The 48,488-nt window shown below is 67.1% G+C and carries 47 protein-coding genes and 1 pseudogene; 27 read left to right on the top strand and 21 right to left on the bottom strand.

Going from position 1 to position 48,488, the window contains the following annotated elements:
• The first annotated feature begins 652 nt into the window (after positions 1–652).
• Positions 653–1,564: a cation diffusion facilitator family transporter gene (locus V5A38_RS02935; RefSeq protein ID WP_332324253.1), complete on the top strand. Its 912-nt coding sequence runs from the start codon at positions 653–655 to the stop codon at positions 1,562–1,564.
• 69 nt (positions 1,565–1,633) lie between these two features.
• A complete protein-coding gene (locus tag V5A38_RS02930; RefSeq protein ID WP_332324252.1) occupies positions 1,634–3,040 on the top strand; it encodes a carotenoid oxygenase family protein in 1,407 nt (468 codons plus the stop codon).
• A gap of 9 nt (positions 3,041–3,049) precedes the next feature.
• Here V5A38_RS02930 and V5A38_RS02925 read toward each other — a convergent pair whose 3' ends face one another.
• From V5A38_RS02925 to V5A38_RS02915, 3 genes are all read right to left on the bottom strand, one after another.
• Complete coding sequence (locus tag V5A38_RS02925) at positions 3,050–3,958, bottom strand: hypothetical protein (protein WP_332324251.1); 909 nt, start codon at positions 3,956–3,958, stop codon at positions 3,050–3,052.
• A gap of 63 nt (positions 3,959–4,021) precedes the next feature.
• Positions 4,022–5,272 carry a tRNA (N(6)-L-threonylcarbamoyladenosine(37)-C(2))-methylthiotransferase gene (locus V5A38_RS02920; protein WP_332324250.1) on the bottom strand — a complete coding sequence of 417 codons (1,251 nt, stop codon included), beginning with the start codon at positions 5,270–5,272 and terminating at the stop codon, positions 4,022–4,024.
• Positions 5,273–5,359: 87 nt separating this feature from the next.
• Positions 5,360–6,475 carry an ABC transporter permease gene (locus tag V5A38_RS02915; protein ID WP_332324249.1) on the bottom strand — a complete coding sequence of 372 codons (1,116 nt, stop codon included), beginning with the start codon at positions 6,473–6,475 and terminating at the stop codon, positions 5,360–5,362.
• A 136-nt stretch (positions 6,476–6,611) separates the two neighbouring features.
• Between V5A38_RS02915 and V5A38_RS02910 the strand changes: the two genes are divergently transcribed.
• The gene (locus tag V5A38_RS02910) at positions 6,612–7,553 is read left to right on the top strand and encodes an ABC transporter permease (RefSeq protein ID WP_332324248.1); all 942 of its coding nucleotides are present in this window, start codon (positions 6,612–6,614) and stop codon (positions 7,551–7,553) included.
• Between the two features lies 1 nt (position 7,554).
• Here the strand turns inward: V5A38_RS02910 and V5A38_RS02905 are convergent, their stop codons facing one another.
• Positions 7,555–8,106, bottom strand: a complete 552-nt coding sequence (locus V5A38_RS02905; protein WP_332324247.1) for a hypothetical protein — start codon at positions 8,104–8,106, stop codon at positions 7,555–7,557.
• A gap of 92 nt (positions 8,107–8,198) precedes the next feature.
• Here V5A38_RS02905 and V5A38_RS02900 point away from each other — a divergent pair, with 92 nt between their 5' ends.
• Positions 8,199–8,492 (top strand): hypothetical protein, encoded by a 294-nt coding sequence (locus tag V5A38_RS02900; protein ID WP_332324246.1) that lies wholly within the window; start codon positions 8,199–8,201, stop codon positions 8,490–8,492.
• Here V5A38_RS02900 and mutL read toward each other — a convergent pair whose 3' ends face one another.
• Positions 8,493–10,184, bottom strand: coding sequence for a DNA mismatch repair endonuclease MutL (gene mutL, locus V5A38_RS02895; RefSeq protein WP_332324245.1), 1,692 nt, complete (start codon positions 10,182–10,184; stop codon positions 8,493–8,495).
• Positions 10,181–12,946 carry a DNA mismatch repair protein MutS gene (gene mutS / locus V5A38_RS02890; RefSeq protein WP_332324244.1) on the bottom strand — a complete coding sequence of 922 codons (2,766 nt, stop codon included), beginning with the start codon at positions 12,944–12,946 and terminating at the stop codon, positions 10,181–10,183. The genes mutL and mutS overlap by 4 nt, the downstream gene beginning before the upstream one ends.
• A 208-nt stretch (positions 12,947–13,154) precedes the next feature.
• Between mutS and V5A38_RS02885 the strand changes: the two genes are divergently transcribed.
• On the top strand, positions 13,155–13,484 hold the full coding sequence (locus V5A38_RS02885) for a hypothetical protein (protein WP_332324243.1): 330 nt from the start codon (positions 13,155–13,157) through the stop codon (positions 13,482–13,484).
• Between the two features lie 36 nt (positions 13,485–13,520).
• Here V5A38_RS02885 and engB read toward each other — a convergent pair whose 3' ends face one another.
• Positions 13,521–14,144 (bottom strand): GTP-binding protein EngB, encoded by a 624-nt coding sequence (engB, locus tag V5A38_RS02880; RefSeq protein ID WP_332324242.1) that lies wholly within the window; start codon positions 14,142–14,144, stop codon positions 13,521–13,523.
• A gap of 362 nt (positions 14,145–14,506) precedes the next feature.
• Between engB and V5A38_RS02875 the strand changes: the two genes are divergently transcribed.
• Positions 14,507–14,851, top strand: a complete 345-nt coding sequence (locus V5A38_RS02875; RefSeq protein ID WP_332324241.1) for a TrkA C-terminal domain-containing protein — start codon at positions 14,507–14,509, stop codon at positions 14,849–14,851.
• A 105-nt stretch (positions 14,852–14,956) separates the two neighbouring features.
• The gene (locus V5A38_RS02870; protein WP_332324240.1) at positions 14,957–16,282 is read left to right on the top strand and encodes a TIGR00341 family protein; all 1,326 of its coding nucleotides are present in this window, start codon (positions 14,957–14,959) and stop codon (positions 16,280–16,282) included.
• Positions 16,283–16,383: 101 nt separating this feature from the next.
• On the opposite strand, the gene V5A38_RS02865 is transcribed toward V5A38_RS02870, so the two are convergent.
• The 4 genes from V5A38_RS02865 to V5A38_RS02850 form a co-directional block, all read right to left on the bottom strand.
• Positions 16,384–17,349: an NOG1 family protein gene (locus V5A38_RS02865; protein ID WP_332324239.1), complete on the bottom strand. Its 966-nt coding sequence runs from the start codon at positions 17,347–17,349 to the stop codon at positions 16,384–16,386.
• Positions 17,350–17,449: 100 nt separating this feature from the next.
• Complete coding sequence (locus tag V5A38_RS02860) at positions 17,450–17,866, bottom strand: glutaredoxin family protein (protein WP_345786269.1); 417 nt, start codon at positions 17,864–17,866, stop codon at positions 17,450–17,452.
• Between the two features lie 120 nt (positions 17,867–17,986).
• Positions 17,987–20,167, bottom strand: a complete 2,181-nt coding sequence (locus V5A38_RS02855; protein ID WP_332324238.1) for a universal stress protein — start codon at positions 20,165–20,167, stop codon at positions 17,987–17,989.
• Positions 20,164–20,601, bottom strand: coding sequence for an NAD(P)-binding protein (locus V5A38_RS02850; protein ID WP_332324237.1), 438 nt, complete (start codon positions 20,599–20,601; stop codon positions 20,164–20,166). Before V5A38_RS02850 ends, V5A38_RS02855 begins: the two co-directional genes overlap by 4 nt.
• Before the next feature lie 269 nt (positions 20,602–20,870).
• Here V5A38_RS02850 and V5A38_RS02845 point away from each other — a divergent pair, with 269 nt between their 5' ends.
• Entirely contained in the window at positions 20,871–21,353 is a 483-nt protein-coding gene (locus V5A38_RS02845; protein ID WP_332324236.1) for an Lrp/AsnC family transcriptional regulator, read from the top strand.
• Between the two features lie 325 nt (positions 21,354–21,678).
• On the opposite strand, the gene V5A38_RS02840 is transcribed toward V5A38_RS02845, so the two are convergent.
• The gene (locus V5A38_RS02840; protein WP_332324235.1) at positions 21,679–22,176 is read right to left on the bottom strand and encodes a DUF367 family protein; all 498 of its coding nucleotides are present in this window, start codon (positions 22,174–22,176) and stop codon (positions 21,679–21,681) included.
• 80 nt (positions 22,177–22,256) lie between these two features.
• Between V5A38_RS02840 and V5A38_RS02835 the strand changes: the two genes are divergently transcribed.
• Positions 22,257–22,604 (top strand): nuclear transport factor 2 family protein, encoded by a 348-nt coding sequence (locus tag V5A38_RS02835; RefSeq protein WP_332324234.1) that lies wholly within the window; start codon positions 22,257–22,259, stop codon positions 22,602–22,604.
• Positions 22,605–22,881: 277 nt separating this feature from the next.
• Here V5A38_RS02835 and serS read toward each other — a convergent pair whose 3' ends face one another.
• The 6 genes from serS to V5A38_RS02805 form a co-directional block, all read right to left on the bottom strand.
• Positions 22,882–24,264, bottom strand: coding sequence for a serine--tRNA ligase (serS, locus tag V5A38_RS02830; RefSeq protein ID WP_332324233.1), 1,383 nt, complete (start codon positions 24,262–24,264; stop codon positions 22,882–22,884).
• Between the two features lie 72 nt (positions 24,265–24,336).
• On the bottom strand, positions 24,337–24,735 hold the full coding sequence (locus tag V5A38_RS02825) for a hypothetical protein (RefSeq protein WP_332324232.1): 399 nt from the start codon (positions 24,733–24,735) through the stop codon (positions 24,337–24,339).
• Positions 24,736–24,870: 135 nt separating this feature from the next.
• Positions 24,871–26,742, bottom strand: coding sequence for a cation:proton antiporter (locus tag V5A38_RS02820; protein WP_332324231.1), 1,872 nt, complete (start codon positions 26,740–26,742; stop codon positions 24,871–24,873).
• A gap of 88 nt (positions 26,743–26,830) precedes the next feature.
• Positions 26,831–28,831 carry a long-chain fatty acid--CoA ligase gene (locus V5A38_RS02815; RefSeq protein WP_332324230.1) on the bottom strand — a complete coding sequence of 667 codons (2,001 nt, stop codon included), beginning with the start codon at positions 28,829–28,831 and terminating at the stop codon, positions 26,831–26,833.
• A gap of 116 nt (positions 28,832–28,947) precedes the next feature.
• Complete coding sequence (locus V5A38_RS02810) at positions 28,948–29,853, bottom strand: MBL fold metallo-hydrolase (protein ID WP_332324229.1); 906 nt, start codon at positions 29,851–29,853, stop codon at positions 28,948–28,950.
• Between the two features lie 644 nt (positions 29,854–30,497).
• Entirely contained in the window at positions 30,498–31,634 is a 1,137-nt protein-coding gene (locus V5A38_RS02805; RefSeq protein ID WP_332324228.1) for a thiolase family protein, read from the bottom strand.
• A gap of 114 nt (positions 31,635–31,748) precedes the next feature.
• On the opposite strand from V5A38_RS02805, the gene V5A38_RS02800 reads away from it, so the two are divergent.
• From V5A38_RS02800 to V5A38_RS02780, 5 genes are all read left to right on the top strand, one after another.
• Positions 31,749–33,617, top strand: a complete 1,869-nt coding sequence (locus V5A38_RS02800) for a flippase activity-associated protein Agl23 (RefSeq protein WP_332324227.1) — start codon at positions 31,749–31,751, stop codon at positions 33,615–33,617.
• On the top strand, positions 33,581–34,693 hold the full coding sequence (locus V5A38_RS02795) for a C45 family peptidase (RefSeq protein ID WP_332324226.1): 1,113 nt from the start codon (positions 33,581–33,583) through the stop codon (positions 34,691–34,693). The genes V5A38_RS02800 and V5A38_RS02795 overlap by 37 nt, the downstream gene beginning before the upstream one ends.
• 78 nt (positions 34,694–34,771) lie before the next feature.
• Positions 34,772–36,097, top strand: a complete 1,326-nt coding sequence (locus tag V5A38_RS02790) for an ATP-binding protein (RefSeq protein ID WP_332324224.1) — start codon at positions 34,772–34,774, stop codon at positions 36,095–36,097.
• 117 nt (positions 36,098–36,214) lie between these two features.
• Complete coding sequence (locus V5A38_RS02785; RefSeq protein ID WP_332324223.1) at positions 36,215–36,373, top strand: hypothetical protein; 159 nt, start codon at positions 36,215–36,217, stop codon at positions 36,371–36,373.
• Positions 36,374–36,417: 44 nt separating this feature from the next.
• The gene (locus V5A38_RS02780) at positions 36,418–37,242 is read left to right on the top strand and encodes an MBL fold metallo-hydrolase (RefSeq protein WP_332324222.1); all 825 of its coding nucleotides are present in this window, start codon (positions 36,418–36,420) and stop codon (positions 37,240–37,242) included.
• A 174-nt stretch (positions 37,243–37,416) separates the two neighbouring features.
• On the opposite strand, the gene V5A38_RS02775 is transcribed toward V5A38_RS02780, so the two are convergent.
• Positions 37,417–38,373, bottom strand: coding sequence for a DUF5787 family protein (locus V5A38_RS02775; protein WP_332324221.1), 957 nt, complete (start codon positions 38,371–38,373; stop codon positions 37,417–37,419).
• Positions 38,374–38,546: 173 nt separating this feature from the next.
• Between V5A38_RS02775 and V5A38_RS02770 the strand changes: the two genes are divergently transcribed.
• The 9 genes from V5A38_RS02770 to V5A38_RS02730 all read left to right on the top strand — a co-directional run bounded on the left by V5A38_RS02770 (position 38,547) and on the right by V5A38_RS02730 (position 44,657).
• On the top strand, positions 38,547–39,779 hold the full coding sequence (locus tag V5A38_RS02770) for a translation initiation factor IF-2 subunit gamma (RefSeq protein ID WP_345786268.1): 1,233 nt from the start codon (positions 38,547–38,549) through the stop codon (positions 39,777–39,779).
• Positions 39,776–40,162, top strand: a complete 387-nt coding sequence (locus V5A38_RS02765) for a twitching motility protein PilT (protein ID WP_332324219.1) — start codon at positions 39,776–39,778, stop codon at positions 40,160–40,162. Before V5A38_RS02770 ends, V5A38_RS02765 begins: the two co-directional genes overlap by 4 nt.
• A 1-nt stretch (position 40,163) precedes the next feature.
• Positions 40,164–40,745 carry a DNA-directed RNA polymerase gene (locus V5A38_RS02760; protein WP_332324218.1) on the top strand — a complete coding sequence of 194 codons (582 nt, stop codon included), beginning with the start codon at positions 40,164–40,166 and terminating at the stop codon, positions 40,743–40,745.
• Positions 40,745–40,942 (top strand): transcription elongation factor subunit Spt4, encoded by a 198-nt coding sequence (gene spt4 / locus V5A38_RS02755; protein WP_332324217.1) that lies wholly within the window; start codon positions 40,745–40,747, stop codon positions 40,940–40,942. The genes V5A38_RS02760 and spt4 overlap by 1 nt, the downstream gene beginning before the upstream one ends.
• 1 nt (position 40,943) lies before the next feature.
• Complete coding sequence (locus V5A38_RS02750) at positions 40,944–41,474, top strand: DUF359 domain-containing protein (protein WP_332324216.1); 531 nt, start codon at positions 40,944–40,946, stop codon at positions 41,472–41,474.
• Positions 41,475–41,611: 137 nt separating this feature from the next.
• Positions 41,612–41,944 carry a 30S ribosomal protein S24e gene (locus V5A38_RS02745; protein WP_332324215.1) on the top strand — a complete coding sequence of 111 codons (333 nt, stop codon included), beginning with the start codon at positions 41,612–41,614 and terminating at the stop codon, positions 41,942–41,944.
• 6 nt (positions 41,945–41,950) lie between these two features.
• Positions 41,951–43,546 carry a bifunctional N(6)-L-threonylcarbamoyladenine synthase/serine/threonine protein kinase gene (locus tag V5A38_RS02740; RefSeq protein ID WP_332324214.1) on the top strand — a complete coding sequence of 532 codons (1,596 nt, stop codon included), beginning with the start codon at positions 41,951–41,953 and terminating at the stop codon, positions 43,544–43,546.
• Positions 43,547–43,626: 80 nt separating this feature from the next.
• On the top strand, positions 43,627–43,917 hold the full coding sequence (locus tag V5A38_RS02735; RefSeq protein ID WP_332324213.1) for a DUF5808 domain-containing protein: 291 nt from the start codon (positions 43,627–43,629) through the stop codon (positions 43,915–43,917).
• A gap of 113 nt (positions 43,918–44,030) precedes the next feature.
• Positions 44,031–44,657 carry a non-canonical purine NTP pyrophosphatase gene (locus V5A38_RS02730; RefSeq protein WP_332324212.1) on the top strand — a complete coding sequence of 209 codons (627 nt, stop codon included), beginning with the start codon at positions 44,031–44,033 and terminating at the stop codon, positions 44,655–44,657.
• A gap of 37 nt (positions 44,658–44,694) precedes the next feature.
• Here V5A38_RS02730 and V5A38_RS02725 read toward each other — a convergent pair whose 3' ends face one another.
• Complete coding sequence (locus tag V5A38_RS02725) at positions 44,695–44,826, bottom strand: hypothetical protein (protein ID WP_332324211.1); 132 nt, start codon at positions 44,824–44,826, stop codon at positions 44,695–44,697.
• A 643-nt stretch (positions 44,827–45,469) separates the two neighbouring features.
• Here V5A38_RS02725 and V5A38_RS02720 point away from each other — a divergent pair.
• Complete coding sequence (locus V5A38_RS02720; protein ID WP_332324210.1) at positions 45,470–45,940, top strand: GNAT family N-acetyltransferase; 471 nt, start codon at positions 45,470–45,472, stop codon at positions 45,938–45,940.
• Between the two features lie 9 nt (positions 45,941–45,949).
• Here the strand turns inward: V5A38_RS02720 and V5A38_RS02715 are convergent.
• Positions 45,950–46,526, bottom strand: a pseudogene (locus V5A38_RS02715) (hypothetical protein).
• A gap of 369 nt (positions 46,527–46,895) precedes the next feature.
• On the opposite strand from V5A38_RS02715, the gene V5A38_RS02710 reads away from it, so the two are divergent.
• The 3 genes from V5A38_RS02710 to V5A38_RS02700 form a co-directional block, all read left to right on the top strand.
• Positions 46,896–47,504, top strand: a complete 609-nt coding sequence (locus tag V5A38_RS02710) for a metal-dependent hydrolase (protein WP_345786267.1) — start codon at positions 46,896–46,898, stop codon at positions 47,502–47,504.
• Positions 47,505–47,545: 41 nt separating this feature from the next.
• Entirely contained in the window at positions 47,546–47,935 is a 390-nt protein-coding gene (locus V5A38_RS02705; RefSeq protein WP_332324209.1) for a cupin domain-containing protein, read from the top strand.
• Positions 47,936–48,109: 174 nt separating this feature from the next.
• Positions 48,110–48,488 (top strand): DUF3830 family protein (locus V5A38_RS02700; protein ID WP_332324208.1); only part of this gene is annotated, 379 nt, incomplete at its 3' end.

Here is a 48,488-nt window from a genome sequence, read left to right as displayed (position 1 = left end):
TGTACTGATAGTGATTACGGCGAGTCTGTCCCGCCGTGACCATCCGTGTCGGTGATGGGAGCCCCTGAACCGGCGTCGTTCGACACCGTCGATGACCCTATTCGCAGTAATCACTATGAGTGGATTCGTAGGAGAGATTCCCTGTGAACAAACAGGCAGCACCGCGAACACGACCGCGGAGTGTGCTTGGACACTTGGACTGCAGGGTACCGGGCACGAGGCCCGGCACAGCACCGTTCCCCACGCCCCCCGCGCGTTCCCGGGATCGAACGCGAGCGGGAAGCACCGAGAGCCGTCGGCTCCCGCCCGCCTCGCGGCGACGGCGAGCGCGCGCTGCAAACCGCACCGCGACCGCGGCGCCCTCGTGGCGCGAGCCAGCGCGAGGGTCTCGCGAGTGAAACGAGCGAGAGCACGAGAGAGCGTGCTCTCTCGGAGGCCGAGCGAGGGGTAACCCTGAGCGAGTCGGATGGGGAGGCGTGGGGCCGCGGGGCGGGAGCGGTGCGGTTCAAGTGTGCGAGCATCAGCGCGGTGACGTTCGCGGTACCGTTGCTGTACCGAACCGTCGTCGAGACCGCAGAAGCCGAACCGAATCCACGTACCAAGAACACCAAGTACCGGGGTTCAAGTACGAAGCCGCCAGCAGTACCTCCGGATGGAACGCAAGCAGGTGGTTCGCCGGGTTGGCCTCGTCGTCCTCGTCGCCAACGCAGCCCTCGCCCTCGCCAAAGCCGGGTTCTGGCTGGAGACCGGCAGCCTGGCGCTCGGCTCCGAGGCCGTCAACAGCGCCGCCGACGCCCTCTACAGCGCTGTCGTCGTCGCCGGACTCTATCTCACCACCCGCCCCCCGGATTTCGAACACCCCCACGGCCACGAGCGTATCGAGCCGTTCGTCGCCCTGTTTGTCGCCGTCGGGGTGTTCGGCGCCGGCATCGGCGTCATCTGGACCGGCACAGCCTCGCTGGTTGAAGGGAGCTACGCCGCCACATCCCCGCTGGCGGCGGTCGTGCTCGGCGCCGGCGCAATCGCGAAGTACGGGCTCTACCGCTACTGCCTGGGCGTCGGCGAGGAGCACCGCTCGCCCGCGCTGATCGCGACGGCCAAAGATAACCGCACGGACGTCCTGACCGCGCTGGCCGCGCTCGTCGGCGCCGGCGGCGCGGCGGTCGGGTTCCCCGTGCTCGACCCCGTCGCAGCCGTCGTCGTCGGCGGAGGCATCCTGCTGACGGGGGTGGATATCGTCCGAGACAACCTCGACTATCTCGTCGGCGCCGCCCCGCCGGAGTCGTTGCGCGACGATATCGTCGCCGCCGCACTCGAACAGCCCGAAGTCGAGGGCGCACACGACGTGATCGCCCACTACGTCGGCCCGGAGGTGGACGTGAGCCTCCACATCGAGGTGCAGGGGGACCTGACGATCCGGGAAGCCCACGACATCGAGACCGACGTGATCAACGCCATCCGCGAGATTCCGGAGGTCGACGACGCGTTCGTCCACGTGGATCCGAAGGAACTCGGGGAGTGGAAGGAGGGAAAATGGCGCGACGAACGGGAGGGAGCCACCTGAACCGCTCGGCAACTCCAATCCGCCCGATTCGGGCGAGCGCTTAATCCCCCGCGCGCCACAGAGGGAGCTATGACTGGTTACGAGCTCGGCTTTCGCGACCTGACCGAAGAGGTCCGGGACCGCCGACTCGAGGTAGAGGGCAGGCTCCCCGGCTGGCTCGACGGCAGCTTCGTCCGGAACGGCCCGGCACGCTGGCGCACCGACGACGCCGAGGCGGACCACTGGTTCGACGGACTCGCACACCTCGTCCGCTTCCAGTTCGACGACGGCGAGCTACGCTACACCAACCAGTTCCCCCGCACCGACGCCTACCGCAAGGCCGTCGGCGACGGGAGCTTCGCCGGCCAGTTCTCCTCCTCGGGCAGCTATCTCGGGAAGCTGAAAGCGATGCTCACGGGGGATGCAACCGACAATGCGAACGTCCACGCTACTCGCCTCGATGGCGACCTCGTTGCACTCACCGAGACGCCAAACTGGATCCGACTCGACCCGGAGCGACTGACGTACCGCGGCCCGCTCAGCTACGATGACGAGCTAACCGCCCACCACGTCACCGCGCACCTCCAGCGCGACGCTGACACTGGCGAGCACTGGGGCTACTTCACGAAGTTCGGGCGGACCAGCGAGTACGTTCTGTTCCGCATCCCCGAGGGAACCACCCGACGCGAAGCGGTCGCCAGAGTCGACGTGAACCGTCCCGCGTACATGCACAGCTTCGCGCTCACCCGAAACTACGCTGTGCTCGTCGAACCGCCGCTGATCACCCATCCATCAAAGTTCCTCCTGCCGGGGCAGGGTGGGTTCATCGACAACTACGACTGGAAACCGAGTCGTGGGGCCCGCTTCCGTATCTTCCGCCGCGACAGCGGCGAACTCGTCGAGGAACGTCGCGTGTCGCCCTTTTTCAGCTTCCACACCGCGAACGCGTTCGAAACCGGCGACGGGGAGGGGGCCAGCGCCGACGAACTGGTCCTCGACCTCGTTGCGTACGACGACGCGAGCGCGATCACCGACCTCTCGATGGGTGCGCTTCGTGCGGCCGACGGCGGCTTCCCCTCCGGCGAACTCCGGCGCTACCGGCTCCCGCTCGGCGCGGGTAAAGCCAGCTACGACCGCCTCGCCGGCGACGTGGAGATGCCGCGGTTCTCCCCCGAGAGCCACATGCAGCCCTACGAGCACGTGTTCGCCCAGTCGACGGAGATGACCGATGGGAACGCGCTCGTCAGAGTCGACGTGTCGACGGGCGAGAGCCGGCGCTGGGAGGAACTGGGCGTCTTCTCCGGCGAACCGGTGTTCGTCTCCCGACCCGGTGGGGACGGGGAGATCGACGGCGTTGTCCTCTCGCTCTGTCTCGACACCGTCGGCGAGCGCTCGTTCCTCCTCGTCCTCGACGGCGATCTCACCGAACTCGCACGGGCACCGCTCCCCCACATCGTCCCGTTCGGGTTCCACGGCAGCTACTTCCCATCTCACTGATACTTCGTCTCAGTCGGGTGTGCTGGCGTCCTCCACCACCACCTCGGTTTCAGCGGAGACGTGGCCCCCGACCCGAAGCGTGATCGGGCCGTCCTCGTTGGTGGTGTACTCGGTGTCGATAGAGAGCGACTGGGTCGTCGTCGCACCGGTGTCGATGGCGGTCTCGACGATGTGGGACTCGTCGTCGTCAGCGATGAGTTCGGTCGGCCAGTAGACGGCCGCGAGGAACCGCCCGTCGGTGTCGCTGCTGTTCGAGACTGTCAGGCTCACGTCCATCTGGTCGCCCTGACGCACGCTGTCGGGCGCAGAAAGCGAGTCGAGTTCGAAGCTCGGTTCCGGCGCCGCGAGCGTTGTGACAGCGTCGTCGCCGAGCGCCCACTCGGCGCTCTCGCCGTTGTGGTCGAGGTGGATGACGGACTCGGCGACATCGAGCGGCGAAGGGATCTCGAAGACGACGTAGTTCGGGCCGTCGCCACCGATCGGTTTCCCGAGCGGGCCGCCCTCGTGGCCTTCGACGGCGTAGTTCGTCGCGCCTGTGTCCTCGAGCGTGCCGGCGACCCACTCGTCGCCGGCCGCGCGCAGGGAGAACGCATCCATCGAGAGCTCGGCGTCGCTCTGGACGCTGGCGACGACAAACTGTTTCCCCTCGACCGCGACCACGCCACCCGAGCCCATCGTCGACTGATAGGTGACGGCCTTTTTCACGACGATATCCGTGACGGCGACGGTGTCGCCGCCGACGCTTCGCTTGGCCGCTTCGGGTGGTTCAGTCGGTGTCCCCGACGGCGACTTCTTCGGCTCGGTGTCTGTTGGCTCGGTCTCGGTCGTCGTGACGGTTCCACCGGGTCCCGATGTGCAGCCGGCGAGGCCGATGAGAACTGCGGAAACAGCTGTGAGGTACCTGCGTCTGGAGGGCATCGATTGCGACTCTCGGTTGACACGTAACAAACTTTGTGTCTGCAGGTGAGCGGCCGAACAGCCTCAGACCGGGGCTGCGAACGCGTACACCGTCTGGTGGCCCGTCACCTCGACCTCGGCGAAGTCGCCGGGTTCGAGGCCGTGCTCGCTGGCGTTCTGCACGATGAGCTGTCGGTAGGCTGAATCCCGGCACTTCACCGAATCGCCGGTCCCCTCCTCGACAACCAGCACCTCACGGGTTGTCCCGATGAGTTCCTCGTAGGCCTCGGCGACGATGTCGCGCTTCAGCTCGCTCATCGCCTTCGAGCGGTCTTTCTTCGTTTGGCCGCCCAGACCCTTCATTTCGGCTGCGTCCGTCCCGGGGCGCTTGGAGAACCGGGTGATGTTCACCTTCTCCGGGCGTACCTCGCGGAACAGCGCCATCGACTGCTCGTGGTCGGCATCGGTCTCCGTGGGGAAGCCGACGATGAAGTCGGTCGAGAGCGTCCAGTGGGCCAGGGAGTCGTCGAACGTCTCGACCACTTCGAGGAACTTGTCGACGCGGTGCTGGCGACGCATCTCCTCGAGCACCTCGTCACTGCCGGACTGCACCGGCGCGTGGAGGAAGTCGTAGAGCTTCTCGTTCTCGGCGAACACCGCGGCAAGCTCCTCGCGGATGCCGTGGATGCCGCCGGGGTTGGCCATCCCGAGCCGAACCCGGAACTCGCCGTCGATATCGCAGATGCGGTCGAGGAGTTCGGGCAGGTCGCGCTCGCCGTCGTCCCAGCCGTAGACGCCGGTGTCCTGGCCGGTGACGCGGAGCTCCTTCGCGCCGGCGTGGACGAGTGCGCGGGCCTTCTCGACGTTCTCGTCGATGGAGGGGGAGTCGATGCGCCCGGTCGCCTGCTTCGTGATGCAGTACGAGCAGTTGCTCATACAGCCCCGGGCGATGGGGAGGATGCCGACGACGCCGTCGAGCACCGGCTCGACACCGGGACCGGGCGTCGGACACTCGCCGTTGGTGACGGCGGTCGGGACGTCGTCCCAGTGAAGCACCTGCGCGTCGAGGTTGGCCTCGGCGAACTCGTCGCCCTGGGCCAGCGCCATACAGCCGGTGACGATGAGGTCGGCCGTCTCGTCGGCCAGTTCCTCGGCCCGGCGGAGCATGTTTCGCTCGGTCTTCTCGACGACGGTGCAGGAGTTGAGGATGGCCACGTCGGCGGCTTTCGGGCCGTCCACCCGGTAATGTCCGGCGTCGCGTAGCGCGCTCTCGATCTGCCGGCTCTCACCCCGGTTGGACGTGCAGCCGTACGTCTCGATGTGGTAACGGGCCATCGGTCGTCGGATATCCGGCAGCCGCGCGCAAAAGCCCGACGGTCTGTGCGCGGCGAGACTGCCATCTCGCCGCCGGATACCGCCCATTCACTCCAGTCTGGGGTCCAGCGCCTCGACCAACGCGTCGCCGATGAACTTGAACGACAGCACCGTCGCCGAAAGCGCCGCGACGGCGAACCCCGACACCCACCATTTCGCCAGCATCGGCACCTCGCCGCGGACGGTCCCGCGGGCGATGATGTTGCCAAGCGACTGCAGGTCGAACGCCTCCAGGCCGAGGAAGGCGAGGCCGGCCTCCGTCAGCAGTAGAATCGGCACCTGCTGGGTCGCCGTGGGTACCGCGACGCCGGAGACTGCGGGGAACACGTGGGTTTTGAGCACGTGCCGGTCGTCGCCGCCGAGGACGCGTGAGGCCTCGACGTAGCCCGCGTCCCGCAGCCGCCGGCTCTCACTGCGGACGATACGGGCGGCGCCGCCCCAGCCGAGAAAGCCAAAGAGCAACAGGATGACCAGCAGCGACTCGCCGGTGATGAAGATGACCAGCAGATACACCACCAGCGGCGGCACCGCGTCCTGGACCTCCACCGAGCGCATCGAGAGGCTGTCGACCCAGCCGCCGCGGTAGCCCGCGATGGTGCCGATAACCAGCGCCAGCGGCACGATGAGCGCGAGCGAGATGACGGCGACGTAGAGCGTGACGTGGAGCCCCTGGAGCAACAACAGCCCCATGTCGTAGCCGTTCAGGTCGGTCCCGAGCGGGTACGCCCAGCTGCCGTAACAGCGGCCCTCGAGGACCTGCCCGCCGCACTGGTAGATCTGCTCCATCGACACCGAGCCGAACACCGGCGGCTGGTTCGCGTTGAGGAAGTCGAGCGTCGGCTCCGGCGCCAGCACGACGCCGACGGTGCCGAGGACGTAGATCACCGCGAGCCACATCACCCCGAGGACGGCCTCCGGCCGGGCTTTGAACCGGCCCCAGAGCGTCGCCGCCCGCTCCCGGTCGACGAGAAATGGGGCGACGGCGTAGAACAGCAACACGACGTTGGCGGCGATGAACAGCCAGTCCATCGGCGATGCGAGCCACGTGCCGAGCGTGAACCCCTCGTTGCGGAAGATGTCGTAGTACGCGAGGGCAACCACGAGGGTCATCGAGAGGGCGAACAGGCGGCCCCGATACCGGAGCTTGGAGGACGCGCCGGACATCAGCTACACGTACGGAATCCCGGCCGGGTGATAAACTTTCAAAGTCGACAACGTTTATCACCCACACCGTCGACAATTTAGCTATGCGCCCCCGCAACCGCCTCCCCCAGTCCCGACCCTCCACACGCAGCCACCGATGAGCCTGCGCTCGCGCGTGGCGACCCGGCTGCTGTTCTCCGTCGCCGTCATCTATCTTGTTATCTCGCTGACGTTCCTGGTCATCGTCCTTACCCCCGACGCCAACCTCGAGGGGATGCTCGGGGTAGCGGCGTGGGGCGGCGCCTCCGAAGCCGAGTTGGACCAGATGCGCTCGACGTATCTGGCGGCACGCGGGCGTGATGCGCCGCTCTGGGAGCGCTACACTGACTGGCTCGTCAACGTGACGCTGTTCCGCTGGGGTGTCTCACCGACGGTGGAGGAGCCGGTCACCGCCGCGGTCTCCGAGGCCATCTGGCGCACGGCCGCCTACGTCGTCCCGGGGACCATCGTCGCCTGGGTCGCCGGCGTCGCCGCCGGCCTCCGCTCGGCGCGCTACCGCGGACGCGTCAGCGACCGGGTCGGCCGCGCCGCGAGCTATCTCCTGCTCGGCCTGCCGGGGTTCTGGCTCGCCGCGCTCGCCATCGCCGCTCTGGGCCCGGAGAGCTACCGAGAGGGCGGCCTGCTCTGGACGATGGTCATCCCTGCAGGCATCGTCGCCGCGGGGCTGTTCGCCGGGCAGGTGAGCCTCACCCGCTCGCGAAGCGTCGACCAGTACGGCGCCGAGTACGTCCGATTCCTCCGGGCGAAAGGGCTCTCGGCGGGCTCGATCGACCGCCGCGTGCTCAGAAACGTGCTCGTCCCGGTGCTCTCGATGACCGCGGCGGAGCTGTTCGCCGTCCTCGTGCTCGCGGCCGTCGTCGTCGAGTCGGTGCTCAACATCCAAGGCATCGGCTGGCTCGCCTACTTCGCGGCCCGCGAAAACGATATCCCGCTCATCCTCGGCTCGACGATGGTGCTCGCCGTCGTCGGCGTCGGCGGCAGCCTGATCTCGGACCTCGCGAGCGCGTGGCTCGACCCGCGGTCACGGGACCGTGAATGAGCTACCCGCTGACCGGCTCCTCGGGGAACAGCGCGTCGGGCTCCTGCTGGGTGAACAGCACGCGCTCGCTGTCGTCGAGCGGGCGGACGAACAGCTGCATCTCGTCGCGCTCTCGAACCAGCCGAAGCGTCTCCTCCGCATCGGTGGGGTCGTAGTAGAGCGGTATCAGCACCGCCTTCCCCACATCCGGGGATTTCATCACGACGACGAGGAACACCACCTCGCCGGCCTGGGCGCGGAACACTTCGTACTCGTCGTACTCGGTTGGGGTTTGGGTTTCGGCGGTCGGCGCCTCGCCATCACCGTCTTCGACGCCCCCCACGGCTTCCTTCACTACCTCGAACTCGTCGCCGGGAACGAGCACGTCGAGCCCAACCCGCGGGTCGGTGTAGCCGTCTTCGGTCTCGCCGGCCGGGAGCGGCGTCACCGCGCCGGGGTGGAGTTCGACTGTCTCCCACCCCTCCTCGCGGAACTCCTCGGCCGTGGCCTCCATATCCGCGATGGTGTCGTCCCAGAGGTCCGTGACGCCGCTCAGCGGGTGTCCACTATCCATACCTCGCTCTCGGCCGGTCAGGCGTGAAAAGGATTCGCTTCGGTGGGGACGGCGACGCCAGCGCTAAGGCACGCCGGCGAGAGCCACCGGTAATGAGCGAGGACGTGCCGCTGTCTGCGTTCGGGAGCGACGACGACAGCGACGGGGAAGGTAAGTCGAGCGAGGGGGACGAATCAGCCGTCGAGCCAGCCGACGAGCCAGCCGAGAGCGATCCAGCAGAACCCCCCTCGGTGACCTACACCTCATCGCCGGACGGCGAACCGTGTGCGGCCTGCGGGGAAACGGTCGAGAAACGCTGGCGCGCTGGGGAGGGCGGCGTCTCCGGGGATCGCGAGGGCGTCGACGACCCGGACGCGCTCGTCTGTCCGGACTGCAAACAGTGGTAGCTACCGCGCGCCACGCTCGAACCCAGCCGCGAGCGTTCCCGCCTCGATACTGAGCACCGTTGGCCGCCCGTGTGGGCAGGCGAACGGCTGCTCACACCGGCCCACCCGCTCGACGAGCGCCGCCGCACGCTCCGTCGAGAGTTCGTCGCCGGCTTTGAGCGACGGGTGACAGGCCAGGTCGGCGAGCACGTCGTCCTGTACGGACGCCGGCTCAGCCCCGCGGGCCATCGCCGCCACCGTCTCCCGGAACGCGTCGGCGTCGGCCGGTCGGCCCATCGGCGCCGGTACCGTCGAGAGCTTCACCGTCGACCCACCGAACGGCGTCGCCTCGAACCCCAGCGTCGCAAGCGCGTCGCCCCGGTCGGCGACGACGGCCGCCGCTGCCGGCGAGAGCGAGAGCGTCTCCGGCGGGTCGAGCGTCACCGTCTCGATGCCCGCACCCTCGACGGCCGCTTGCAGGCGCTCGTAGTTCACGCGCTCGTGGGCTGCGTGCTGGTCGACCACGAGCAGTTCGTCGTCCTCCTGACACAGGATGTAGAGCTCCTGAAACTGCCCGAGCACCGTCGCCGCGTCGAGCACCGACGCCCCGGTTTTGGCTTCGAGGGACTCCTCCAACTCCATCGAGAGCTCGCCGGAGCGCCGGAGGTCGGCGGTCGTCAGCGCCTCGTTCACGCCGCGCTCGACCGCCGCCTCAACCGCTTGGCGGACTGACAGCGCGACCTCGGCTTTCGCCGGGTGGACGTTGGCGTCGACGGTCGCCGGTGGGAGGTCGCAGGCGACGACAGCGACCGGGTGCCGCCCATCAGGGAGCAGGGAGCCGTACGCTCGTTCGACCGCGCGGCGAAGCCCTTCGTCGACGACCGGGCGCTGGTTGACCGCAGTCCGGATGTGCGAGCGGTCCGAGCGGGTGGTCGAGGGGTAGACGAGCACGCCCTCGACGCGGACCGGCTGGTGTTCGCCGGCAGTTTCGACCGGTGTCTCGTGCGTGAACGTCGTCGACCGCGACGCGACGTGTCGGTCGTAGACCGAAAGTAGCGCGTCGGCGTACTCGCCGCTCCCAGGCGTCGAGAACAGCTCCCGGCCGTCGTGGATCAGCGAGACCGCCACGTCCGGGCGGGTGAGCGCGTAGCGGGCGACGAGGTCTGAGACCCGGGCGAACTCCGTCCCCGCGCTCCCGAGCGATTCGCGCCGGGCCGGCCGGTCGGCGAAGAGGTCACGAACGACGACGGTGGTGCCGCGGGCGCGGCCAGTGTCCGTCACCACCGGTTCGCCGTCCTCGACGACCAGCCGCGTTCCCGGCTCGCTCCCGTCGCTCGTGACCAGTTCGAGCCGGCCTGCCTCGGCGATACTCGGCAGCGCCTCGCCGCGGAAGCCGAGGCTGGTCGCAGACTGGAGCTCCGCAGCGTCACGGAGCTTGCTCGTCGCGTGGCGCTCGACGGCGAGACGGGCGTCCTCCCGACGCATGCCGTGACCGTCGTCGGCGACGCGGATGTGCTCGGTGCCGTCGCCGTCGACCGCCACACGAACCGACGATGCGCCGGCGTCGAGGCTGTTGTCGAGCAGTTCGCCCACCACTCGCGCCGGTCGAGTCACCACCTCGCCGGCGGCGATGCGATCGACCGTCTCCTCGTCCAGCCGCTGGACTGCGGCCGGGTCGTCCCGGTTCCGGGGCCGTTCGTTCTCGCTGCTCATTGGTCCTCGACGAGCTGTTGGAGCTCCTGCAGACGGTTCAGCGCCTCGAGTGGCGTCGTCCGAGCCACGTCGAGCGACCTGAGCTCCTCGACCAGTTCCGCCTCGGCCGCGGTTGGCTCTCCGTCCGCCGGCTCGGAGCCGTCCGGGGCCGCATTCACGATCTCCGGGAGCGTCTGCTGGCCGCCGGTTTGGGCCATCTCCGCCGCGTCAGTCTGCGGTTCGACCGTTCGACCACCGTCGCCGGACGCCGGCGGGGTCTCGCGGCCAGCGGAGCGTCGTGCCTCGCTCTCAGCCGCTCGGGGTTCTGCCGGCGCTGCCTGGGCTCGGTCAGTGGCCGCCCCCGCCGCGCTCTCGTCGACGAGCGCGCGCGAGCGCTCCACCACCGGTTCCGGCACCCCCGCCATTCGGGCGACCTCGATCCCGTAGGACGACGAGGACGGCCCCTCGTCGACCCGGTGGAGGAACGTCACGTCGTTACCCTCACGCATGGCGGTGAAATGCAGGTTGAACACGCCCGCACGCTCGTCAGCGAGTGCCGTCAGGTCGTGATAGTGGGTCGCGAACATCGTGCGGCCGCCCACCTCGTCGTGAAGGAACTCCGTCGCGGCGCGGGCGATAGCGAGGCCGTCGGCCGTCGACGTCCCGCGGCCCACCTCGTCGAGCAGGACGAGCGAGTCCTCGGTTGCGTCGTGGAGGATATCGGTGAGTTCGCTCATCTCGCGCATGAACGTCGACTGACCGCCCGCGATGTCGTCGCTGGCGCCGACGCGGGTGAACACCCGGTCGACGACGGGAAGCGACGCCGACTCGGCGGGGACGAACCCCCCCGCCTGTGCGAGCACGACGATCAGCCCCACCTGGCGCATGTAGGTGGATTTCCCGCTCATGTTCGGCCCGGTGATGAGCGCGACGCTCCCTGGCGCGAGCTCCGTGCCGTTGGGGACGAACTCAGGCTGCGCACGAGCGACGACAGGGTGGCGCCCCGCCTCGATCTGGAGGGGTTCGTCGCCGTCGTCGCCGTCATGGAACGTCGGACGACACCAATCCGGACCCACGGCGACCGTCGCGAGCGAGAGCAGCGCATCGAGGCGGCCGAGTCCGGTTGCGAGCGCCTGCAGCCGGTCGGCGGCGTCGGCGACCTCCGCGCGCACCTCGCGGAAGCGGTCGTACTCCAGCGCGTCGGCGCGCTCGGCGGCGCCGAGAATTTCGTCCTCCCGGCGGCGGAGTGCCGGGGTGACGAACCGCTCTGCGTTCTTCAGCGTCTGCCGCCGCCGATACTCGTCGGGCACCTCATCGAGATGGCTGTTGGTCACCTCGATGTAGTAGCCGTGGACCTGGTTGTGGCCCACGTCGAGGTTCTCGATTCCGGTGCGTTCCCGCTCCTGCTGCTCCAGCTCCGCCACCCACTCGCGGCCCTCGCGTTCGGTGCTGCGCACCTCGTCGAGTTCGTTGTCGAACCCGTCACGGATGATACCGCCCTCGGTGATCTCCTGTGGCGGGTTCTCGGCGATGGCGCTCTCGATGAGCGCCCGCATCTCCCCGAGCTCGGTCAGCTCTTCTCGAAGCTGCTGGAGCCGCGGCGCCTCGGCGTCCGAAAGCGCCGCCGTGAGGTCGGGAACGACCGCGAGCGTCGCAGCCACCGAGCGCAGGTCGCGCGCGTTCGCCCGTTCGCGCGACACCCGGGAGACGAGCCGTTCGAGGTCGTAGGCGACGCTGAGTCGGTCCCGGAGCTCCTCGCGCAGCAGCGTCGCCTCGCTGAGTTCGGCGACGGCCTGGTGGCGCGCCTCGATGGCATCGCGCTCGACCAGCGGGCGACGGAGCCACGCCTCCAGCCGGCGGCGACCCAGCGCACAGACCGTCTCGTTCACCACGTCGAACAGCGTATCGCCCGACCGCTCGCCGCCGCCGCGGTTCTCGAACAGTTCGAGGCTGCGCAGCGCGGCGCCGTCGAGCTGGAGGTGGTCGGCCGGGTCGTAGCGCCCGACGCGGGAGACGTACTCGAGCGGGCCGTCGCCGCCCTGCGTGTACTCGGCGTAGGCCAGCAGGCCGCCGACCGCCCGCGTCTCGACGGGGGTGAACCGCCCTGGATCGGTGTACGCCGAGAGCCGCTCGCGGGCGGTCTCAGCGGCGAACGCGTCCTCGTCCCACCCAGTCGTCGGATAGTCGACCTCGAAGCTGGTGACGCTCGGGCCGAGCAGCAGCTCCGCCGGGGCGACCCGCGCGAGCTCCTCGCGTGCGGCCTCCCGGGTCGGGGCGCTGGTGACCCGGCAGTCACCAGTCGAGACGTCGATGCTGGCGACGGCGGAGCCGGAGCCGGCTGCCGACTCATCGTCGACGACCGCCGCGACGTAGGTGGAATCGGGTGAAAGCAGTTCGTCGTCGACGACGGTGCCTGGGGTGATGACCTGCGTCACCGCTCGGTCGACGATACCGGTGACCTCGCTGGGGTCCTCGACCTGGTCGGCGATGGCGATGCGGTGCCCCGCATCGAGCAGCGCGTCGAGATACTCGGCAGCGTTGTCGACCGGGATGCCGGCGGCTGCGTACGTGCCGGTGGAGTCCTCCCGCTCGATGAGGGTGAGTTCACAGATCCGGGCGACCTCCTCTGCGATCTCGCAGAACGTCTTGTAGAAATCCCCCACGCGGAAGAGGACGAGCGCGTCATCGTGCTCCTGGCAGCGGTCGACGTACTGCTGGAGCATCGGCGTGAGCTCCGCCCGGCGAGCGGCCAACTCCTCGGGGGGGCCCGTGACCGCGGACATACCCGAGGAAGAGAGGCCGACGCGGAAGAGCGTTACGCGAACGGGCGCCGGGCGCCGACAGCCCGCTGTGCCCGGCGCGCCCGAGGGGCCTAACAGGGTAGGGAGACAGCTTAGTACCGAACACGGTGTCGATCAACACACGATGAAGGGATCGAAATCCGCCTCAGGTGGGGTGGACTCCCTCCCGGGGAGAGACCGGATCGTGGTCGTGAGTGAGAACAGGCGGAACATGGCGGTGATGAGCGACGCCCTCACGGGCTATGCGGTCACCACCGTCACGTCGCCGGAGCAGTTGAACCCGGTGCTCTCGGGTGCACGTGGGGCAGAGCTCGTCGTCGTCGACACCGACACCGTCAGCGATGACGTGACCGCGCTGGTCGAGACGTTGTTCGACGAGGCGCTCTCGGTCGTGCTGCTGGCCGAGGAGCCCTCGCTCCGGCTCCGGCGGGCGGCTGGCGAAACCGAGAGGCTCACATTCCGTCAGAAACCCCTCCGCACGACTGACCTTCGAACGGTCGTCGGCGAGCGGCTCAGCTGAGTGGCGGTCGAGCGTCGCGGTACCGCGTGGTTCCGCTCAGGAGACGAACTGTAGCAGCTCGTCGCGCTTTGCCTCGTGGAACCGGTCGCGCAGTACCGCCTCGAGCGAGTCGATGTTCCCGCGCTTGGCCGAGATCGGACAGATGATCTCCTGCCACTGCTGCCAGGGCGGGTAGAGGCCGAGTCGGTCACAGAGATCGTCGAGCCGCTCGTCCTCGTCGTCGACCTTGTCCATCTTGTTGACGGCGACGATCGGGTCGACGTCGACCTCCTGCAGGAACTGGAACATCTCCACGTCGTGCGGGATGTTCCCCCGCTGCTCGTGGCGGTCGATGATGTCGATCACGGCTTTCCCGTCGACGACGAGGATTCCCGCCAGGATGTTCTCGGCGTTCTCCTCGATGTAGCGCACCACGTTCGTCTTGATCTGTTCGCGGTGGTCAGCTTCGACGCCGGACATGAAGCCGAACCCGGGCAGGTCGGTGAACATGAAGTCCGTGCCGGCCCAGTCGTAATGGTTTGGCTGGCGCGTCACCCCCGGCTTCCGGCCAGTATCGAAGCTGTGACCGGTCAGCTCCCGCATCAGTGTCGATTTCCCCACGTTCGACCGACCGACGAGGACGACCTCGGCGTCCCGGTCGGGCCGGTTTTCGAAAGACATGGGCGTTCTAACGCGTCCTCGTGGTTACCCCTTACGAGTTGGCAGCGGGCGTCATAAACCGTATGCCGGGATAGCGAGTCACCGTTCAGCCGGGACCCTTCCAGTACGACCGGCCGAGGCGATGTCCGGGGCTACGCGACCGTTGGCTCGTCGAGCCGATGCTCTCGCCGGTGTCGTTCTGCCGACAGTGTCGGCGGCCGCTCGTGATGACAGTGCTCGGTGCGTCGCTGATGCAGCTTTCGCCGCCCTCGAGCGGCACGTGGCCTGGCGGGCGTAGCGCGACGAGCCGTGGGCGACAGCGTCGGCCGGATGTCACTGCCCGCGGCAGCACGTTTTTGCGCTCGCCAGCCGAACCGCCGTCCGTGACCGTTTACCAGACGGACATCCCGGCGTCGGGCGGCGGTTCGAACTGGAGCTCTCGGGCGACAGTCACGTCGTCGTCCACCACGACGGCCGGTGTGAGCTGTTCCGCCGGGAGAACGAGTCAGCCGACGGCGAGCGGATTCTCGACCTCACCAGTCGTCGGCGAGAGGCTCGACGACGCCAATATCCGCGGCGGAACCGGCGTCTCGATTATCGCCGTCCAGCGCGGCACGGAGACGGTGTCGAACCCCGAACCGTCGTTCGAACTCCAGGTCGGCGACGTGCTCGTCGCCATCGGAACCCGCACGGAGCAGTCGGCGTTCAGGTCGATGGTCGGCGAGTAGCGTTCCGCCGCGCTGGTGGGCAGTCGGGCCGGTGTATCAGCCCGGTTCGCGTGCGCTCCGCCGTGCCACCGGCGCTTATTTGCCGGCCCACCGAGATGCTGACCTGTGCGACTCCTTCAGGTGATGGTCCCCGCCGGGAAGCGGGACGCGGTGCTCGACGTGCTGGACAGTCGGAGCATCGACTACGTGATGTCCGACGAGACCAGCGGCCGGGAGTACACTGCCGTGGTTTCGTTCCCCCTGCCCACCAGCGCCGTGGAGACGGTGCTGGACCAGCTACGCGAGGAAGCGGGGATCGACCGCGACGCCTACACCGTCGTCATCAACGCCGAGACCGTCATCTCCCAGCGCTACGAGCAACTGGAGAAGAAGTGGGAGGAAGGGGAGGAGGGTGAGCGCATCGCCCGCGACGAACTGGTCACGCGCGCAAAGGGGCTCTCGCCCGACTGGATTCCGTTTCTCATCATGACGTTCATCAGCGCCGTCGTCGCCACCGCGGGGCTGCTGCTCGACTCGGCGGCCGTCGTCGTCGGCTCGATGGTCATCGCGCCGCTCATCGGGCCAGCGATGGCGACCAGCGTCGGCTCGGTCGTCGACGACCGGGAGCTGTTCGTCCGCGGGGTGAAGCTCCAGGCTGTCGGCGGCGTAATCGCAGTTGGCGGTGCAACACTGTTCGCCGCGATGCTGCGGTTCGGTAACGTCATCCCCCTCGAGACGATGGAAGTGCTGGCGATCGACGAGGTGCAGGAGCGCCTCTCCCCCGGCGTCCCCTCGCTCGCAGTTGCGCTTGGCGCGGGCGTCGCGGGCGCGCTCTCGCTCTCCTCGGGGGTGTCGTCGGCGCTCGTCGGCGTCATGATCGCGGCGGCGCTGGTCCCGCCGACGGCGGTGGTCGGCATCGGTATCGCCTGGGGGCGGCCGACCGCCGTCTTCGGCTCCGCGGTACTCGTCGCGGTGAACTTCCTCTCTATCAACTTCGCCGCGATGGCGGTATTCCTGGTCAAGGGGTATCAGCCCGAGGAGTGGTTCAAAACCGAGGAGGCTCGTCGGGAGACGCTCAAGCGGATCGCCACGCTGGGGCTGGTCATCCTGCTGCTCACCTCCTTCCTCGGCAGCGTCACCTACGCCTCCTATCAGCGGGCGACGTTCACCGACGAGGCTCGGGAGTCGGTCACGGAGCTCATCGACGCCGAACCGGATCTCACGCTGGTCGCCTTCGAGGTGGAACACGGCGTAGCCTTCCCCTTCCGGAGCGCTGAACGCGTGGTGGTGACCGTCGGCCACCCACCGGGGACGGAACCCCCGACGCTCGTCGACCGCATCTACGAGCGCATCGCCGATATCGACGACCGCCCGTTCGGCCTCGGCTCCGACGAGGACGTGCAGGTGGAGGTCCATTACACCGCAGTCGAGACCAGCAGCGGGACGTCGTAGTCGGATGAAAAGCCGCGGGGACGGGCGCTCAGCGAGACGGGACACCGGTGCGGAACGCCGACGGTCAGGCGTTTCGCGACACCGGTGCGGAACGCCGACGGTCAGGCGTTCCGCGACGGCGGCAGATCGGTCTCCCAGTCGATGGCCTCGACGACCATGTCGAGGACTTCCTCGATGTTCTCCTCCTCGGTGATGCTCATGTACACGTCCGCCTCCGCCTCCGTCGAGCGGTCGGATTTGTTGCAGACCGTGATGATCGGGGCGTCGAACCGGCTCTCGACTTCGGCCAGCAGTTCGAGCTGTGACTCGAGGGGGTAGCCACAGTCGCCCGAGGCGTCGAGGACGAACAGCACCGCGTCTGCGAGATGCTCGAGCGCCGAAACGGCCTGGCGTTCGATCCCGTTGCGCTCCTCCTGGGGGCGGTCGAGAATCCCGGGCGTGTCGACGATCTGGTAGCGGATACGGTCGTGCTCGAAGTGGCCCACCTGCACCGCCTTCGTGGTGAAGGGGTAGGACTCGATCTCGTTGCGAGCGTTCGTGACGTAGTTGACGAACGAGGACTTCCCCACGTTGGGGTAGCCCGCGACGACGATCGCCGGCTCGTCGGGCCGGATATCCGGCAGCGTCTTCAGCTGGTCCCGTGCCTGCCCGATCTCGAGCAGGTCGTCCTCGATCTCGTCCATGATGTCGGCCATGCGGGCGAACGCCTGCTTCCGGTGTTTTCGGGCGGTGTCCGTGTCCGAGTTCCGGATCTTGGTGGTGTACTCCGAGCGGAACTCCTCGATCTGGCGGCTCGCCCAGGTCACCTCGCTCAGCGCCTGCCGGAGTTCGTCGACCTCGACGATGGCGTCGGCGAGTTCGTAGTAGAACGGGTCGACGTAGTCGAAGTCCGGCCACGCCGTCACGACGTTCTCCAGGTTGTCCGACAGGATATTCGCGGCGGTCCGCAGCATCGCCTCTTGGGCCTCGTAGGGCGACTTCGCCCGGCCCGTCCGGGCGGCCCGCGAGAAAGCCTTATCCAGCAGCTCCTCCGACCGGGGGGTCGTCGGAAGATCCTCGAAAGTCATTGATTACGGGTTCTACCCGTCCAGCGCGTAAAAACGCGTCCGTTCGGGCAGGGCCAGAATCGGGAGACCGGTGTTTCTGGGCAGGAAGACGACTGCCTGGTTAGAAGGGTGCGTCGATGCTTGTGTCGTCGTCAGTGTCGGCGTCGGAGGGGCCGGTCTCGACCTCCTCGGGGTCGACGTTCAGCGTCGCTGCGAGTTCGCCGCGCTCGTCCAGTTCCGCGAGGATGTCGCTGCCGCCAACGAACTCGCCGTCGACGAACGTCTGGGGGATGGTCTCCCAGCCGCTGCGCGGTTCGAGGGCCTCGCGGAACGCGTCGAGGTTCTGGAGCACGTCGACGGTCCCGACGTCGGAGCGGTACTGCTGGAGCAGCCCGATCGCGCGCTTCGAGTAGCCACATTGGGGCATCAGTTCGTCGCCCTTCATGAAGAGAACGACCTCGTTGGTCTCGATGGCGTCGGCCACGCGCTCCTCGACCTCGTCGGCGTCCAGTCCCTGCGCAGTCGGATCGAATGGCATGGTACCATGTTACGTGGCCGGGAGGATAGGGTTTGCGTCGATGGCGGTACGCCGTGATGCGGCACTCGACGAGTTGAGCAGCCGGCGGCGGGAGCGAGGGACGAACCAGCGTCGAGACCGTCAGTTGAACGTGACCCGCTCGACGAGGCGCCGGAGGAACCCCGGCTGCCCCGACTCGTGGGGGTAGACGCTGACGGTCGTACAGCCCGGGCTCGGGAACACCGGGCGGTCGTCGAACATGGCGCTCCGGACGTCGCCGCTGGTCCCGCGGCGCACCAGCAGGTCCGGGTTGGACGGCTTCCCGCCGTCGGTCCGGAGCGGTTCGGCCTGCACTGGAACCGAGAGGAGCTCCGAGAGCTCGAACTGGTACTCCCCGACAGCCTGTCTGTGCTTGTCGGTGCTTTCGTCGTTCTCTGGGTACCAGAGCGAGAGCTCCCCGTCGTTGGCCATGGTGATAGCCTCGGCGACGTTCACCGCGAGCGGCGGGTACGGGCCGCGGTCACCCGAGAGCACGACGTGCTGGGGCTGGTCGTAGCCGAGGTTGTCCACCAGCAGGACGTGACACGGCGCGTGCCGGACCACCCAGTCGATGGGGTCGCCCAGCAGCCGCGAGCGGAGGCGTAGCGGCTCGTGTTCCGCGACGATCGTGTCGACGCCGCGGTTCGCAGCGAAGTTGACGATGGCGTGTTTCGTGTCGTGGCTTACGATCTCGTCGCCCTCGATCTCGACGTCGAGTTCCGTGGAGAGTTCCCCCATCCGCGTCTCGAAGGAGACGTCGGACTCGGACTGCACGGCGGCGTCAGCCGTGAGCGGTGCCTGGTCGGGAATCTCCTGGAACCGAACCGCGACGACGCGCCCGTCGTCGGGTTGGACGAGGTCCGCAGCCAGTTCGATGAGGGCGCGTTCCCGCGCCTCGTCGCCGTTCTTCGTGAGCGCGACGAGCACCTCGCGGGTGTCCTCGGCCATCGCGGACTCGATCTCCGTGAGCGAATCCCGGCCGACCTGTCGGCGGATGGCGTCCGTCGCCACACCCTCGCGGCTGATCCGCGGGCGGACGTAGACGAAGAACCAGCCGATGCTCCCGCCGGTGATGACGGCGGCGCCGAGAAGCGCGATCGTGCCCATCTGCGTGAGCAGCAGCACACCCGTGATCGCGCCGAAGATCTGCATCCACGGGTAGAGCGGCGAGGTGAACTCGGGCTCGTACTCCGTGCTCCCCTCGCGGAACGCGATGAGGGCGATATTGATGAGCCCGAACACCATGATCTGGAAGGCGCTCGCGAGCTTCGCGATCTCCAGGATCGGGACGAACGCGATGAGCAGCAGCAGCACCGCACCGGTCAGCGTGATCGAGGTAACGGGCGTGCCGAACCGGTCGCTCACCGACGAGAGGGAAGGCGGCGCCAGCTTGTCACGGCTCATCGCAAAGGGGTAGCGCGACGAGGAGAGGATGCCCGCGTTGGCCGTCGAGATCAGCGCGAGGATAGCTGCGAAAATGACGGCGACGACGCCAGCCTGGCCAAGCGTCTGCTCGGCGGCGACGGCCACCGGCGTCAACGTGCCGGCGACGCTTCCGGGGTCGGTCACCCCGACGAGCACCGTCACGATGGCGACGTAGAGCACCGTCGTGAACACGAGCGAGCCGAGGATGCCCAGCGGGATGTTCCGGCCGGGGTTCTCGACTTCCTCGGCGACGCTCGCGACCTTGGTGACGCCCGCGTAGGAGACGAACACCAGGCCCGTCGCCGCGAAGAGGCCGCCGACGCCGTAGCCGAAGAAGTCGACGTAGTTGGTCGACTGGACGCTCGGGGCGCTGCCGGCGGCGAACCAGCCCAGCGCCGCCAGCATGACGACGACGATGCCGAGCTGGAGCCGACCGGTCTGCTTCGCGCCGACGATGTTCACGAGGATGAGCACGCCCGCGAGCCCCAGCGCGACCGGCTTCATCGGCAGGTCGAGCAGGAGCAGGAGATACGGGACGCCGCCCACGAGCGCGAGCGCGCCCTTGAACGAGAGCGAGAACCACGTGCCGACACCGGCGACGGTTCCGAGCAACGGGCCCATCCCCCGCTCGATGTAGATGTACGTGCCGCCGGCCTCGGGCATCGCGGTCGCCATCTCCGATTTCGAGAGCGCGGCCGGCAGGACGAGCAGCCCGGCGAGGGCGTACGCGACGATAACGGCGGGGCCGGCGATTTTGAGCGCCAGCGCCGGCAGGATGAAGATACCGCTCCCGATCATCGCGCCGATACTGATGGCCAGCACCGAGGGTAAGCCGAGGTCGCGTTCGAGTTCCTTCATGCGTTATCCACGAGCGCGTCAGAGAGTACGGACGTCGCACAGACCGGCACGTGTCCGGCCTGTTCGATCAGATCGAACCGGTCCGGGACGTTGGTCAACACGACGATGTTGGGGTCGTCGAAGGTGGTGCGAACGAGCTGTGCGATGAGCAGGTTCCGGCTGTCGGACTGGGTCGCAACGATAACCGTCGAGTCGTTGCCGAGACCTGCTTCTTCGAGTACTGCGGTGTCGGCCGGGTCACCGTGAACGACGGCGGTCTCCGGTAAGCCCCGGTGCTCGCCCGGTGACAGTTCGTCGACGAGCGTGACGGAATCGCTGTCCGCCAGAAGCCGCCGAGCGACGGCGACGCCGAGATGGCCGCCACCGAGCACGTAGTACGTGCGTCCGTCGTGGTCAACTGAGTGGTCTCCCCCTCTGAGTCGGGTCAGGTTCATGGTTCTGTGAGCCGCAGTCGTCCGCTCACTGCGGGCCGATGCGGGTCGTTACGCCAACGTAGATGACGGAAGTGTATAAATGAGTCGGTTAAATTGACGGGTCGTCAAAATATATCCGATAATTTTCGGTATTGACTACCAACTGTGTGGGTTCGTCACAGGACTGTCCCCATCAGGATCCAGTCGCCGACAGGTCGGTCGACATCGCAGGTTCGACGGCGAGCCGGACAGAACAAGACTGATACACCCCCCGGACCACCGTGTATCAGATGAAAGACGGCGAACTGGACACCGTCGACAGGCAGATCCTCTACTACCTCCAGCAGGATGCGCGGGCGACGTCGTCCAGCGACATCGCTGAGAAGCTCGACCTCTCCTCGAGCACGATCCGGACACGGCTCAAGAAGCTCGAAACGAGCGGGATCGTCCGTGGCTACAACGTCGACATCGACTACGATCTGGCCGGCTACCCGCTGTATACGAAGATCATCTGTACCGCACCCATCCCGGATCGGGACGAACTTGCGAAACAGGCCCGCGAGATACGCGGGGTGACGGCCGTTCGGGAGATCATGACGGGCCACCGGAACGTCTACGTCAACGCCATCGGCGAGGATCACGACGACCTGAACCGCATCAGCAAGGACCTCGACGCGCTCGGGCTGGAGATCGTCGACGAACAGCTCATTCGCGACGAGTACGTCTGTCCGTATCACGGCTTTCTGGACGAAGCGGACCGGCCGGACGGCTGACGGACGAGGCGTGAACGCCGTGACTTTGTCGAAGAAACGCTGGCGCTCTTGATGGCTACCGACAGTGCGGCTACCAGTTGTGACCGCCGATGGCGACAATCGCCCCACAGCGAGCACATTCGGAAACCTATAGCGGGTCTGTTCGAGAGTGCCACACGACCGCATCGTCACTCCCGACGGGTTCTGTCGGCGAGGCGCACTATGCTGCGTGATAGGTGTGGTCTGTAGCCAAATGGTGGGAGCAGAGTCGTACCGCAGTTCACAGCGGGAGCTATCGCCAGCCAAGCCGATTTCTATATCGCGCTATGAAGTTTATTAACCCGACTCACCGGTCCAGATACTCCTGCTGGATCTCGACGACCTCGGCCGAATCCTCGCAGGCTGCGTAGCGACGCAGCGGCTCCTCGTTGAGTTCGAGGAACGTCTCGCCCCAGGTGAACTTCGCGAGGATGCGTTCGGCGTGGTCAGGTTCGCCGAGGATGGTAAGCGCGGCAGCGAACGCCTCGACGGTCGTCAACTGCATCGGTTTCCCGAAGTTCACCGGGTTGGCGGCGACGAGATACGGCAGCGCGCGGTGGTCGCCGTCGATGGTGAACTGCTTCTCGCCGGCGGACTCCCAGGAGCAGTCGAGTGCGACCAGCGCGCGCATGGCGCGGTTGCGGTCGGCAGGCGAGAGCGCCCGCTCGGCGTGAGGGTTGAGAACGACACCGGCCGGGGTCGCGCGGTCCGAGCGATGCAGCTCCGCGAGATCAAACCGCGCGAGCTTCCGGGCGGTACATTTCTCGGGGTCGTCGTCACCCTCGTACCGGACGTGCAGGTCCACACCCCGTCTGGGGACTGGAGAGAGAAAGGCATCGCGGATGGACCGCCCGATTGATGGGTGCGCTCGCCCACGGCCCGGGTATGAGCCACGCCCAGGTGGTCGAGCGATACTACGAGGCCATCGACGAGAACGACGACGAGGCGCTCACGTCGGTGCTCGCCCCGGAGTTCAGACACGACCGTCCCGACCGCACGCTCGAGGGGCGTGACCGGTTCATCAGGTTCATGCTCGAAGAGCGGCCGACGACCGACACGGTTCACGCGGCCGATACGGTGTTCCTGCCCGAAGAGCAGGCTGACCACGAGGCCGAGGAGGTCGCCGTCCACGGTCGCCTGTTCAACAAAGACGGCACCGAGCAGTTCGCGTTCGTCGACCTGTTCACCGTCGGCGACGGTGGCATCACTCACCTCCGGACGTTCACGAAGTAGCGGTCGGCGGCGTCAGACACGTTTCAGTGACCAGGCGAGTGGTTGCCAGCGTTTGAAGCGCGTTTTCCGGTTTCTCCGGATATGTCAGAGCACCGCGGACCGTACGCAGACAGCCGGACCGTCCAGGAGTCAAACGGCGGTTACACCGTCTCCATCCCGAAAGAAATCGCAGAACGCTCCGAACTGGAGAAAGGCGACCAGATGTTCTGGATCCGCTCCCGGGTCGCCCCTCGAGGTCGGTTTACCCCGCCGAAGGTGAGTTCTCCCGACCTCGGTGCTACTCTCGCTCCCCAGCCCCGAGTGCGCTCTCGCCGACGGGCTCGTGACCCTCGATGACTTCCTGGCCACCCATGTACGGCTGGAGGGCCCCGGGCACATCCACGGTGCCGTCCTCGTTCTGATAGTACTCCAGAATCGCCACGACAACCCGCGGAATCGCGACGCCCGAGCCGTTGAGCGTGTGGAGATACTCCGCCGACTCGTGGCGCTCGGGCCGGTACTGGATACCCGCCCGCCGGGCCTGGAACTCCTCGAAGTTCGACACCGACGAGACCTCCAGCCAGCGGCCGCCGAGTTCGGGGCCCTCCTCCATCTCGTCGCCGGGGGCCCACACCTCGATATCGTATTTCTTGGCCTGCGTAAAGCCGAGATCACCCGTACACATCTCCAGAATCCGGTACGGGAGCTCCAGACGCTTGAGTACCTCCTCGGCCTCGGCGACGAGGCGCTCGAACCGGTCGTAGCTCTCCTCGGGCCGGACGAAGTTGACTAGTTCCACCTTGTTGAACTGGTGGACCCGCACGATGCCGCGGGTCTCGGTGCCGTGTTCGCCCGCCTCCTGCCGGAAGTTCGGCGAGTAGGCCTGGTACTTCAGCGGCAGGTCGTCGTCGAGCAGGATGTCGTCGCGGTGCATGTTCGTCACCGGCACCTCCGCAGTAGGGAGCAGCCAGAGGTCGTCATCGTCGTAGGGCTCGTCGTGTTCGCCCTCGACGCGGTAGGCGTCCTCGGTAAACTTGGGGAACTGCCCGGTCCCCTCCATCGATTTGCTGCTGACCGGCAGCGGCGGGAACACGTCGCGATACCCCTGCTCGCGGTGGACCTCGAGGAAGAACTGGATGAGCGCGTGCTCCAGCCGGGCGCCCTCACCCTTGGCGAAGTAGTAGCCGGCGCCGCTGACCTTCGCGCCGCGCTCGAAGTCGAGGATGTCCAGTTCCTCGCCCAGGTCGTAGTGGGGAGTCACCTCGTCGGGCAGCGCCCGGAGGTCGTCGAACCCCTCGCGCCGGCGCTCGACGTTCTCGCTCTCGTCCGCCCCGACCGGAACCTCCTCGGCGGGGACCATCGGCAGCCGCATCATCACCTCTTCGAGTTGGGCCTCCAGCTCGTCGGCGCGCTTCTCGACCGCCTGAATCCGCGCTTTCAGCTCGCTCGAGCGCTCGATGGCCTCCTGGGCCGCCGCCTCCTTTCCCTCCTGTTTGAGTTCGCCGATGGTCCGGCTGACCTCGTTTCGCTCGTGGCGGAGCGTATCGCCCTCACCTTTCAGCTCGCGCCACTCCTCGTAGATATCCAGCACCTCGTCGAAATCCACGTCCTCGATGCCTTTCTTCTCCAGCGCCTCGCGAACCCGCTCGGGCTCATCGCGAAGCGTCTGCCTGCTTAACATGGGCGGAGCTTCTCGGTGGGTTCGGAAAACCGTGTCGGGTCCGTGTGGACCGTCCTCACCGGGTTCTCCCGCTCAGTCCTTCCCTTCGAAGAAGACGCGAATCCCGTTGCGCGTGATGCGCACGTCGACAGTTCCGGGGCCGGTAACGGGTATCCGCTCGGTCGCCGCGTAGCTCCCGGTCTCCACGTCAACCTCCACCTGCAGGCTTCCGCCCTCCGGCGGCGCCGGCGCGACGTCCGGAACGAGCACGCGTGACCCCGGCGGGATGGTCCCCTCGTAGTCGGGTTCCGACCCCGGCGCCGCGTCGTCGACGGTCGTTCCGGTTCCGTCGACCTGCTCGACAGTCGCGACGACGTTCTGTTCGCTCCCGCTCCGGTTCTCGATGGCCAGTTCGACCGCGTCGTTGGTGAGCGCCGTGCAGCCAGCGAGCCCGACGAGCAACGGGAGAACCGCACGCCTGGAGAGCGCCATTACTCGGAACTCGGAGGTCGCGGGAGAAAACGGTTGGTTTCCCGGCCGACGCGATCCGAGGACCGCCAGTCCCGGCCTGTTCTGGGTGTCGAGGTGGGTTGCTGTCGCGCCGTTGGCGCGACGTTTTCCACCTCGTTATTCTCTCGGATGCGCCCATTCCATCGCATCCCGGACTGCCTCGTTGCGGCCGATGAACGTGATTCGGTCGCCTCGCTGGAGCGTGTACTTTGGCTCCGGTACCGTCGTCTCCTCGTCTCGGCCGACGAGGGCGATGAGACAACCGTCGGGGAGCTCCGGGTCGAGTTCCTCGATCGTTTTGCCCACCAGCGATTCGGCGGTTACCTCGATCTCCTGGACGTCACCCGACTGGCCGATCTCGCCCATCCAGTCGGCCAGCGCGGGCCGCTCGATGAAGTTGTCGATCGCCTGAGCCGTCGCCAGCGCCGAGGAGATGGTTTTGACGCCCAGCTCCTCGAAGGCGTCGACGTTCTCCGGGTTGTTCGCCCGCGCGAGCACCCGGTCGGGCGAGAACTTCGACTGGGAAAGCTGCGAGACGAGCAGGTTCACGTCGTCGTCGCCGGTTGCGGCGACGATGATTTTCGCGTTCTCCGCACCCGCAGAGCGCAGCACCTCAGTGTCCGTCCCGTCGCCGTGATGGCCGGGGAACCCGGCGTCACGGACGGTCTGGATAGTCTCCTGGTCGTTCTCGATGATGACCACGTTTTCGCCCCGGTCTTCGAGGCGGGTGGCGAGCGCGCGGCCCACTTTCCCGCCTCCGACGATGATGACTCGCATGGGTATGACGTTGAGTTTCTCGGCGATTTGGCGGGCGATCCCCGCCTCGAACACGACAGTGAGCAGGATGGTGAGGAACACCGTGCCGACGAGCACGTCGGCGGCCTCGTCCATCCCGGCATTACGGAACTCGATGGCGAACAGCGTGGCGACCGATGCGGGGATGATTCCCCGCGGCCCGACGAAGCTCATGAACAGCTTCTCCTCCCGAGTAAACCGGTCGCCGATACTCGAGACGAACACCAGCAGCGGCCGGAGGAACAGCGCGATGACGGCGACAACAGCCAGGCCGCCGATGCCGAGTTTCAGCAGCACCGAGAACTCCAGCAGCGCCGCGAGCGTGATGAACACGAACGAGAGCACGATGAGCGTGATGTCGCCCTTGAACGCGGAGATGTCCTCCTCGTAGGGCACGTCGGCGTTCCCCAGGAGTACCCCCGCGACGGCGACGGCCGCGACGCCGGCCTCGCTGGCGAGTGTGTTCGCGCCCGCGAAGGCGACGAGCGCCCCCGCGAGCACGAGCAGTCGGGCGTTCTGTGGCGCGTTCCCCGGCGAGAGGTCGACGTACTGCAGTGCGTAGTAGAGGACGGCGGCGACGCCGACGCCGAACAGCAGGCCGAACGCCAGCCGCTCGACGAACAGCTCGAGCAAGGTCACGAAGCCGCCCTCGCCGCCGAGGAGAATGAGTTCGAAGATCGCGACCGCCGTAATCGCGGCGGTCACGTCGTTGACGATCCCCTCCGTATCGAGCGCCGCTGCGACCCTGTCACGGACCGGGACGACCTCCAGAATCGGCGCGATGACCGTCGGCCCCGTGGCCACCAGCAGCGCACCGATGAGGAACGAAACGTCCCACTGCGCGCCCAGGGTGTAATGCACTGCTGCGGCGGTGCCGACGAGCGCGATCGCCGCGCCGGCGGTCACCAGCCGGAACGTCGCTTTCGGCGCCTCTCGAAGCTTATCGATACGGATGTGGAACGCGCCCTCGAAGACGATGATGGCGACCGAGAGCCCCACGATGGCCGGGAGGGCATCGCCGAACTCCGCAGGGTCGAGCAGTCCGCTCACCTCCGGCCCGAGCAGGATGCCCGCCCCGATGAGGAACACCACGCTCGGGATCTGGAACCGGTCGGCGAGCACCTGCGCTACCACGCCGATGCCGATGATGCCGGCGACCAGGGGGATCAGCAGCGCACCCGCACCGCCTGCCATCTACGCGACCCCCGTAGCCGTCGGCTGTTCGTTCGTCGTCACAGGAGCGCGTTCAAGTTGATGAGGCTTAAAAATGGCTACTGCGGCCTCACGGGGCCGACTCCGACTCGTAGAGGTTCTCGATCTTGTCCGCCCAGCGGTCCAGGATCCGCCGACGCTTCTTTTTCATCGTCGGCGTCAACAGCTCGTTCTCCGGGGTGAACTCCTCGGGGACGAGCCGGAACTGCTTGATCCGCTCGTGGCTTTCGAACGCCTCGTTCACCTGTTCGATCTCCTGTCGAATCCGGTCGCGGACGCGGTCGTCACGGCAGAGTTCGGCGTCGTCCTCGGGGAGGTCGAGCCCGTCCGCGCGACCCCACTCCCGGACGGTCTCGAACTCCGGAACGGTGAGTGCGCTGACGAACTTCCGGGCGTCGCCGACGACCATCACCTGGGAGACGAACTCGTTTTCCGCGAACGCGTCCTCGATCGGCCCCGGCGGCACCAGCTTGCCCGTCGAGAGCTTCAGGAGCTGTTTGGCCCGCTCCCGAAATCGGATGTAGCCGTCGGGCTGGATTTCGACGATATCGCCCGTCCGAAACCACGGGTCGCCGCCATCTTCGGCCTCGTCAGCCCTGGTGAACGCCGCTTCAGTCGCCTCGGGCTTCTCCCAGTAGCCGTCGGTGACGTTCGGCCCCCGAACGAGGAGTTCGCCGGTGTCGCCCTCGATGTCCGCCTCGTCCATCACACCGACCGACTCGTCGAGTTTCGTCTCCACGTCGACCACCGGCGGGCCGATCGTTCCCGGCTGAGCGGCGTCGGAGGGGTTGACGCTGAGAACTGGCGAGGTCTCGGTGAGTCCGTAGCCCTCCAGAATCGGGATGCCCATCCCGTGGTAGAGCCGGCAGAGCCCCTCGGCGAGGCTCCCGCCGCCGGAGACGAAGAAGTCGATGTTCCCGCCAAGCGCCTCCCGGACGGTCGAGAAGACCAGCGCGTCGGCGACCTGGTGTCTCAGCGAGAGCAGCGCACCCGGCTCTTCGGCCCGTTCGAACTCACGGCCGACGCCGGTCGCCCACTGGAAGATACGCTTCTTGACCGGTGACTCACTCGCCTGCTCGCGCACGGCAGCGTAGAGCTTCTCGTACACTCGGGGGACGCTGGTGGTCGTCGTCGGCTGGACGAGGCCGAAATCCTCCCGGAGCGTGTCGGCGCTCTCGGCGTAGGCCACCGTCGCGCCAGCCCCGAACAGCAGGAAATGACCCGCCAGCCGTTCGAACACGTGTGCGAGCGGGAGGAACGAGAGCGAAACCGAGTCCGAATCGGTCACCGGCACGTCCGGGTCCTTGCCAGGGCGGGGGCCGAACCGCCGGTAGCACTGGTTGACGTTCCACCGGAAGTTCTCGTGGGTGAGCTTCACCCCTTTCGGCTGGCCGGTGGTGCCAGAGGTGTAGACCAGACTCGCCAGGTCGTCCGGGACGCGCTCGGCGAGCCAGCCGTGGTAGCGTTCCTCGTCGAACGCCTCTGCGCCGATTTCGTGGAGGTCCCCGAGCGTGTAGACGTCATCGCGGTCCCGAACCGCACCCGCGGCGCCGCTGCCGTCCGGGGGGACGTCCATCACGATTATGAAGGAGAGGTCGAGTTCGTCCTCGACGGCCAGCACGCGGTGGAGCAGTTCGTCGTTCTCGACGACGACGCCGTCCGCGCCCGCATCGCCGAGCAGGTAGGCGGTCTGGCTCTCCGAGGAACCGCTGTAGACGGTCGTGACCACGCCGCCGGCTGCCAGCACGCCGAAATCGCAGTGGGCCCACTCCATCCGGGTGTCCGCGAAGAGGCCAACCCGGTCGCCCGAGTCGACGCCGAGTTCGCGAAAGCCCGCCGCGAGGTGTCGGACGATCTCCCGCATCTGGGCGTAGGTGAGGTCAGCGAAATCGCCGTCCGGCGCCGCCCCAATGACGCCGTCGGCGACCAGCGAGCGGTCGTTAACGCCCCCCTTGTAGCGCTGGGCGATCTCGCCCTCGTTACGGGCGGCCCCGGCTTCGAACATCTCCGCCAGCGTGTCGTCGTCGATGACAACGCTCTCGAACGCACGCTCGGCGTCGCGGATATGCATATCGTCTTCCTTCGGCGGTGACCGTATAAAGCTCTGTACACGGCATGGGCGTTGCCTGCGGGTTTACCGGAAGCCGGGCGACTGTGCTGCAGAGGAGGGGACCAGTGACCCTTCCCTCACTCCTCGCTATCCAGATACGCCAGCACGCCTCGGGTGTTCAGCCGCACCTCGGCCTTCGCCTTCCGCTCGCCCCACGTTTCAGCGCCCGTCATCTCGTCGGCGTGAGAGACGAAATGCTCGATAACCGCTTCGTCGGCCGCCAGTTGCTCGCGCTTCTGCCGGACCGCCTGCACCCACTCGACGAGCGTGCGCTTGTAATTGCTCAGCAGGTCGGCGTCGAACTCACGCGGGCCGAAATGGCCGAACGCGAGCGTCTCGGGTTCGCGGTCGATGAGCATCGACACGTCTCGCCGGGCCTGGTCCAGGTCGAACTGCGGCGGCGGGCTGGTCTCCCGGATGTCGTCCTCCGCGGGGACGTAGATCCCCGCGGCGTCGCCGGTGAACAGGACGCTCGATTCCGGGTCGTGGTAGACGTGCTGGTGCGGGGCGTGGCCGGGCGCCTCCTGAACGGCGAGGCTGCGGTCGCCGAGATCGATCTCGTCACCGTCTTCGAGCCCGTCGATTCGGTCGTCCGGGATGGGAACGGGTTCGGCGTAGTACTGCCACTGCTCGCCGACGGCGCTTTTCGTGCCGGCGACGAGACGCTCGGGGTCGACGAGGTGGCGAACACCGCGTTCGTGGATGCGGACCTCGGCGTCGGGGTGGTCCTCGAGGAGGTGCCCCGCACCGCCGGCGTGATCGAGATGGACGTGGGTTGGGAGAACGAACTGGAGGTCGACGTCGAGTTCGTCGAGCGCACCCGAGACAGCCTCGTAGTCGCCGCCGGTACCCGTGTCGACGATGGCAGGGCGCTCGGCGTCGATGATGTAGACCGAGCCGTATTCAGAGACGTCGTACATGCCGGTGTCGACGTAGTAGATGTCCTCGGTGCCCTTGACCCTCTGTGGCTCGCCGATTGTCATGGTCGATAGGGGTCGGGATTGGGGAAAACGGTTCGTGTTCTCTTCGTGAGCACTAGTTGAATTGTCGGCAAGGAGATATGCTTCAGCGACCGCACCGCCGACACCACCGCGGAGTTCCCATGGACTCTGGAACCGCACTGCCTACCGCTCTGCGGCCACAACTCCTCCCCAGCCGGCTCGCTCAGGCTAAACCTTCGCCAGACTTCCGAGAGAGCACGCTCTCTCGTGCTCTCGTTCGTTTTACTCACGAGAACCTCGCGCTGGTGCGCCCACGGAGGGGCTCACGTTTCGCGCCACCGCTGGTGCGGAGGCGGTGGTAGCGCGCGCTCGCCGTCGTCGCGAGGCGGACGAGAGCCGCAGGCGCTCGCTGCTTCCCGCTCGTCGTACTCGCGGGAACGCGCGGGGACGTGCGGGGACCGGTGCTACGTCGGGCCTCGTGCCCGGCGCTCGGCAGTGGGTGGACTGAAAGGGGCTGCCGCGTCCGGGAAGGCGCGGGAAGTAAGGACCGCAGGCCGAAGGCCGAGGACCGCAGCGACCGCACCGACCGGAGGCGGCAGGGGCTTTCACGGTATTATTGACCACCGTCTCTGCGGTTACGGAATCACTCGCAACCGAGAAACGACCCGAACAAGAATCTGAAACGTCTACTCCATCAAGAACTCGATAGCGGCCCCCTGCCCGAAGCCGACACAGAGCGTCGCCAGCCCGCGATCGTCCCCGCGCTTGTGCATCTCGTGGAGTAGCGTCACCGGCAGGCGCGCGCCGCTCGCACCGAGCGGGTGCCCGATCGCGATGGCGCCGCCGTTGACGTTGAACCTGTCGTCCGGAATACCCAGCTCCTCCCGGGCGTACACGCACTGGGAGGCGAACGCCTCGTTCAGCTCCACGAGGTCGTAATCCTCGATATCCGTGCCTGCACGCTCCAGCAGGCCCTTCGTCGCCGGCACCGGACCGATTCCCATCACTGTTGGGTCCACACCCACCACCTCGTTCGTCCCGACTTCGGCGACGATGTCGAGGTCGTTCGCCTCCGCGAACTTTTCCGACGTGACCAGCACCAGCGAGGCGCCGTCGGAGATCTGGCTCGAGTTGCCCGCCGTGACCGTTCCGTCGCCGGTGAACACCGGCGGCAGGGTCTGGAGCGCCTCGAGCGTCGTGTCCGGGCGGATGCCCTCGTCCGCCTCGACGACGCCATCCTCCGTCTCGATAGGGACGATCTCGTCGTCGAAGCGGCCCGATTCAGTCGCCTCGGCGGCGCGCTGCTGACTTCGGGCAGCGTACTCGTCCTGTTTCTCGCGGCTCACGCCGTACTCCTCGGCGACCTTCTCGGCGGTCATCCCCATCTGGAGCTGGAAGATGTTGTACATCTCCGAGAGCTCCGGGTGGAGATACTCGTAGGAGTCGCCGTCCATCGGGACGCGGCTCATGCTCTCGACGCCGCCGGCGATGATGCACTCCCGGTTCCCGGCGGCGATGGCGTCGCTGGCGGAGATGACCGCCTGCATCGAGGAGGCACACCAGCGGTTGATCGTCGTGGCCGGCGTCCCCTCACCGAGCGAGGAGAGCAACGCGATGACCCGGGCGACGTTGTTGTCTTGCTCGCCGCGCTGCTGGGCGACACCCCACATCAGGTCCTCCACCTGTTCGGGGTCGAGCCCGGTCGTCTCCAGCGCGTTCTCGATGAGCGCGACCGAGAGATCCTCACTCCGCGTGTCGGCGAAGACGCCGTCCTCTTTCCCCTGTGGCGTCCGGCGTGCGTGTACGACGACTGGTGTCGACATATCCCACGTTCGGGCGGGCGACGGCATAAATCCGGTCGAACTGGCGGGCCGTGGTTCGCCGTTTTCGGGCACCGGACGGAGAAACTACTTACTCGCCCGCCGACAGGCTCCGGCGTGCGCCGTCCCTCCAGTCTCGCGCGCGAGCGCCCCGTCGCAGCAGTGCTCGCACTCACCGCGGTCGCCCTCCTGCTCCGCCTCGTCGCGCTGGGCGAGCGCACGATGCACTGGGACGAGGCCCGCGTCGCCTACTGGACGCTCCGGCACGTCCGCGGCGCCGAGTTCGTCTACCGGCCGGTCATCCACGGGCCGTTCGTCCCGCTGGTCGTCGCGCCGCTGTTCGACCTCCTCGGGCCGAGTTCGTTCGCTGCACGGCTCCCGGTTGCACTCATCGGCGGCGCCACACCACTTGCCGCGCTGCTGTTCCGTCGGGTTGAAACGGGGGAGTCGGACGGGAATCGGAGCCAGGGAGGCCTGACAGATACCGAGACCGTGGCCCTCGCCGCACTCCTCGCCGTCCTCCCCGGGTTCGTCTACTACTCCCGATTTATGCGCTCGGACGTGCCGCTCGCGGCGTTCTTCCTCGTTGCCGTCGGCTTCGGGTTCCGGGCGGTGACGACCGGGCGGCGTCGGGACGTCGTCGCCGCGGGCCTGTTCGTCGGCTTCGCGCTCCCGACGAAGGAGAACGTCCTGCTTTATCTCGCCTGCGCCGTCGGCGCCGCCGGCGTCGCCGTCTGCTGGCCAGCGGTCGCCACCTCGCGTCGAACCGAACGTGCTCAGAGCCTCCGAGCCGCGCTCAGAACGTCACTCGCGAGGGCGAGAGCCACGGTCCGTCATCACCTCCCCGGGGTCCCGATTGCGTTTCTCGTGGCGCTCGTTCCCGTCGTCGTCTTTTTTGCACCGCGCGGGCCCGCCAGCGACCCTACGCTCGGCGCCGCGCTCGCCGGCGAAGTCCCGTGGCCGGCGCTGGTCGAGCGCGCGACGGTGGGAACGTGGGAGACGTTCCGAACGAGCCTCTGGGCCGACACGGCATCCGGGCCGTACCACACCTACACCGCCAAACTTGTCGGCCTTCTGCTCGCTGCCGCGCTCCCAGCCGTCGTCGGCGCCGGTGTGGCGCTCGTCGACGAACTCCGCTCCCCCGAGCGCCCGCTCGTCGTCCCGTTCGTCGCGTGGGGCGTCGCAGCAGTCCTCGGCTACCCGCTCGCGACCGATATCCCGGCGCCGTGGATCTCACTCCACATCGCGCTTCCGCTGCTCGTCCCTGCAGCGGTTGGCTGGGTCGCGCTCGCGGACCGCGGGTGGCTTGCTCCGCGACGGTGGCTCGACACCGGGTGGTGGGACAAGCGAGGAAACTACCGCGGCTACGTCCTTGCTGGACTTGTCGTGCTCTCGGCGCTCCACGTCCCGATTGGGCTGGCTGTCTCCGCCGTGACCCCGCCGCTCTACGTGAACGCGCTCGCCCAGTCGGCCCAGCCGGCCGACGACCTCGACCCACTGGCGGCGACCGTCGACGACGCCGCCGACGACGGCGGCGTGCTGTTCTACGGCGAGACGTACTATCTGCCGAACGAATCCATCGACGATCGACCGCCACGACCGGGGGACGACTGGCTCGGCTGGTGGGTGGACCGACTGCCGATGGCGTGGTACGTGGCGCAGGCGAGCGCGCCGTCAGCGTACGCTCAAACTGCCACTGCTGTTCGTGAGCGGGACTCCGTCCCGCCGGTCGTGTTCGTCGACCCGTCAGAGAGTGGGGAGGTGGCGCCGCTGCTCCGGGAGCGGGGGTACCAGCGGACGGCGTACGATCTGGGACTCTACCACGAGCAGGCGGTGGTGGTGTTCGTGGAGACGGAGCGACTTGACGGTCCTGAAGCCGGGGAAGCGCTCGAAGCGGCCGTTCTTGCCACCTCTGCAACCGTATTACCCGCGGACCACTGCCTGCAAGCATGGCACAGCAGAACACGGGCGGACTCGAACGACTGACGCTCACCGGCGGCCCACGACAGCGAGGGCTGGCCCACGGCGAGGCGTACGCCGACGAAATCGCGGCGAACGTCGACCGCTATCTCTCGGTGTTCGCTCACTACGGTGCGGACGAGGAAACCGTGTACGAGCAGGCCGAGCAGTTCGTCGACGTCATCAGGTCGGCCAACGGCGAGTATTTCTCGGAGATGGAGGCCGTCGCCGAGGGCGCAGGACTGGACCTCCTCGACGTGACGATGCTCAACGCGCGCTGGGAGGTCATGTACAGCGCTTACGCCGAGGCCGCGGCGGACGTCGACGATGCCGCGCCGGACGGCTGCACCGCGTTCGGCGCGCGGCCCGAGTCCACTGCCGAGGGCCGTACGCTCATCGGGCAGAACTGGGACTGGATCCCCGAGATCAACCTGTTCCTGATGGAGCTCCGGCAGGAGGACGCCCCGAACATGCTCACGATGACGGAGGCAGGCATCGTCGGCGGGAAGGTCGGGCTGAACGAACACGGTATCGGCATGTTGCTCAACGGTCTCGTCGCGTCGGGCGACGGCGACCAGCCGTTCCGGACACCCTACCACGTCCGCTTCCGGGAAGCGATGAACGCCGAGACGCTCCACGGCGCCATCCAGCCGCTCATCGAGACGGACCGCGCGAACTCCGCGAACGTCATGCTCGCTCACGCGGAGGGGGAGATGATCGACCTCGAACTCGCGCCGAGCGTCGAGAGCTATCTCTACCCCGATGACGGGCTGTTGACCCACGCGAATCACTTCAAGGAGCGCGACCGGGTCGACAGCGAGTTTGAGCGCATCGCCACGAGCACGCTCTGTCGAGAGCCACGCCTCCGCCGCCTGCTGTCGAACCAGCGCGACGAGCTGGATATCTCCGGCGCCCAGGAGTCGCTTCGGGACCACTTCGGCCACCCAGCCAGCGTCTGTATGCATCCCGACGAGTCCGATCCGGAGCAAGAGCGCTCCCGGACCAACTTCTCAGTCGTGATGGACCTGGAGGAACAGCGCCTCTACGGAACGGACGGCCCACCCTGTGAGAACCAGTATCAGAAGTTCGAACTGAAGGGGTAATCGACAGGTTTGGGCCCCAGCGCTACCCATCCGGCTACTCCGACGGTCTTAACCCCCTCCGCCTGCTACAGTTTTGGGATGACTGAGCCGGCCCTAGACGTGGTCGAGTTCCTGCTGACCGCACACACCTACACCGAGGAGGAGGAGTTGGACGAGGGCGACCTCCCTCCGCGATTCCGGCAGGTGTTCTGGTCGGATGGAGCCATCGAACGTCCGCTTGCTGTAACGCAGGACCGCGCCCGTACCGCTACTAGCGTCGACCACCCGTGGGACGCGGTCTCCGACCTGCTGTTCACCCAGCGGACGGAGTTCTCCGGAGAGATATCGCTCACCCAGCCCGGGATGGCCCTCGAGTGGTATCTGGACCGAATCGAGGACGACCGACTACTGGCCAACCCGACCTTAGCCTTCGCCGCCCGCGATCACGACGCGGTCGAGGTGACTCGACAGGAGGCTCGCGACGACAACCAGCCCGTCCAGGCCGACCGCGTCTGGATCGATTCGCTGCTCGGTGAGTATTTCGACGACGAGGACGACGCCGAGATGCTGGACCTGGTCCACATCAAGGCGCCCGAGGAGATCGAGATGACGCTCAACGACCTCGTCCTGACGGACGACCAGAACGACGAGGTCGACAAGATCGTCACCGCCATCGAGAACCGGGACTACCTCGCCAGTATCGGTCTGCGTGAGATCGGGAAGATCCTCTTCGTCGGCCCGCCGGGCACGGGGAAGACAACCGTCTCCCGCGCGCTCGCCCACGAACTCGGCCTGCCGTTCGTCGAGGTGAAGCTCTCGATGGTGACGAGCCAGTATCTGGGAGAGACCGCCAAGAACGTCGAGAAGACGTTCGAGGTCGCAAAGCGGCTCTCGCCCTGTATCCTCTTTATCGACGAGTTCGACTCCGTCGCCAAGACACGGAAAAGCGACGAGCACGCCGCACTGAAGCGCGCGGTGAACACGCTGCTGAAGAGCATCGACGACATCTCGCTGGTGCGCGACGAGGTGCTGACGGTGGCGGCGACGAACCACCCAGACCAGCTCGACGCCGCCGCCTGGCGGCGCTTCGACGAAGTCGTGAACTTCCCCAAACCCGACCGACAGATGCGGTCGGATATTCTCCAGATCGTCACCCGGGAGATGGATATCGCGGATTTCGAACCCGACGAGGTGGCCGAGCAAACCGAGGGACTGACCGGGTCGGACCTCCGGATGGTGCTCCGGGAGGCAGTGCTGCAGGCACTGACCGAGGGTCGTCGGACGCTCCAGCAGCACGACGTGATGGACGCCGTGCAAGGGTTCGAGGAGCGGGACAACCTGAAGAACATGGACATGATCGACGGCGAGGGTGCGGCGGTCAGCGACGGCGGGCATTCCTCGCACGATCACGACCACGACCACTGAGCCGACTGCGGCGCTGCCCCCTGTTCTCGGGAGCGTGACGCACTCTCCCTGCCGGGAACGGCTCGACGACGCCTGACCGGGGCAACCAATTTGGTGCTCGCCGCCACACTCATACGTATGTCCGAGAGCATCAACACGCGGACCAAGTGCCTGAAGTGTGGCTTCGAAACGCCGGGAGACACCGGGGACTGGGCGAAAGTCGAACTGCCGTCGCTCGGGTCGGTCACCCAGTGCCCGGAGTGTGGCAGCACGAACACGACACAGCTGCGCAGGTAGCGAGCCGCGAACACTAAGGGAGCCGGCCCCCCTTCTCGGGCTGAATGCGCGTCACCCTCCTCGGCACGGGCGACACAACCGGGACGCCCACTGTCGGCTGCCATTGCGAGACCTGTGAAACGGCCCGCGAGCGCGGCATCGAACGCTCGCGGTTCTCGGTCCACGTCCAGAACGAGCGCACCGGCAAGAGCCTCCTCGTGGACGCCTCACCCGATTTCCGCCAACAGTTCCTCGCCGCCGACGCCCCGCTTCCCGACGAGGCCGTCATCACCCACATCCACTTCGACCACCTCGACGGTCTGGGCAACGCCTACCGACTCGTCGACCGGCTTCCGGTCCACGCCGCCGCCGAACCCGACCCCGTCACCGGTCAGAGCGTCGCTGCGGGCGTCGACGAGCGCTACGACTACCTCGACCAGGTGACGGTTCACCCGCAGTCGCCGCTCTCGGCGTTCGAGGCCTGCGGTTTCGAGCTCACACTGGTTCCCGTCTCCCACCCGCCGATGGTCTGTTACGGGCTGGTCGTCGAGGACTCGGAAACGGGGGCCAAGCTCTCGCTCTCGGGCGACACGAGCTACGACGTCCCCGAGGAATCCCGTGAGGCACTCGCTGAGCCGGACCTCTTTCTGGCCGATGCCATCGTGCCGGCGTCGCTCTGTGAAAAGCATCCCCACGGCGGCAGCCATCACGACGAGAACGGCGTCCCGCGCACGTTCGGCACGAAACACATGACCAGGGAGGGCGCACTCCAGATGGGCGAGGAACTCGACGCCGAGGAGACGCGGCTGGTCCATCTCGCACACTACTACCCCGCAGACGAGGCGTTCTCGGAGCCGCTAGCCGTCGACGGCGAAGTGTACGAGCTCTGAGCCGCTAACCGTCGACGGCGAAGTGTGCGAAATCTAAAACGGGTGACCGGTTCACCCGCCAGCACCGCTATTCGTGATTCTGAAGCCCGAGCACAGCCTCGAGGAGCACAGTCGGGTTGACCCGATCGCTGGAGGACAACTGGGTTCTGGAGACGGAGCTGGACTCAGGAGGGGCTATCCGAACCGGTCCAGCCCGGCCTGCTCGCGCGCAACGCCCGCTGGCTCGCGGAGCCAGGGCGTTCGGTCGTCCCGGAGCGCGTCGAGGTCGATATCCGGCGTCTCGTCGGCCTCGTAGCCGGGGCAGTCGGGACCGCAGTCCGTAGCCGGGTCGACCACCTCACCGTAGAACCCGCAGGCTGGCAGCCCATCACTTGTTGCCGAGCACTGGGTACAGCCGGGGAACGCGTACGTCCGCCAGCCCTTCCCCCACGCGCGCTCGGCGATGCGGCGGCGCTTGCGCGCTTTCTCCGCAGGCGAGACGAGTTCGACGTCGGTCCGGAGCGGCCGGTCGGCGACGGGCTCGACACCGGGGTCGGCGACGGCCAGCGGCGACGGCTCGCGAACCGTTTCGCGCTCGCCGGTCTCGGGGTCGAATCGCCAGACGCCAACTGCGTCGGGGAGCCGGTTCAGGTGTGCGCCAGTGACGTAGCTCCCGGTGGCCAGCCAGAGCTCGTCGAACAGGCCGAGCGCGGCGTCGAACCGGAGCTGCTGCTCCAGGTCGCCCGGGGTCCCAAGGTCGGGCTTGTTCTCGACGCCGACGAGGCGGTCGGCCCAGTCTGGGTAGCGGGTGGTCTGCCGGACGTACGTGCGGCCACCCCGGCGCTCGCGCTCGAAGAAGCCAGTCTCGACGGCGCGCTCGACGACACTCTTCGCGCGGTCCGGGCCGCAGTCGAGCGCGTCGCCGACGGCTATCGCCTCCCCCACGCCGGCGTCACTCTCGATCGCCAGCGAGGGGATGCGCTCGGCCGTGATGGCCGCGCGCTCGGTGACGCCATCGCTGGGGACGACGCCGACGATATCCATCACGCGGGCGCCAGGTTCGGCGACCGCGGCGCCGAGCTGGCGGGCGACCACCCAGTCGGTGGTCCGCTCCAGGTCGGCCGCGAGCGCGAGTTCGAAGGCGAACTCCACAGTGGTTTCTGGGCCTGTGTGGTGAAAAACACGTCTCCCCGCGCCGACGGACGCCACTAACCAGGCATCGGGCTGCCACGAAACCGCGTGCCGCACCCGAGGCGGGGAGAACAGCAACTTTATCACTCGTTCGGGGCGAATTTCCCGGTAGGATTCCTCTCAGGAGGCAAATGGTGAGCGAGAACCCAACACAACCGGAGGTGAACATCGGACTGGTCGGCCACGTAGACCACGGGAAGACCACACTCGTGCAGGCACTGAGTGGTTCGTGGACTGACAAGCACAGCGAGGAGATGAAACGCGGTATCTCGATCCGGCTTGGCTACGCCGACACGACGCTGCGGCGCTGCCCCGCCGAGGAGGTGCCGGAGTGCTACACCGTGGAGGAATCGTGCGAGGAACACGACGTCGAGACCGAGCCCGTTCGCTCGGTGTCGTTCGTCGACGCGCCGGGCCACGAGACGCTGATGGCGACGATGCTCTCGGGGGCGGCCATCATGGACGGCGCCGTGCTGGTCGTGAGTGCCACCGAGGACGTGCCCCAGGCACAGACCGAGGAGCATCTGATGGCGCTGGACATCATCGGTATCGAGAACGTCGTCATCGCCCAGAACAAGGTCGACCTCGTCGACAAGGACCGGGCGATGGAGAACTACCGGCAGATCCAGGAGTTCGTCGAAGGAACCGCCGCGGAGGACGCCCCGGTCGTGCCCATCAGCGCCCAGCAGGAGGTCAACATGGACCTGCTCGTCGACGCGCTGGAGTCGGAGATTCCGACGCCGGCCCGTGACCCGGACGCCGACTCTCGGATGTTCGTGGCGCGAAGCTTCGACATCAACAAGCCGGGGACGACCGCCGATTCGCTGCTCGGCGGCGTCATCGGCGGGTCGCTCGTCCAGGGAACGCTCTCCGACGACGACGAAATCGAACTCCGCCCCGGCCGCGAGGTCGAGGAGGGCGGGCAGAGCGAGTGGCGGCCGATGGAGACGACGGTTCGCTCCATTCAGGCGGGCGGCAACCCGGTCGAGACCGCTTCGCCGGGTGGCCTGCTCGGTGTGGGGACGGGGCTCGACCCGTCCTACACGAAAGGCGACTCGCTCGCAGGGCAGGTCGCCGGGAAGCCCGGCACGCTGCCGCCGACGCTCGAGTCGTTCGAGATGGACGTCGAACTGCTCGACCGCGTGGTCGGGGAGAGCGACGAAGTCGAGGATATCTCGACGGGTGAGCCGCTGATGCTCACCGTCGGCACCGCGACGACCGTCGGCGCCGTGACGAGCGCGCGAAGCGGCGAGTGTGAGGTATCGCTCAAGCGACCCGTCTGTGCGGAGCCGGGCGCGAAAATCGCTATCAACCGCCGGGTCGGCGCGCGATGGCGACTCATCGGTATCGGAACGCTGCAGGAATGAGGAGAACGGCGGTGCTCGACACGAACGCCCTGATGATGCCGGTCGAACTCGACATCCGCGTGTTCGACGAACTCGACCGGCTGCTCGGGGCGTTCGAGGCTGTCACCCCCCACGCGGTGCTCGAGGAGCTTGAGAACCTCCAGGCGGGCCACGGGGAGGAGGCCACCGCCGCAGCAGTCGGCCGCGATCTGGCCGACCGCTGCACCGTCGTCGACACCGACGCATCGTACGCGGACGACGCCGTCATCGAAGTCGCCGAATCGGCCGAAGGCGAGGTGTACGTCGTCACGAACGACCGCCCCCTGCGTGACCGGCTGCTTGCTGCAGGCGTTGACGTAATCGGTTTAAGGGGGCGGAACACACTGGCGATAACGAAAGCTTAGCATGTATAAACGGGTACGACTCAAGGACACGGTCGAGGTGCCGCCGCGGAACCTGGCCGACGTGACGGAGGAGCGGGTGCAAGCTCTGCTCCAGGACAAGCTGGAGGGACGCATGGACGAGGACGTTGGGAGCGTCGTGAGCGTTATCGATATCCACGATATCGGTGACGGCGCGGTGCTTCCCAACCGACCTGGTGTCTACTACGAGGCGGAGTTCGACGCCATCACCTACGACCCGGATATGCAGGAGGTCGTCGACGGCACTGTCGTCGAGGTGGTGGAGTTCGGTGCGTTCGTCGGGATCGGCCCCATCGACGGGCTGCTCCACGTCTCCCAGATCTCGGACGAGTATCTCGCCTACGACGGCGAGAACCAGCAGCTCTCCTCGTCGGAGTCCGACGCCACGCTGGGCGTCGACGATGCGGTCCGGGTCCGCATCGTCACGAAGAGCATCGACGAGCGCAATCCACGTGATTCGAAGATCGGCCTCACCGCCAAACAGCCCGGCCTCGGCAAGCACGAGTGGCTGGCTCAGGAGTACGAGCAGCGCCACGAGGACGAGGCCCCAGCGGGTGATGACTGATGGCTGAGACCCGTCTCGCCTGTCGGGAGTGCCACTACGTCAACGACCCCGATAGCCAGAGCTGTGACTACTGTGGCTCCTCCAGTCTCACCGAGGACTGGGCGGGCTACGTCATCATCAACCATCCCGAGGAGAGCGAGGTGGCCGACGAGATGGAGGTCACCGAGCCCGGCAGCTACGCGCTGAAGGTCCGGTAAGGTGCTCACCCTCCCGACGGAGCTCCGCGAGGAGCTCAAGGAACCGTTCGGCCCACTCTACACTGACGCTGAGACACTCCTTTCTGAGGCTGGCCGCCCGATTATCGCGGTCGGCGACGTCGTTACCTACCATCTCCGGACCGCCGGCCACGAGCCCCACGTCGCCGTCGTCGACGGCCGGACGAAACGCGAACGGGTAACCGAGGAGGTGCGCGCCGCCGTCGAGTCGACGGACGGGCGCCGCATCGAACTGATCAACGAACCCGCCCAACTCTCTCGAGAGCTGCTCATCGAACTGCGGGACGCTGTCGAGCACGAGGAGAACACGTTACTGCTGGTCGAGGGTGAGGAGGACCTCGCGACGCTGCCAGCCGTGCTCGCCGCGCCGCTGGACGGGACGGTCGTGTACGGCCAGCCCGACGAGGGGATGGTCGCGATTCCCGTCACAGACGAGACCCAGTCGGAGATGCGTGACCTCCTGGCACGGTTCGACGGTGACGCGACGGCGGCACTGGCGACGCTCGGCTACTGACCGGCGTTCCCTCCTTCGGTCCGGGCCGTTTCGGGGCACCACCAGCGCCACCGACTCTCCCGCCACGCCGGAAATCCACCGGACGCGCCCTTCGAAATCCTTTTGCCGTTTTCCGGCGCATTTACGGGCAACTGACCATGGAGATCGAGATCATCAGCGAAGACGAGAATCCGATGCTGCACCGTACCGACGTTCGATTCGGGCTGAAACACGACGAGGCTACGCCCTCCCGCCTGCAGGTGCGTGACAGCCTCGCTGCGAAACTGGACAAGGACTCCGACGAGGTCGTCGTGCGCAAACTCGACACCAAGTTCGGCATGCGCGAGACCATCGGCGACGCGAAGGTGTACGAGTCGCCGGACGACGCCCGTGACGTGGAGCAGGACCACATGCTCGAGCGCAACAAGATCGAGGCCGCCGAGGAAGCGGGCGAGGACGTCGAGGAAGACGACGAAGACGACGAAGAGTAACGCCGCATGCGCGTTCTGGGTGTCGAAGGGACTGCCTGGTGTGCAAGCGCCGCCGTCCACGACACCGAAACCGACGAGACGTTCATCGAATCAGACGCCTACGAACCCGAGAGCGGCGGCATTCACCCGCGTGAGGCCGCCGAACATATGGGTGAGAGCATCCCGCGTGTCGTCGAGACCGCCGTGGAGTACGCCGACGCACACGGGGGGATCGACGTCGTCGCCTTCTCACAGGGACCAGGGTTAGGCCCGTGTCTGCGCGTCGCCGGCACGGCCGCGCGTGCGCTGGCCGGCAGCCTCGACGTCCCGCTGGTCGGCGTCAACCACATGGTCGCCCATCTGGAGATCGGGCGCCATAGTGCCGGCTTCGATTCGCCGGTCTGTCTGAACGCCTCGGGGGCGAACGCCCACCTGCTGGGCTATCACGACGGCCGGTACCGCGTGCTGGGCGAAACGATGGACACCGGCGTGGGCAACGCCATCGACAAGTTCACCCGCCACGTCGGCTGGAGCCACCCCGGCGGACCGAAAGTCGAGGCCGCCGCGACGGACGGCGAGTACATCGAACTTCCCTACGTCGTCAAGGGGATGGACTTCTCCTTCTCCGGCATCACGAGCGCCGCGAAAGCCGCCGTCGACGAGGGCAGGCCGGTCGAGGACGTCTGTTTCTCACTCCAGGAGCATCTCTTTGCGATGCTCACAGAGGTCAGCGAGCGCGCGCTCTCACTGACCGGGAGCGAGGAACTCGTCCTGGGCGGCGGCGTCGGGCAGAACGACCGCCTCCGTGAGATGCTCGCCTCGATGTGCGAGGAGCGCGGCGCCGAGTTCCACGCGCCCGAGTCACGGGTGCTCCGGGACAACGCCGGGATGATCGCGGTGCTGGGCGCGAAGATGGCCGCCGCTGGCGACACGATTTCCATCGAGGAGAGCGCCATCGACCCGAACTTCCGGCCCGACGAGGTGCCCGTCACCTGGCACGAAGGAACGTCCGTCGCCGCCCCGACCAGCCTGAGTGGGCCCCAGCGCGGGGCAGAGGCCGTCGTGGAGATTCGAGATGGGACAGTGGTGAAACGACGGCTACCCAAGAACTACCGCCACGAGGAGCTCGACGCGACGCTGCGGCGCGACAGAACCGTGCTCGAGGCGCGGCTGACAAGCGAGACGCGCCGACACGGGGTGCCGACGCCGCTGGTCCACGATGTGAACGTGCCCGAGGCGACGCTGACGCTCCAGCACGTCGGCGAGCAGGACCTCGCTGGCGGACTAACAACCGGGCGGACCCGGACGCTCGGCGGCTATCTGGCGACGCTCCACGACGTCGGCGTGGTCCACGGCGACCCGACGACGCGGAACGTCCGAGTCAGTGAAGATCGGCTCTATCTCATCGATTTCGGCCTCGGCTACTACTCGGGCCATCCGGAGGACCACGCGATGGACCTCCACGTGTTCGAGGGCTCCGTCGCCGGCACCGCCCCAGAGCCCGAGCCGCTGATTCAGGCGTTCGAAACAGGGTACGAGGCGAAAGCGGGCGAAGCGAGCGACGAGGAGGAATCCGTCCTCGCCCGGCTAGCCGAGGTGCGCGGACGCGGGCGATACCAGTAACTCCCACGGCGAGCCCCAGCAGCATCGGCCATCGGTTCGCGGTCCAAAACGATTTATCGGGGCCCGCCTACGGTATCAGTATGGCAAACGACGAGAGCACGAAGTCCCAGTCCGGCGAACTGTTCGGCATCCCATATAACTTCAAGCGACCGAGCGTCGGCCGGATGCTCTCCGCGTACTGGCAGCCCGGCGAGGGGATGCTGGTGGAGAAACCGTTCGGCGTCGGCTACACGCTCAACCTGGCCAACTGGCGGTCGTGGATCGTCCTGCTGGTCGCCGCCGCACTGGTCTGGCAAGAGAGCACGCAGGAGTTCGAAGAGGCAGAGGAGTCAGGGGACGAGCCGGTCGAAGTCATCGTCGACGACGACTGAGTGAGTCGGCTGGTACTGCCCTGACCCGCTTCGCGGTCGGTTCGGTCGACCGACACCGAGCCGTCCGTTCGAACCGCACCCTTCTTTCCTGAACCCCGTCGAGGAGTCAGTAGATGCTGCGCTACGTCACGACCAACTCCGGGAAAGTGCGCGAGGCAGAGGCGTATCTCGACGAGGGCTCGGTTGCCCAGTTCGATTACGACTACACCGAGATCCAGAGCGACAACCTTCGGGAGATCGCCGCCCGGGGCGCGCGCGAGGCCTACCGCTACGCCGGCGAGCCGACGCTCGTCGACGACGCCGGGCTGTTCATCCGCGCGCTGGATGGGTTCCCTGGCCCGTACTCCGCCTACGTCGAGGAGACCATCGGCGTCGAGCGCACCTGGGAACTCGCGAGCGAGGAGGAGGACCGCGGCGCCGCGTTCCGCTGCGTGCTGGCCTACTGCGACGGCGAGGGGTTCGACGCCTCGCCCGACCCTGTCGACAAGGACGACCGGGTCGCGGCTGCGGCGGCGGGTCCAGATGGTGACGAGGAGACAGAGACGCTCCCAGTGAAGCTGTTCGAGGGGCGAGTTCGGGGGACGATGGTCGAACCCCGCGGCGAGGGCGGGTTCGGCTTCGATCCCATCTTCGAGCGCAACGGGGCAACGTTCGCGGAGATGGCCGCCGAAGAGAAGAACGCCATCTCCCACCGCGGGCGGGCGTTGGCAAAGTTCGCGGAGTGGTACGCCGAGCGGTAGGTGGCAGTGTGAGACAGCTCACCGCTGTGAGAATCGACTATCCGGCGGTCGGCTCCCGTGACGTCCCGGCTGTCTCTTCGTCAGCCACAGCGCCTCCGGTCCGGAGCAGGTAGCCGATAGAGAACATGGTGAGAGACACCATCGCGACGACGCCGAGCACTTTGGGCAAGGGATTGAACCAACACCCGGCAGGAAACACATGGCAACGTCACCGGGGTCACCGCTCAGGACGCCTGTGGCGTAGCCGAGCATCGCCGTAGCCATCGCCGCCATCGTGACCGCGCCGACAACAGCGAAGACGGCCCCGACGCGGGGCAGCCAGCCTCCCCGGTCGTTCAAACTGGGATAGAACCCGAGCAACCCGATGAACGCAGCAGTCCAACTGGCACCGACCAGCGCCTGGCTGAATGCCGCAGGCTCTGTACCCGAGGCCATATGACCGGCCACCAGTGCCGTATCAACGACGAAGAACCCGCCGCCGATCAGGAACGCCATCGCTCGTCACTGTGCGAGTGATTCCCACCGCCATGTGCTAATATTTGATATGTATGGCACAGATCAGCCGCTATCATATTAAGGATATATCGTACTATCGATGTTTATGCGGAGGCTACAGCCGAGTGCTGGTGTGCAGTTGCAGCGTGGCTATCGGTGCTGTATCGCCACGTCGACGAGTTGTTGCGCAGTACCGACCGGCGGTCCACAGATGGGTCCGGATACCGAAATCGTGTGTTTTCACCGACTGGAAGAGGCTGTGAGAGCGGTATCCACACCGGCGGGTGCTTTTTACCAACCGGCGTCACCGTCCCGATATGCAGATCCGTCCGCTTCGGGAGTCCGAGGTACCGACGCTCGTCGACGAGCTCTGGACGCCGTTCAGCCGGGGGATGGCCGAACACGACCCCTACCACGAGCTGGTGGACGAGTTCCGCGAGGACACCATCGAGTACCGACGCGAGCGCCTCGGCGAGGAGGGGCGAATCGACCGGGTCTCCGTCGTCACCGACAAGTTAGTGGGCTACGTCACTGCCGAGTTCCAGGAGACGCCACCAGTGTTCGCCCACGAGGACACCGTTCACATCAACGAGCTCTACGTCCGTCCCGAGTTCCGTCGCGAGGGAATCGGCGTCGACCTCCTGGCGCACGCTGAATCCTGGGGCGAGGATCAGGGCTGTGGCTACGCCACGCTGAACGTCGACCGCTGGAACGAGTCGGCACAGACCCTGTATCGAGCGGAGGGGTTCGAGGTGAAACGCTACAACATGCGGAAGCCGCTCGATTAAGCCGCGGAACTACGCCCGCGGGTCCTGGTCCGGCCCGGGGTACTCGCCGCCGACGATTTCGGGGTAGAGCTTCGCGGGGTCGAACAGGCTCCCGAAGGCATCCGGCGGGCGGACCGACGTCTCCACACGGTCCCGAATCAGCGTGTTCCCCGTCGCACTGGTCAGTCGGTCGTCGAAGGAGAGCACGTGCATCGCGCCGCCGTGGTAGGCCGACGCCAGTGCGGGGTGATCCTCTGCTGGCTGGTCGACTGGTTCGCGCAGTTGTTCGGCGCGTTCGCGCCAGTCCGTCGCCAGGCCGGGGGTGGCGAGCCGTTCGATCACCGCTTCGGCGTCGTCGAGTAGCGGGTCGCTCGCAACGAGCGTGAGCCAGGAGTGGCCCCGAACGTAGTCCAGACACTCCCGAGCGGCGCCGTCGACGAGCAGGTCCGCGGCGAGTACGTCGCTGTCGGCGACGATACGGGCCGGCGACGGCTCCGGAGGGCTGGCATCACTCATCCCGGACCTCCGCGAGCGCCTCGGTCACGTCGCCCTCGTCGACGTCGAACGCAGCAGCGCGGACGAACAGCGACTCCCAGCGTTCAGGCATCGGTGGATACTTGCGCTGACGCGATATGCCTGTTGCGGGTCACACTCGAACACCTCCTCGGCGTCATCGGCGCGAATCGTCGCCGTATTTTCCCAGTATACTCCACAGAGAGGAACGAAAAAACCGACCGAGTACGGAGGGGTATGCCACAGAAATGCTGGGCGTCTGACGTAGCTTTACCCGTGGCGAGCGATTGGTTCTCAGTGGGCACACCCATTTACCGTTCTCGCAGTCGTGTGCCCACTCCCTGGGACAAGGCCCGACCGTCGACCCCTCACCTCTCCCCCCGGCGACGGTTCGGGCATCGTCCACAGTTTTCCCGGGAGCAGCATGGAGGTTATCCCCGACCATCACCTACGAATAGAGATGATGGCCACGACACACGCGCTGGCGGGCTTGCTGTTGGTTATCCCCCTCGCAGTGGTCGCACCCGAGTTCACCGTCGCGGCGGCCGTCGCCGCCATCGCTGGCGGGGTATTCCCCGATATCGACATGCCCTGGGCCCACCGCCGAACGCTCCATTTCCCCGTGTACTACAGCATCGCTGCAGCCATCGGCGGCGGCGTCGCCCTCCTCGCCCCCACGTCGGCGAGCGTCGCCGCGGCGCTGTTTCTCGGCTCCGCCGCGCTCCACTCGTTGAGTGACGCGTTCGGCGGCGGCCTGGAGCTCCGCCCGTGGGAGGGGAGCTCCGAGCGAGGGGTGTACAGCCACTATCATCGACGCTGGTGGCGGCCGCGCCGCTGGGTTCGCTACGACGGTGCACCGGAGGACGCCGCGCTCGGAATCCTGCTCGGGGTTCCACCGGTACTCATCTTTGAGGGGCACGTCGAACTGTTCGTCATCGGGGCCGTGGCACTGGGGCTTGGCTATGCAGCGATTCGGCGGCCGATGGTCGAGTGGACACAGCGGCTCGTCGACAGTCTCCCCCCCGAACTCCTCGACCGGTTACCGGACCGCCTCGTCGAGGATTTCCGCTGACAGCCGACGTGTTTTTCCCCACCTGCGACGGTGGACGCGGTATGGACACGGTGAATCTGGCCGAGGCATTCGACTCCTTCGAGGAGACCTGGTCGCCGCGGCTGGCCGCAACGCTCAACCGACAGGAGCTGAAGGTCGCGAAGCTCTCGGGCTCGTTCGTCTGGCACAGCCACCCCGAGGCCGACGAACTGTTCTGGGTCGTCGACGGCGAGCTCACGCTGGAGCTTCGCGGCGAGGCGGACCAGCAACTGTCGGCCGGGGAGTTGGGTGTCGTGCCCGCCGGCGTTGCGCACAAACCAGTGTCGGACGAAGGCGCCGAAGTGGTGCTGTTCGAGCCGGCAGGAACGGAGAACACGGGCGACGCAGACGCTCAGGAGCGAACGAGCGAGGTGCTGGAGCTGGAAACGGTCTCGCGGGGGGCTGTGGAGTAGGTCGACCCTATCTGAATCCTTGGCGTGATCGCCGTGCTGGTCGCGGCTCCTGGGGGTGAGAACAGGGGCGGCATGGCAACCGGGGAGCGGAGGCTGGAGTTCCAGCGGTGTTGGGGGGTCGGTAGCATCGCGATCACCGAAGGAGCCAAGCGAGTACCGCGTCAGGCTGCCAGCATGGTACGATTGGAGCTTACCGTCGGCGGAAATCAGTACAGCGGTAACCTGTTGGACGAGGCTGCGCCGGCGTCGGTCGAGGCGCTGGAAACGTTTCTTCCTCACGAGTCCGAACTCATGCACGTTCGCTGGAGCGGCCACGCCGTCTGGGTGAACATCGACGAGGTGGCGCTCCCGGAGCTCCCCCGGGAGAATCACACGGTCTACCCCTCACGGGGCGACGTCTTGCTCTACCCTGGGTATCGGAACGAACAGGAGATCCTGCTCGCCTGCGGTCCAACCTGCTTCAAGAGTCCCGCCGGAGAGCTTGCGGGGAACCACGTCGCGACGCTGGATGCGAGCGCCGAGGAGCTGCGGGAGCTCGAGGAACTGACGCTGC

Origin of the sequence: Halolamina sp., from assembly GCF_036626355.1 — an archaeon.
Taxonomy (GTDB): Archaea; Halobacteriota; Halobacteria; order Halobacteriales; family Haloferacaceae; genus Halolamina.
This window is presented reverse-complemented; position numbering and strand designations above follow the sequence as displayed.

Bases quoted from the DNA above. Each gene is read 5' to 3' on its own strand.
- V5A38_RS02935 (WP_332324253.1), top strand. From the start codon at position 653: ATGGAACGCAAGCAGGTGGTTCGCCGGGTTGGCCTCGTCGTCCTCGTC.
- V5A38_RS02930 (WP_332324252.1), top strand. From the start codon at position 1,634: ATGACTGGTTACGAGCTCGGCTTTCGCGACCTGACCGAAGAGGTCCGG.
- V5A38_RS02925 (WP_332324251.1), bottom strand. From the start codon at position 3,958: ATGCCCTCCAGACGCAGGTACCTCACAGCTGTTTCCGCAGTTCTCATC.
- V5A38_RS02920 (WP_332324250.1), bottom strand. From the start codon at position 5,272: ATGGCCCGTTACCACATCGAGACGTACGGCTGCACGTCCAACCGGGGT.
- V5A38_RS02915 (WP_332324249.1), bottom strand. From the start codon at position 6,475: ATGTCCGGCGCGTCCTCCAAGCTCCGGTATCGGGGCCGCCTGTTCGCC.
- V5A38_RS02910 (WP_332324248.1), top strand. From the start codon at position 6,612: ATGAGCCTGCGCTCGCGCGTGGCGACCCGGCTGCTGTTCTCCGTCGCC.
- V5A38_RS02905 (WP_332324247.1), bottom strand. From the start codon at position 8,106: ATGGATAGTGGACACCCGCTGAGCGGCGTCACGGACCTCTGGGACGAC.
- V5A38_RS02900 (WP_332324246.1), top strand. From the start codon at position 8,199: ATGAGCGAGGACGTGCCGCTGTCTGCGTTCGGGAGCGACGACGACAGC.
- mutL (WP_332324245.1), bottom strand. From the start codon at position 10,184: ATGAGCAGCGAGAACGAACGGCCCCGGAACCGGGACGACCCGGCCGCA.
- mutS (WP_332324244.1), bottom strand. From the start codon at position 12,946: ATGTCCGCGGTCACGGGCCCCCCCGAGGAGTTGGCCGCTCGCCGGGCG.
- engB (WP_332324242.1), bottom strand. From the start codon at position 14,144: ATGTCTTTCGAAAACCGGCCCGACCGGGACGCCGAGGTCGTCCTCGTC.
- V5A38_RS02865 (WP_332324239.1), bottom strand. From the start codon at position 17,349: ATGACTTTCGAGGATCTTCCGACGACCCCCCGGTCGGAGGAGCTGCTG.
- V5A38_RS02860 (WP_345786269.1), bottom strand. From the start codon at position 17,866: ATGCCATTCGATCCGACTGCGCAGGGACTGGACGCCGACGAGGTCGAG.
- V5A38_RS02855 (WP_332324238.1), bottom strand. From the start codon at position 20,167: ATGAAGGAACTCGAACGCGACCTCGGCTTACCCTCGGTGCTGGCCATC.
- V5A38_RS02850 (WP_332324237.1), bottom strand. From the start codon at position 20,601: ATGAACCTGACCCGACTCAGAGGGGGAGACCACTCAGTTGACCACGAC.
- V5A38_RS02845 (WP_332324236.1), top strand. From the start codon at position 20,871: ATGAAAGACGGCGAACTGGACACCGTCGACAGGCAGATCCTCTACTAC.
- V5A38_RS02835 (WP_332324234.1), top strand. From the start codon at position 22,257: ATGAGCCACGCCCAGGTGGTCGAGCGATACTACGAGGCCATCGACGAG.
- serS (WP_332324233.1), bottom strand. From the start codon at position 24,264: ATGTTAAGCAGGCAGACGCTTCGCGATGAGCCCGAGCGGGTTCGCGAG.
- V5A38_RS02825 (WP_332324232.1), bottom strand. From the start codon at position 24,735: ATGGCGCTCTCCAGGCGTGCGGTTCTCCCGTTGCTCGTCGGGCTCGCT.
- V5A38_RS02820 (WP_332324231.1), bottom strand. From the start codon at position 26,742: ATGGCAGGCGGTGCGGGTGCGCTGCTGATCCCCCTGGTCGCCGGCATC.
- V5A38_RS02815 (WP_332324230.1), bottom strand. From the start codon at position 28,831: ATGCATATCCGCGACGCCGAGCGTGCGTTCGAGAGCGTTGTCATCGAC.
- V5A38_RS02810 (WP_332324229.1), bottom strand. From the start codon at position 29,853: ATGACAATCGGCGAGCCACAGAGGGTCAAGGGCACCGAGGACATCTAC.
- V5A38_RS02805 (WP_332324228.1), bottom strand. From the start codon at position 31,634: ATGTCGACACCAGTCGTCGTACACGCACGCCGGACGCCACAGGGGAAA.
- V5A38_RS02795 (WP_332324226.1), top strand. From the start codon at position 33,581: ATGGCACAGCAGAACACGGGCGGACTCGAACGACTGACGCTCACCGGC.
- V5A38_RS02790 (WP_332324224.1), top strand. From the start codon at position 34,772: ATGACTGAGCCGGCCCTAGACGTGGTCGAGTTCCTGCTGACCGCACAC.
- V5A38_RS02785 (WP_332324223.1), top strand. From the start codon at position 36,215: ATGTCCGAGAGCATCAACACGCGGACCAAGTGCCTGAAGTGTGGCTTC.
- V5A38_RS02780 (WP_332324222.1), top strand. From the start codon at position 36,418: ATGCGCGTCACCCTCCTCGGCACGGGCGACACAACCGGGACGCCCACT.
- V5A38_RS02765 (WP_332324219.1), top strand. From the start codon at position 39,776: ATGAGGAGAACGGCGGTGCTCGACACGAACGCCCTGATGATGCCGGTC.
- V5A38_RS02760 (WP_332324218.1), top strand. From the start codon at position 40,164: ATGTATAAACGGGTACGACTCAAGGACACGGTCGAGGTGCCGCCGCGG.
- spt4 (WP_332324217.1), top strand. From the start codon at position 40,745: ATGGCTGAGACCCGTCTCGCCTGTCGGGAGTGCCACTACGTCAACGAC.
- V5A38_RS02745 (WP_332324215.1), top strand. From the start codon at position 41,612: ATGGAGATCGAGATCATCAGCGAAGACGAGAATCCGATGCTGCACCGT.
- V5A38_RS02740 (WP_332324214.1), top strand. From the start codon at position 41,951: ATGCGCGTTCTGGGTGTCGAAGGGACTGCCTGGTGTGCAAGCGCCGCC.
- V5A38_RS02735 (WP_332324213.1), top strand. From the start codon at position 43,627: ATGGCAAACGACGAGAGCACGAAGTCCCAGTCCGGCGAACTGTTCGGC.
- V5A38_RS02730 (WP_332324212.1), top strand. From the start codon at position 44,031: ATGCTGCGCTACGTCACGACCAACTCCGGGAAAGTGCGCGAGGCAGAG.
- V5A38_RS02720 (WP_332324210.1), top strand. From the start codon at position 45,470: ATGCAGATCCGTCCGCTTCGGGAGTCCGAGGTACCGACGCTCGTCGAC.
- V5A38_RS02710 (WP_345786267.1), top strand. From the start codon at position 46,896: ATGGCCACGACACACGCGCTGGCGGGCTTGCTGTTGGTTATCCCCCTC.
- V5A38_RS02705 (WP_332324209.1), top strand. From the start codon at position 47,546: ATGGACACGGTGAATCTGGCCGAGGCATTCGACTCCTTCGAGGAGACC.